This is a genomic window from Kitasatospora sp. NPDC088548 (assembly GCF_044753005.1).
Lineage (GTDB): Bacteria > Actinomycetota > Actinomycetes > Streptomycetales > Streptomycetaceae > Kitasatospora.
The window spans coordinates 95816-151803 of the sequence record NZ_JBIVMI010000007.1 but is presented as its reverse complement, the minus strand read 5'-3'; the positions used below and the strand labels follow the sequence as shown (position 1 = coordinate 151803).

Sequence of the window (55988 nt, the reverse complement as noted above, 5' to 3'; positions counted from 1 at the left end):
TCCCTGCGGATGAATTCATTCAGTTTCTACCTGGCTGAATATATCCAATCACTCAGCCTCTGGCCAGGGTTGAGACCGAGGGCATCGGGAGAATTCAGAGCACTCCAGAGCACTCCGCGCACCACCGTGATAGGGTATGCAGCATCGTCGCGCAGAGAGGGGAGACACGCCATGCCGCAGGTCGAGATCGACATCCAGACCGCCCGAGCCCTGGAGTTCGCCGCCCGGATGGCCGGCGTCACGCCCGGCCAGGTGGTCGCCCGACTGGTGGCCGACGCCAGCCTGGCCGCCCCGGCGGCGCGGCAGAACGCGCCGGTACCGCCCGGCGACAAGCGCGTGGCCGTCCACGCGACGTACGAGGGATTCCTCACCAAGGCCCTGTTCGACCCCGAAACCAGCCGCGTGGACATCACTTCAGGCCCACTGGACGGCACCTCGCACAAGACGCCCAGCTCGGCCGCCCGGGCAATCGTCCAGCACTACAACCCGGACGTCTCGGGTTCGAGGAACGGCTGGTCCTTCTTCACCCTCAGCGACGGCAGCAAGCGTCCACTGCAGAGCATCCGGCGCTGACGCAGCACAACCGCAGGCCACGCGCCGGAGGTGTCCCGCACGAGCACCCGTCGCGATGATGCTTGATCCGCAGGATCGCCCGGCGCGGCCCGGGGCGGAAAACAGCAGTGCCCCGGGCGGCATGCACGCAGAGGCGACCCGGGGCTTACCCGCTCGACGGCAGCACCGTCCTCCGGGACCTGAAGGGTCCCGCCGTCCATCGGGGGGCCTTGTGAACACCGGCGAACGGCCGACCTGGATGCTTCGAAGCCTTTCGGAGCCACGGCTGGAGCCCCATGCGCCGGCCACCGGTGCAGGGGAGGAGGCCGCCCGGCTGCACCGGTGGAACATCGAGGTCTCCGCAGCCTTCTACGGCGCTGCACTGCCTGGAGGTCACGCTCCGCAACGCCCTGCACGGCGCAAGTGCGAGCGCCGGATCCGCCACAGGCAGGTGACGGCCGACGACGTTGTCGCGGAGCTCTCGTTCGGGTTCTGGGTGAAGCTGCTCTCCGGACGGCATGCCCGGACGTTCTGGGTTCCCGCGCTCCACCGGGCCTTCCCGAGCGACATCGGGCGCCGTGACGACCTGCACCGGAGGTTCGTCACCATGATGCGGTTGCGCAACCGGATCAGCCACCACGAACCGATCCACCACCGCCACCTCGAAGCCGGCCACGCGACGCTCCACCATCCGCTCGCGTGCCTCGATGCCGAGCCGGCTGCCCAGGCCTTGCGGCTGGACAGGGTCCCGGCCGTCTTGAAGCAGCGCCAGGACACGTGCCCGGGCCTGCGTCCACCGCGGTTCTGACCGAAACGCGATCGCCCGCACGCCCGCCTCCGGGCAGGTCTCAGGCCGCCTCGTCGCCGTCCCAGTCGATGCCGATCTCGGCGAGCCAGCGGCGGTCGGCGGCGTCGGGGGTGGTGGCGGTGGCCGGCGGGCGGGGCGGCCGGGGGATCTCCTGGACGGGACCGAGGCCGTACCTCTCGGCGGCCTCGGCGGCGCGGGCGTCGGGTTCGATGACGCCGACGTGGACGGCGCTCTCGTCCCCCGGGTCGAGGACGGTCAGTTCGGGGTCGGGCAGCCGGCGCAGGGTGACGCGCCGTCCGCAGGTCGGGCAGGACCACTCGTCGGCGCCCGAGGCGAGCCGGCCGACGAACTTCATCTCGTGGATCACGCGCATCACAGGTTCCCCCTGCCGATCGGCCCTGGGTACGGGCCTGTTGACAGGATTCCCGCCGCGCCCCGGGGGCTACTCCAGAAAGAGCCCACGAGCCGTCGCCGACTGCTCGATGGCCTCCAACCGGGCCTCGGCACCGGGGAGTTCGTCGCACATGCGCTGGAGCAGCACCCGGCCGAGCATCATCGGCGCGCAGGCGGTGTCGAAGACCAGGCCGGTGCCGACGGCGGCCGGCAGCATCAGGTCGGAGAGCTTGGCGACCGGCGCGAAGGCGCTGTCGGCGACGGTCAGGACGGTCAGCCCGCACTCCCGGGCCACCGCCAGAGCGTCCATCAGCTCGCGCGGGTAGCGCGGCAGGGCGAAGCAGAGCAGCGCGCTCGCCCCGCCGGCGGCGGCCTGTTCGATGCGGTCGGCGAGCATGCTGCCGCCCTCGTCGAGCAGCCGGACGTCCGGGTGCACCTTGGCCGCGAAGTAGGCGAAGCCGCGCGCCTGGGCGGAGGCGGCCCGCAGGCCGAGCACCGGCAGCGGCCGGGAGGCGGCGAGCAGCCGGGCGGCCCGGGTGACCGGCTCGGGGTCGGCGAGGAGTTCGGCGAGGTGGCGCAGGTGCTCGATCTCGGCCAGGACGGCCTGCTGGTGCTCGTTGCGCACCGCGTCGTCCGGGCTCTCCGGCGCGGCCGGCTCGCCGGCACCGAGTTCACGCAGCTGCTTGCGCAGCGCCGGGTAGCCGTCGTAGCCGAGCGCCACCGCGAAGCGGGTGACGGACGGCTGGCTGACGCCGGCCAGTTCGGCGACCTCGACGCTGGAGAGGAACGGCGCCTCGGTGGCGTGCCGGACCAGCGAGTGGGCGATCCGCCGCTGGGTGGGGGTCAGCCGGTGACCCTCGAACAGCTGGAGCAGCCGCGCGGAGGGGCCGACCGTGCCGGTGTCGTCGGTGGCGGTCATCAGCGGTACCTCCGGATGCGAGCTGTTCGGACGACGACTGTGCAGCAGTGCGCCGCCACTGGCAAAGACGTCTCGTACGCCGGGACGGCCGGTGAGACGCCCCGGCGGGCGGACGAACCCTCGGGGTAACCCTGATTTCTCCCTGAACCCGCCCGGATTACCTGGCGAACCGGTGGACCGGCCCGGCCGCCCGGGCGCACGCTGGTGGCCATGGACACTCGCCAGGACGAACTGAGGCGCGACCTCGACGCCACCCTGCAGGCGCGCAAGGAACTCGGCAAGGAGTACGAAGCGGAGCTGGTCGACTCGTTCCTGTCCCGGCTGGAGTCCCGGCTGGACGCCCGCCTCGACACCCGGCTGGAGCGCCGGCTGGCCGAGCGGCTCGACGAGTCCGGGATCGCGGAGCGCCCGCGCCGCCGCCCGTCCGGCCGCTCGAACTCGAAGCTGCCGCTGGCCTCCCTGGTGCTGGGCATCCCGCTCACCGCCATCGCGACCGGCGGCCCGGGGAACGGCGTCATGGGCCTGATCGTCTGCTGGGCGGGCATCGTCGGCGTCAACGTGGCCGCCGCCATGGGCGACCGCCGCGAGGAGGCCAGGGCCAAGCGGTGGCGGGGGGGGGGGGGGGGGGGGGGGGGCGCCCCCCCCGGCCCCCCCCCCCGCGCCCCCCCCCGCCACGGCTCAGGCCAGCGGCCCGGTGACCTGCTCGACCGCCCGCACCAGCCCGCCGGAGGCGACCAGCGCGGCGGCGGCCTCCAGGTCCGGCGAGAGGAAGCGGTCGCGGCCCGCGCCGCCGACCCCGGCCGCCCGGGCGGCGGCCAGCGCGGCGGCGGTGGCTGGGGCCACCGTGCCACTGGCGTCGGCCTGCTGACGGATCTCCAGCGCGCGGGCGGCGGCGGTGAGTTCGACGGCGAGGATCCGGCCGAGGTTCTCCACCGACTGGCGCAGCTTGCGGGCGGCGGACCAGCCCATCGAGACGTGGTCCTCCTGCATCGCGGAGGACGGGATCGAGTCGACCGAGGCCGGCACCGCGAGCCGCTTGTTCTCGCTGACCAGCGCCGCCTGGGTGTACTGGGCGATCATCAGGCCGGAGTCCACGCCCGGGTCGTCGGCCAGGAAGGCCGGCAGCCCGTGCGAGCGGGCCTTGTCCAGCAGCCGGTCGGTGCGGCGCTCGGAGATCGAGCCCAGGTCGGCGGCGGCGATGGCGAGGAAGTCCAGCACGTACGCCACCGGGGCGCCGTGGAAGTTGCCGTTGGACTCCACCCGGCCGTCCGGCAGCACCACCGGGTTGTCCACCGAGGCGGCCAGCTCGCGGGAGGCGACCAGCCGGGCGTGGGTGAGCGTGTCGCGGCCCGCGCCGGCCACCTGCGGGGCGCAGCGGATCGAGTAGGCGTCCTGGACGCGCGGCGCGTCGTCCTGGTGGTGGCCGGTGAGGCCGGAGTCCTTGAGGACGGCCAGCATGTTGGCGGCGCTCAGCGCCTGGCCGGGGTGCGGGCGGATCGGGGCGTGCAGCTCGGGGGCGAGCACCTTCTCGGTGCCGAGCAGCGCCTCCAGGGTCATCGCGGCGGTGATGTCGGCGGTGGTGAACAGGCGCGACAGGTCGGCGATGGCCATCACCAGCATGCCGAGCATGCCGTCGGTGCCGTTGATGAGGGCCAGGCCCTCCTTCTCCAGCAGCTCGACCGGCTCGATGCCGGCCGCGGCGAGCAGTTCGGCGGCGGGGCGCTCCACGCCGTCCGGGCCGGTGGCCACGCCCTCGCCCATCAGGACGAGCGCGCAGTGCGACAGCGGCGCGAGGTCGCCGGAGCAGCCGAGCGAGCCGAACTCGCGGACCACCGGCGTGATGCCGGCGTTGAGGATCGCGGCCATGGTCCGCGCGACCAGCGGGCGGACCCCGGTCCGGCCCGAGGCCAGCGTCTTCATCCGCAGGAAGACCAGTGCCCGGACCACCTCGCGCTCCACCGCGGGCCCCATCCCGGCGGCGTGCGAGCGCACCAGCGACCGCTGCAACTGGGCCCGCAGCTCGGGGCTGATGTGCCGCACGGCGAGCGCACCGAACCCGGTGGAGACGCCGTAGACGGGGCGCGGCTCGGCCGCGAGGGCGTCGATCCGGGCGCGGGCGGCCGCCATCTCGGCGATCGCGTCGGGACCGATCTCGACCCGGGCGTTCCCCCGGGCGACCGCCAGCACGTCCTCGGCGCTGACGTCGGCCTTGCCGACCTGGACGAGCGGCGCGTCGGGGGCCACAGCACTGTGCATATCCATATACACCATCACATCAGGTGAATGAAGATATGACAACCGTCCTGGCTCATCATGGAACCCCCGGCCGGCGGCCGGTCAGGAACCCCAGGCAGGATTCTCGGACACCGGGGCCGTTGACGCACGCTGGTGGCCACGGGACCGTACGGAGGTGGAGGTGCCATGACGCGAGCGACGGCGCGGCGGCGGGTGGTGCGGCTGCGCGGGGACGGGCGCAGTACGCGGCCGGACGCCCTGGCGGCGGAGGAGCCGCTGGAGATCCGGCTCGGCGGCGAGCCGCTGACGGTGACCATGCGGACCCCGGGGCAGGACTTCGACCTGGTGGCCGGGTTCCTGGTGGGCGAGGGCCTGGTCCACACCGCCGACGAGCTGGCGGCGCTGCGCTACTGCGCCGGGACGGACGAGGCGGGCGCCAACACCTACAACGTGGTGGACGCGACCCTGCGCACCCCCGGGGCGCTCCCGCTCTCCGCGCACCGCAACCTGCTCACCACCAGCGCCTGCGGCCTCTGCGGCCGCGACACCGTGGACGCCGTCCGCACCCACGTCCGCCACAAGGTCGCGGACGACCCGCTCACCGTCCCCCCGGCACTGCTGTACGGGCTGCCGGACCGGCTGCGGGAGGCGCAGCGGACCTTCGAGTCGACCGGCGGCCTGCACGCCGCCGGACTGTTCGACCCGGCGACCGGCGAGCTGCTCTGCGCGCGCGAGGACGTCGGCCGGCACAACGCGGTGGACAAGGTCGTCGGCTGGGCGCTGCGCGCGGGCCGGCTGCCGCTGGCCGGGCACGTCCTGCTGGTCAGCGGCCGGGCCTCGTTCGAGCTGACCCAGAAGGCCGCGCTGGCGGGCGTCCCGCTGCTGGCGGCCGTCTCGGCGCCGTCCTCCCTCGCGGTGGACCTGGCCGAGGAGCTGGGTCTGACCCTGGTCGGCTTCCTGCGCGGCGAGGGCGCCAACGTCTACACCCGCCCCGACCGGATCAGCTGACCCCTCCCGCGCCGCCGCCCGGCAGCCGCGCCTCGACCAGGTCGGCCGCGCGGGCCGCGCCGCCCTACCCCGGGGGCGGCGAGGCCGGGCCGGAGAGGGCCACCGCGACGAGCGCCCGCATCGCGGCGGTGACCTGCCCCAGCGGCAGCGTGGCGTCGTCCGCGAACAGCTCGACCAGCCAGCCGCCGGCCGCGTTCTGCCCGCCCGCCGCGACCATCCCCCGGTAGCCGGAGACCACCAGCATGGCCTCCTCGGCCGGGTCGTTCCCCGCCGCCCCGGAGCGCAGCGCGAACGCGCCACCGCGCACCGCCCGCCGGGTCATCGGGTAGTGCCGCAGGTCGAAGACGGCGTCCGGGGCCTCGATCTGGGCCCGCTGGGTCTCCGCCCGGCTGCTGCTCGGCCCGCTGGTCATCCGGTAGACGGCGTGCCGCACGGTCCGCATCAGCTGCGAGCCCGGCGGCACGTACGAGACCCACCAGCCGACCGTGTCCAGCAGCCGGGCCGAGGTCTCGGCGACGACGACCAGCTTGCCGATGGTGTCCGCGGGGTGGATCGCGCGGACCGAGCCGTGCTGGTCCAGCGCGGACAGCACGGCGGTGAGCAGCTGGCCCGGGTCCGCACTGTGCGCGGCGCCCCGGAACCGCCGCCGGTCGCCCGCCCCCGCCCGGCCGGCGTGCCGGCCCCGCCCGTCGGCCCGGTGGTGCGGGTCGGCGGCGTCGGCGAGCAGCACGGTCGGGTCGGGCGAGAAGCCGGGGCCGTGGCTGCGCCCGGCCACCACCGGGTGGGCGGCGCGGGCGGCCTTGGCTCGGTACTGGGCGGCGTCGGCGAGCCGGAACAGCCGGTCGGGGGTGGTGACCGGGCCGATCGAGTCCCCGGTGGAGGCGACCCCGCAGGCGACGCCCTCGCCCTCGGCCAGCGCCAGCGCCCGCGCGCACAGCTCCTCGGCGACGGCGACCACCTCGTCGGCCTTCTGGCCCTCGACGAGCAGGCAGAACTCGTCGCCGCCGAGCCGGGCGGCCAGGCTGCCGGGGAGCTTGGCGGCGGCCAGCGACAGCTGGTGGGCGAACCGTTCCAGCAGCCGGTCGCCCATCTCGTGGCCGAGCTGGTCGTTGACCCGCTTCAGGCCGTTGACGTCGCAGACCACCAGCGAGACCACCGTGTTGTCCCGGTTGTGCGCCTCCAGCGCGCTCTCCAGCCGGGCGTCCACGGCCCGGCGGTTGGCCAGGCCGGTCAGCGGGTCGGAGAAGGCCAGCTTGCGCAGGTCGGCCAGGCGCTCGGTCTGCGCGAGACCGGCCGAGACCTGGGCGGCCAGCAGGGTGGCGTAGTCGGCGTCCGCCTCGGTGAACTCCGGCTGCCCGAGCGTCCGCGCCAGGTACAGCTCGCCCCAGGCCTGCCCGTGCAGCACGATCGGGGCGACCACGCAGCAGGCCCGCCCGCGCCGGCGCAGCGCGGCCGCGCGCTCCTGGCAGTACGCGCCCGCGGTCGGGTGCGAGTGCCCGGGGTGCGGGATCGAGTTCTCGGCGGTCTGCACCCAGGCGCGGGGCAGCCGGCCGGTGGTCCAGCGCTCCTCCAGATAGGTGACGATCTCGGGAAAGTCGGCCACCGGGTAGGACTCGTCCTCCGGCAGCTCCTCCTCCCCCGGCGCCAGCTCGCCGTGGTTGACCAGCACCCGCAGCCGGCCGGACTCGCGGTCCCAGACCGAGACCGCCGCCATGGTGGCGCCGAGGGCCTCGGTGGCGCGGACGGCCGCCGCTCTGACGGCCTCCAGCGGGGTGAGCGCCCCCGCCATGTCCTGGGCGAGTTCGACCACGGACGTCAGCCGCAGATCGGGAACGACGGGCGGCTGCGGCGCCCGGTCGACGTCGCGGTCCGTCACGATCGCCTCACTGCTCACCGGCTCGCCTCGCTCCCTGTGCTCGGTCCTGCTCGGCCCCCGGGGCGCCCCCTGCCGAGCCCCGCACCCATCCGGCCGCTTGCACCAAGACTATGGCGGTTTCGCTCGGTTATGCCCCGTTTGCCCGGATCGGTCCGCCAGGCCGTACGGGTTTCAGCCGTACGGATACCCACCGGCCGACCGCCGTCCGGCCATCACCGGGCCGGCGTCCGACCGTCACCCGGGCGCCGTCCGAGCAACATCCGCCCCCTTCCTACCCCGGTCCGGCCGCGAGCCCACCTGCGTCCGCGCGGCAACCGTCACCCGTCGGCCACCGGCCGTCCCCGGGGCGGGCCGCTACGGCTGGGTGCGCGGGCGCCGCGACAGCAGCCAGGGCTCGACCAGCCCGAGCCCGCGCACCGGCCGGCGCCACATCGGCTGGAGGTTGAAGCGGTGCCCGGCGTCCGGCCCGGGCACCGGCAGACCAGGGGCGGGCATCCCGGCGGCGGCCGACAGGGCCTCGGCGAGCCCGGGCCCGTCCGCGTCGGCCGGGGCGACGCTGCCGTGCTGCTCCAGCGCGGTGGCGAACTCGCCGTCGATCAGCACCGCGTCCTTGGGCGCGATCGAGGTCAGCCGGCTGGCCAGGTTGACGGTGGTGCCGAAGACGTCGCCCATCCGCGAGGTGACGGTGCCGAAGGCCATGCCGACCCGCAGCGCGGGGATGGTGTCGTTCTCCGCCAGCGCCTCGATCAGGCTGAGCGCGATCTCGGCGGCGGTCACCGGATCCTCGGAGACGTAGAGGATCTCGTCGCCGAGCGTCTTGATCACCCGGCCGCCCTGGCCGGCGATCAGGTCGGAGCAGGTGTTCTCGAAGGTCTCGACCAGCTCGCCGAGCTCCTCCTCCTCCAGCCGGCGCGACAGCCGGGTGAAGCCGACCAGGTCCGCGAAGCCCACCGCCAGCCGGCCGCTGGTGATCTCGGTGTCCTCGGCGGCCTGCACCACCCGGCCGGTGACGGCGGCCAGCTGCCGGCGCCAGACGTACACCAGGAACTGCTCCAGCTCCGGCAGCAGCAGCTCGACCAGCGGGTACGCCACCTCGGCCCGGGTCAGGCCGGGCTCGACGGACTGGGTGAGGTTGTCCAGAAAGGTGTCCATCTGCCAGCCGGCCAGCCGGGCGGTGGTCTGTCCGGTGGAGCGTGCCACCTGGATCGCCATCGTCTCGCTGAGCAGGCCCGACTCCACCAGACCGGCGAGCCGGCGCAGCGCGATCACGTCACCGTCGGTCAGCGCCCGGGACTGCCCGATGTCCGGGAAGCCCATCGCGCGCCAGAACCGGGTGGCCAGCTCCATCGGGACGTCGGCGGCCCGCGCGGCCTGGTACGGGGTGTAGCGGCGTGGCGCGTCCAGGATCAGGCGTTCCAGGTCGAGCGCGACCGTCTGGTCGTGGGTGCCCGCCGTACCGCCGTCGCCGCCGTCCTCTGCCACCGGTCCGTCCCCGTGCGGTTGCCGCACTTGCCTCGTGTCCTGCCTGTCCGGGGGCGCGCCCGCCACCCGGCGGGCAGTGGCGCGCCTCACACTGCTGCCAGGTGGAATGTTCGCACGGAATCGCTCGATCCGGGGCATCAGCCCGGGTCAAGGAGAGGTGAAGACTGCCGCTCAGCGCGGCTCGGGGCGCACATGGACGACGTCCCCCGCGCCCACTGCGCGGCGCGCGCCGTCGGGCGTCCGGACCACCAGCCGGCCGTCGCCGTCGATCGCCACCGCCTCGCCGAGCAGCTCCCGGTCGCCCGGCAGCAGGACCTTCACCGGCCGGCCGAGCGTGGTGCAGCGGTCCGTGTACGCGGGCAGCAGGCCGCTGGCGTGCGGGTCCCCGGCGGCGGCCGTCCACTCCGCGTACAGGTCGGCGAACTCGCGCAGCAGCGCGCGCAGCAACGTGGCCCGGTCGGTCACCGCGGCCCCGGCCAGCGCCAGCGAGGCGGCGGTGGGGACGGGCAGCTCGGCCTCGCGCAGCGAGACGTTCAGGCCCAGGCCGGCCACCACCGCGCCGCCGCTCAGCTCGGTCAGGATGCCGCCGAGCTTGCGCTCCGTGCCGTCCACGACCACCTGGAGGTCGTTGGGCCACTTGAGGCCGACCTCGACCTCGGCGACCCGGCTCAGCGTGCTGGCCGCCGCCACCCCGACCAGGATCGGCAACCAGCCGTACCGTTCGACCGGTACCCCGTCCGGGCGAAGCAGGACGGAGAGGAACAGCCCCGACCGGGTCGGCGCCGTCCACTGCCGCTCCAGCCGCCCGCGCCCGGCGTTCTGTACCTCGGCGACCAGCACCGCGCCCTGCGGCGCGCCCGCCCGGGCCAGGGCGGCCAGGTCGTTGTTGGTGGAGCCGGTCTCGGCGACGACGTCCAGCGAGGTCCAGAACCCACCCTCCCTGACCAGGTCACGGCGGAGCGCCCCGGCGTCCAGCGGCGGCCGGTCCAGATCGGTCCAGGGCGAAGGACCGCCGTGTCCGAGGCCGCGCAGACCACTGCGGCGGCGGACGACGGGCTCACGCGGTGCATCGTTGGCGTCGGTCATGCGGGAAACCCTAGGTCCCCTAAAGGCCGTAGGCCGCCTTATCGTCCCGCAGAACGCGCGTTAACACACTGTGTCGATGGCCATAACGGGAAACGCCACGCGCTGGCTACGCTACCCAACGGTAGTTCGTTGTGCCGCCCTGCCCTCAAGCGCGAGTCCCGTGCGGACCTGCCCGCCACTGAACAGGACGCGGCCCATGGATCAGGGAGAGCCACCCGATGACCGAGGCGCCGTACGACCCCCACACCACCGCCGGCAAACTCGCCGACCTGCGGCGCAGGATCGACGAGGCGGTGCACTCCGGCTCCGCGAAGGCCGTGGAGAAGCAGCACGCCAAGGGCAAGCTGACGGCCCGTGAGCGGGTCGCCGAGCTGCTGGACGAGGGCTCCTTCGTGGAGTTCGACGAGTTCGCCCGGCACCGCTCGGTCAACTTCGGCCAGGAGAAGAACCGGCCGTACGGCGACGGCGTGGTCACCGGCTACGGCACCGTGGACGGCCGCCAGGTCGCCGTCTTCGCCCAGGACTTCACCGTCTTCGGCGGCTCGCTCGGCGAGGTCTTCGGCGAGAAGATCGTCAAGGTGATGGACTTCGCGCTGAAGACCGGCTGCCCGGTCGTCGGCATCAACGACTCCGGCGGCGCCCGGATCCAGGAGGGCGTGGTCTCGCTCGGCCTGTACGGCGAGATCTTCCGCCGCAACGTCCACGCCTCCGGGGTGATCCCGCAGATCTCGCTGATCATGGGCCCCTGCGCGGGCGGCGCGGTCTACTCCCCCGCGATCACCGACTTCGTGGTGATGGCCGACCAGACCTCGCACATGTTCATCACCGGGCCCGACGTGATCAAGACCGTCACCGGCGAGGACGTCGGCATGGAGGAGCTGGGCGGCGCACGCACCCACAACACCAAGTCCGGCAACGCGCACTACCTCGCCTCGGACGAGAAGGAGGCGGTCGAGTACGTCAAGAGCCTGCTCTCGTACCTGCCCCCCAACAACCTCTCCGACCCGCCGTCGTTCCCCGAGGAGGCGGACCTCACCGTCACCGACGAGGACCTCGAACTCGACACCCTGGTGCCGGACTCGGCGAACCAGCCGTACGACATGCACACGGTGATCGAGCACATCCTCGACGACGGCGAGTTCCTGGAGACCCAGCCGCTGTACGCGGGCAACATCATCACCGGCTTCGGCCGGGTCGAGGGCCACCCGGTCGGCATCGTCGGCAACCAGCCGATGAACCTGGCCGGCTGCCTGGACATCGCCGCCAGCGAGAAGGCCGCCCGCTTCGTGCGGACCTGCGACAGCTTCAACATCCCGGTGCTGACCTTCGTCGACGTGCCCGGCTTCCTGCCCGGCACCGGCCAGGAGTGGGACGGCATCATCCGCCGCGGCGCCAAGCTGATCTACGCCTACGCCGAGGCCACCGTCCCGCTGATCACCGTGATCACCCGGAAGGCCTTCGGCGGCGCGTACGACGTCATGGGGTCCAAGCACCTGGGCGCCGACCTCAACCTGGCCTGGCCGACCGCGCAGATCGCCGTCATGGGCGCGCAGGGCGCGGTCAACATCGTGCACCGGCGCGAGATCGCCGAGGCCGAGGCCGCCGGGACCGTCGAGACCAGGCGGGCCGAGCTGCTCGCCTCGTACGAGGACACCCTGCTCAACCCGTACCTGGCCGCCGAACGCGGCTATGTGGACGCCGTCATCGCGCCGAGCGACACCCGTCGGCACATCGTGCGCGGCCTGCGGGCGCTGCGCGGCAAGCGCGAGGTGCTGCCGCCCAAGAAGCACGGAAACATTCCGCTGTAGCCCGAGTCGCGAGAGGATTGAGCCATGGCCCCGATCCACGTGCTGCACGGGCAGCCGACCCCCGAGGAGCTCGCCACCGTCCTGGCGGTGGTCCAGGCCCGGGCCGCCGCCGCGCAGGCCGCCGCCGAGGCGGCCCGCCGCGCCGGTGTCGGCCCGGAAGCCCCCTGGAACGACCACGCCCGCTGGATGCGCCCCGTCCTGCGCCCCGGCGCCAACGCCTGGCGCACCTCCGGCTGGGCCGCTTAGGGCGCCCCGCCCGGCGGAGCGGGAGGCCGGCCGGCCTACCGCTCCGCCGCTTCGGCTTCCGCCATGTCCGTTCCGGCGCCGGTTGGCCCGGATTGCCCGAAAGCTGAGTACGGATACTCAGGCGTCCGGCCCGGGCGCGGCGCACCCTGGACTGGTGCTCTGGTCAGACCCCCGCGACGAGCCCTCCCCCGAGGCCCGGCGGATGCAGCAGCGGCTGCACCGCGCCGGCCGGGTGCTCGCCGCCTGCGCCCTGGTGATCGCCGTCCTGCTGCTGCTCTGACCCCCCGGGCCGGGCCGCCGTACCCCAACGGCCCACACCGTCACCCCCTACCCTGGTGGCCATGACCGACCAGCGCACCCTCGTCCTCGCCTCCGCCTCCCCCGCCCGCCTCGGGCTGCTGCGCCAGGCGGGCCTCGACCCGCTCGTGGTGGTCAGCGGCGTGGACGAGGACGCGATCAGCGCCGCCACCCCCGCCGAGCTCGCCCTCGTCCTGGCCGAGGCCAAGGCCAAGGCGGTCGCCGCCGAGCTGACCGGCGGCGAGCTGGTGATCGGCTGCGACTCCGTGCTGGAGCTGGACGGGCAGGCGCTCGGCAAGCCCGCCGACGCGGCCGAGGCGCTGGCCCGCTGGCGGTCGATGCGCGGCCGGGCCGGCGTGCTGCGCACCGGGCACTGCGTGATCGACACCGTCACCGGCGAGCAGTCCTCGGCCACCGCCTCCACCACCGTCCGGTTCGGCACCCCGGACGACGAGGAGATCGCCGCCTACATCGCCTCCGGCGAACCGCTGCACGTGGCCGGCGCGTTCACCCTGGACGGCCGCTCGGCGCCGTTCGTCGAGGGCATCGACGGCGACCCGGGCAACGTCATCGGCCTCTCCCTGCCGCTGCTGCGCACCCTGCTCGCGGAGCTGGGCGTCCGCATCACCGACCTCTGGGCGAAGTAGCACCCGCCGGGGCGCTCCGGCGGCATCGATGGTCGCGGCGGGCGACCGCCGCTAGGCTGACCGCCGCTGTTCGGACGGGGGAGGGGCGGGCGGATGGCCGACAGTCTGCTCAACGTACTGCTGGGCCTGGTGGCCAGCGCGATCAGCGCCGTGCTCGGCTGGCTGGGACAGAACCTGCGGCGGAGGCGGCGCCAGGAGCGGGTGCGCTCGTTCTTCGGGCTGCCGGCCGGCAGCGAGTGCCTGATCGTGGTCAACCGCAGTGTCGGCGCCGGCGCGCACGCCAGGACGGTGACCCGCCGCGACGCCTACGCGCTGATGGAGCTGGCGGCCCTGGTCAAGGAGTGCGGGGCGCAGGCCGAACTGGTCGCGCACGACAGCGTCCACCGCGGCCTGGGCGCCAAGACCGAGCTCTGCTTCGGCGGTCCGAGCAGCAACGAACGGATGGCCGCCCATCTGGCCTGGGGGCTGCCCGGGGTGCGGGTCACCAGCGGGCCGGAAGGACCGAACAACGTCATCGTCGTGGGCGACCGCGAGTTCGTGGTGGACTGGGACCGGCACGTCCACACCCTGCTGGCCCGCCTCGCCACCCCCGGGGGCGGGCGCCCGGTGTTCCTGGTCTCCGGGCAGACCGGGATCGCCAACCACGCCGGCGTCCGCTACCTGATGGCCAACCACCGCGGGCTCGCCCGGCGTTACGGTGAGGACGGCACCTTCGCCCTCGTCCTGCGGGTGGTCAACCCGGAGGCGTACGGACCGGACGTGGTGGAGCTCGCGGCGGACGTCACCGCGCAGGCACTGGAGCGCCCGGCCGACCCGGTCCCGGCGCCGGACACGGACGCGGTCACGGACACGGCGCCGGACACGGACACGGACACGGCCTCGGGAGCGGCCACGGCCTGAGTGCGGCCAGGGTCACCACACCGCCACGCCGCCCTGTCGCCGTCTGCGAGGATCGGCCCCCGTCGGCACCACCGGCCACGACCTGGGAAGACCCCCCGACGGCCGGCCGACCGGCTCCCTGGGCGCATCACCCTGTGTGTGGGATAGTTCACAACCTGGGGCTACTCGCCGGTACCGTCAAGAACTCCATAAACTCGACCAGGTTCAAGAAGGGAGCCACAGTGCGCAAGGTGCTCATCGCCAACCGCGGGGAGATCGCTGTCCGCGTCGCCCGTGCCTGCTCGGACGCCGGTATCGCCAGCGTCGCCGTCTACGCCGAGCCGGACCGGGATGCGCTGCACGTCCGCGCGGCCGACGAGGCTTACGCGCTGGGCGGCGACACCCCCGGTACCAGTTACCTGGACATCGCCAAGGTGCTCAAGGCCGCCGCCGACTCGGGAGCGGACGCCGTCCACCCCGGCTACGGCTTCCTGTCGGAGAACGCCGACTTCGCCCAGGCCGTCCTCGACGCGGGTCTGACCTGGATCGGCCCGCCCCCGCAGGCCATCCGCGACCTCGGCGACAAGGTCACCGCCCGGCACGTGGCGCAGCGCGCCGGTGCCCCGCTGGTGGCCGGTACGCCGGACCCGGTCACCGGTGCCGACGAGGTCGTCGTGTTCGCCCGGGAGCACGGCCTTCCGGTCGCCATCAAGGCGGCCTTCGGCGGTGGCGGCCGCGGCCTGAAGGTCGCCCGCACGCTGGAGGAGATCCCGGAGCTGTACGAGTCCGCGGTGCGCGAGGCGGTCGCCGCCTTCGGCCGCGGCGAGTGCTTCGTCGAGCGTTACCTGGACAACCCGCGGCACGTCGAGACCCAGTGCCTGGCGGACCAGCACGGCAACGTGGTGGTCGTCTCCACCCGTGACTGCTCGCTGCAGCGCCGGCACCAGAAGCTGGTCGAGGAGGCGCCCGCGCCGTTCCTGACCCCCGAGCAGAACGCCGAGCTGTACCGGGCGTCCAAGGCCATCCTCAAGGAGGCCGGCTACGTCGGCGCCGGCACCTGCGAGTTCCTGGTGGCGATGGACGGCACGATCTCCTTCCTGGAGGTCAACACCCGTCTCCAGGTGGAGCACCCGGTCACCGAGCAGGTCACCGGGATCGACCTGGTCCGCGAGATGTTCCGGATCGCCGACGGCGAGGAACTGGGCTACGGCGACCCGGAGGTGCGCGGCCACTCCTTCGAGTTCCGCATCAACGGCGAGGACCCGGGCCGCGGCTTCCTGCCGGCCCCCGGCACCGTCACGCTGTTCGCGCCGCCGTCCGGCCCGGGCGTCCGGCTGGACTCGGGCGTCGAGACCGGCTCGGTGATCGGCCCGGCCTGGGACTCCCTGCTGGCCAAGCTGATCGTCTCGGGCACCACCCGCAAGCAGGCCCTGGAGCGGGCCCGCCGGGCGCTGGCCGAGTTCAAGGTGGAGGGCATGGCCACGGCCATCCCGTTCCACCAGGCGGTCGTCACCGACCCGGCGTTCGCGCCGGAGGTGCACGGCGGCGAGGGCCCGTTCACGGTCTACACCCGGTGGATCGAGACCGAGTTCGACAACACCATCCCGGCGTTCGCGGGCGCGGCCGGCGAGGGCGAGGAGGCCGAGGGCCGGGAGACCGTCGTGGTCGAGGTCGGCGGCAAGCGGATCGAGGTCTCGCTGCCGTCCTCGCTGGGCGTCTCGGCCGCCCCCGTGGCGGGCGGGGCCGGTGCGGCCAAGGCCAAGCGCCGGGTCGGCGCCAAGAAGGCCGGCTCGGCGGTCGGCGGTGACACCCTGGCCTCGCCGATGCAGGGCACCATCGTCAAGGTCGCCGTCCAGGAGGGCCAGGTCGTCGCGGAGGGCGAGCTGATCATCGTCCTGGAGGCGATGAAGATGGAGCAGCCGCTGAACGCGCACAAGGCGGGCACCGTCGTCGGCCTCAAGGCCGAGGTCGGCGCGAGCGTCAGCAGCGGCGCCGCGCTCTGCGAGATCAAGGACTGACAGGAGCACGAACCGGCGGACCCCGTCGGTACAGCCGGTCCGTACACCCCCCAGGGTGTGCGGACCGGTCGCGTTCGTACCGGCCGTCCCGCGCGGCTCAGCGGCCGCGCGGGACGCCCAGCTCGGCGAGCCGGCCCGGCAGCGGTCCGCCCGGCCCGCCGGGGCCGCCGTGCACCGGGGGGCGGCGCTGGCCGGGCAGCGGGGCGCCGCCGGGCGGAGGACCGGCCCGGCGGGGCAGCGGGCCGGGCTGGGTCTGGTGTACGGGCCCGCTGCCGGTGCCGTGCACCGGGCCGTCCCCGGCCGGGGCGGCGCCGAGCGGCGCCAGGTCGATCTGCACCCCGCAGTCGGCGAGCGAGTCCAGCTCACGCGCCGTGGCGTCGTCGGCACCGGCGCGCTCGTCGGTGACCAGCCGGGTGATGGTGTCGGTCGGGACGGTCGGGAACATGGTGTCCGCGCCGAGCTTGGTGTGGTCGGCGAGGACGATGACCTCGGCGGCCGACTGCACCAGAGCCCGGTCCACGCTCGCGGAGAGCATGTTCGTGGTCGACAGACCGCGATCGGCCGTCAGCCCGCTGCCGGAGATGAAGGCCTTGGAGACCCGCAGCCCGTGCAACGACTGCTCGGCGCCGCTGCCGACCAGGGCGTAGTTGGAGCCCCGCAGGGTCCCGCCGGTCATCACCACCTCCACCCGGTTGGCGTGTGCCAGCGCCTGGGCGACCAGCAGGGAGTTGGTGACCACCGTCAGCCCGGGCACCCGGGCCAGTCGGCGGGCCAGTTCCTGGGTGGTGGTACCGGCGCCGACCACCACGGCGTCACCTTCCTCCACCAGACCGGCGGCGAGATCGGCGATGGCGCTCTTCTCGGCGGCGGACAGGTGGGTCTTCTGCGGGTAGCCGGGTTCGCGGCTGAAGCCGCCGGGGAGCACCGCGCCGCCATGACGGCGGTCGAGGAGCCCTTCTGCCTCCAGCGCCCGTACGTCACGACGCACGGTCACTTCGGAGGTCTGGACGACGCGGGCCAGTTCGCGGAGCGACACGGCTCCGTTGGCGCGCACCATTTCGAGGATCAACTGGCGACGTTCTGCTGCAAACACAGAACCGACGGTAACGTGCGTGACCGTCTGCTTTCAGGCGTTTGCAGCTAGTAGCGGGAATTGCTCACGCCGGAACGGCGCGTGACCGTACAATGCGCGCCGCCGACGATCCGGGACTGCGCCCGCCGTCCGGGTGACGCTCCGGCGCACGCGAAGGGCGGCCACCGAACGGCGGCCGCCCTCAACTGCGCTTCGGATGCTCAGGATTCGCCCTCGGCCCGCTTCCGTATGTGCAGCTGGCGGGCGGCCTCTGCGGTCGAACCGGAGACGGACGGGTAGACGGTGAACGCGCTGGCCACCTGTTCGACCGTCAGATTGGCGTCCACCGCGAGCGCGATGGGGTGGATCAGCTCGCTGGCGCGCGGCGCGACCACCACGCCGCCGACCACGATGCCGGTGCCCGGGCGGCAGAACAGCTTCACGAAGCCGTCCCTGATGCCCTGCATCTTGGCCCGCGGGTTGCCCCGCAGCGGCAGCTTGACCTCGACGGCGTCCATCTTGCCGCACTTCACATCGGCGGCGGTGTAGCCGACGGTGGCGATCTCCGGGTCGGTGAAGACGTTGGAGGCGACGGTCTTCAGGTTCAGCGGCTGCACCGCGTCGCCGAGCGCGTGGTACATCGCGATCCGGCCCTGCATCGCGGCCACCGAGGCGAGCATGAAGACACCGGTGCAGTCACCGGCCGCGTAGACGCCCGGGGCGCTGGTGCGGGAGACCCGGTCCACCCGGATCTGGCCCCAGTCGTTGAGCTTGACCCCGGCCTCCTCCAGGCCCATCCCGGCGGTGTTCGGGATCGAGCCGACCGCCATCAGGCAGTGCGTGCCGGTGATCACCTTGCCGTCGGAGAGCGTCACCTCGACGTGGTCGCCGAAGCGCTTGACCCCCTCGGCCCGGCTGCGGCTCATCACGTTCATGCCGCGGCGGCGGAAGACCTCCTCCAGCACCTCGGCGGCGTCCGGGTCCTCGCCCGGCAGCACCCGGTCGCGGCTGGACACCAGGGTGACCTTCGAACCGAGCGCCTGGTACGCGCCGGCGAACTCCGCGCCGGTGACGCCGGAGCCGACCACGATCAGCTCGCGCGGCAGCTCCTCCAGGTCGTAGACCTGGGTCCAGGTCAGGATCCGCTCGCCGTCCGGCTGGGCGTCCGGCAGCTCGCGCGGGTGGGCGCCGGTGGCGATCAGCACGGCGTCGGCGCGCAGCGACTGGACGGTGCCGTCGGGCGCGTCCACCAGCACCTCACGGGAGCCGTCCGCGCCCTGGCCGCCGGTGCCGAGCCGGCCCCGGCCGCGCAGCACGGTGACGCCGGCCCGGGTCACCGACTGGGTGATGTCGTGGGACTGCGCGATGGCGAGGCGCTTCACTCGCCGGTTGACCTTGCCGAGGTCCACGCCGACCACCCGGGCCGACTGCTCCTGCGGAGGTGTGTCGTCCGCGACGATGATGCCCAGCTCCTCGTACGAGCTGTCGAAGGTCGTCATCACCTCCGCGGTCGCGATCAGCGTCTTCGACGGCACGCAGTCCGTGAGCACCGCCGATCCGCCCAAGCCGTCGCGGTCGACGACGGTCACCTCCGCGCCGAGCTGGGCGGCGACGAGCGCCGCCTCATAGCCGCCGGGTCCGCCACCGATGATCACGATCCGAGTCACGTCCCCCATTGTCCCGCACGCCGGGACGACTGCCACGCCGGGGTCGGGGGTTCCGTCCGGCCGCCGGTCCGCCCCGGACCGCCCGGGCCCCGCCCGCCGCCCGCCGGACCGTCTAGGCTGCACCCCATGCCCCTTTACGCCGCGTATGCCACCAACCTCGATGCCCGGCAGATGACCCGCCGCGCGCCGCACTCCCCCCTGCGCGGCACCGGCTGGCTGGACGGCTGGCGGCTCACCTTCGGCGGCGAGCAGCTCGGCTGGGAGGGCTCACTGGCCACCGTGGTCGAGGACGAGAAGGAGCAGGTCTTCGTCTCGCTCTACGACGTCGCGCCGATGGACGAGGAGGGCCTGGACCGCTGGGAGGGCGTCCAGCTCGGCATCTACCGCAAGATCAAGCTGCGCGCGCACACCCTGGACGGCGACATCCAGGTCTGGACGTACGTGCTCAACGACTACGAGGGCGGCCTGCCCGCCGCCCGCTACCTCGGCCTGATCGCCGACGCCGCGGAGAGCGCCGGCGCCCCCCACGACTACGTGCTGGACCTGCGCCGCCGCCCCTGCTGAACCGTTCCTACGGCGTCGGGCCCGCGCTCCAGGAGTTCGCGGTGGCGGCCAGTGCCGCCGCCACCGACGCCCGCCGGGCCGGCTCGGTGCGCAGCCCGTTGGCCAGTTCGACGTGGAGCCACGGCACTCCGAGGCCGGCCGCGAACCGGCCCTCGACGTTGGTGGCGCCCTGCAGCTGCCCGCACTTCTCCCGCCAGGCCCGGCAGACCGCGAACCCGGCCCGGCCCAGCCCGCCCGCGGTGAGCTCGGCCGCCGCCCCCGCCTGGCCGGCGCCGCTGGAGACCACCGCGTCCGCGCCCGGCAGGCTGTCCTCGTCGAAGCCGTGCACCTGGATGCCGGGCAGGCCCCGCGCGGTGAGCGCCTCGACCACCGCGGCGAAGACGGTGTCGGCGCGGTGCGCCACGTCCGACGAGCCGTCCGCACCCGCCTTGCGGTGCGCCCCCGCCAGCACCAGCACCCCGCCCGGCACGGACCGGAAGAGGTCCACGCCGAGCAGTTCGGTCCGGCTGTCGGAGACCGGGTGCGGCACCTGCACCGTCCAGGAGGCCTTCGCCGCGAGGTCCAGGTAGACCCGGCCCCAGCCGCGCCCGTCCACCGACTGCCCCGAGCCGTCGGCGATCTCGGCCACCCGGCGGCCGCTGCCCGCCTCGGTGAACTCGGTCAGCCGGTAGCCGACCCGCGCCAGCGCCTGCCCGGCCTGCTCCGGCCGACCCTCCAGCGTCCGCAGCACGCCGTCCGCGACCGCCTGGCGCTGCGCGGCGTCGGGCACCGCGTACGGGGCCGCCGGGCCGAAGCCCGCGGTGTACGCGTCCACCCGCGCGGCCAGGTCCACCGGCGCCGGCCCGGTCGGGCCGCCCGTGACACCGGCCGTGGTGCCCGCCGCCGCCCCGGGCTCCCCCGCCGAGCCGCGCGCCGCCACCGTCAGCGCGACGGCCAGCACCACCAGCACCAGAAGCGCCGCCACCGGCAGCACCAGCGCGCGCCGCGAACCCCGTGTCTCCATGGGCCGAGAACCTACCCTGCGGCCCGTCCGGTTCATGATCCGAAGGATCGATCCCGAAGCGTCCCCTGTTCGAAGCCGAAACGTGACTGGATTCCGTGAACCGATTCGTACGCTGGTCCGGTTTGACCAAGGTTTGACCAACCGGCGTCGGTGGACCTCCCGGGGGGTGGGTGCACCGGTCGGCCCGACCGCAGAACGAGGCCCCCGTGAGCACGGCACCCACCCCGCCGCGACAGCACCGCTATCGCCGCCGGGCCGACATGCCGCTGCTCGGGGGCATCCGCCCGCCGATCGCCCTGCTGCTGATCCTGCTGCTGGCCGTCGCCGCGATCACCGCGCTGGCCGTCGGCGGGCTCCGGGTGGACGAGACCCCGCAGGCCGTCCGCGAGTCGCACCAGTACGCCGCCGAGGACACCGCGGCCTCGCTGCGCGCCGGACTGCACGAGAGCGCCACCGACCTGCGCCGGGCCGCCGCCCACTACGACAGCGCCCCCGCCGAGCCCGCCGCCGTGCTGACCGCGCTCGGCCAGGCGTACCGGAAGTGGCGCGGCACGGTGATCGTCCGGCCCGACACCGGCCGGCTGCTCGCCGCCCGCGGCGAGACCGTGCCGCTGGCCGGGCTCGACCTCGGCCAGGTCACCGACACCGCGCCCGCACCGCTGCTGGTGCCCTCCGCCACCGGCACCCGGCTGCTCACCTTCGCCCTGGTCAGCACCAAGGCCGACGGCCGGGCCCTGCTGGTCGCCTCCGACAACCTGCGGCTGCCCGGCACCGCCACCCGCAAGGAACAGACCATCCAGGTGCTCGACGCCGACGGCGCCGTCCTGGACAGCACCGGCGCCAAGCTGACCGCCGACTCCGACCGGCGGCTGGTCGGCCTCGCCCGGGAACGGGCCGCCCGCGAGCGCCCGGCCCCCGGCGGAACCGTCTCCGGCACCCTGGCCGGCGGCCCGGACGAGAAGGGCGCGCGCCGGGTGGCCGGCTACGCGGTCGTCGCCTCCCCCGGCGGCCGCGACCTCGCCACCCCGCTCGGCCTGACCGTGGTCTCCACCAGCACCGTCGACGGCAGGCCCGGCTCCCTGCGCCACCCCGCGCTCGGTCTGGCCGCCGCCGGAGCACTGCTGCTGGTCGCCCTGCTGCTCGCCTGGTACCTGATCCGGACGCTCCAGCGCCCGCTGCTGCGACTGTTCCTGGAGTCCCGCCGGCTCACCCGCGGCGAGCAGCTGGACCAGCCGGTCACCGGGCCGAAGCGGGGCGACGCCGGGCGGATCACCCGCGCCCTGGAGGAGCTGCGGCTCCAGCTGCTCGACCCGGCCCGCCCGCCCGCCGCGCCCGCCACCGGCCGGCGCCGCCGCCGCCCGGGCACCGCGCTGCCGCTGGCGCTCTGCGCCGTCGTGGTCCTCGGCTGGTCCGGCCCGCTGCTGCTGCTCGGCGGCGCCGACACCGCCGTCCGCGTCCCGGCCCAGGTGGTCGCCGGCCAGCGCGACCGGACCGACAACGCCGCCGACCGGATACGCCAGGCGCTCAACGAGGGCTACGCCGACCTGCGCTCGCTCGCGCCCGCGCTCGCCGAGGCCTCGGTCGGCAAGGCCGACACCCTGCTCCACGACACCCTCGCCGAGCACGACCGCTACCGCTCGCTCTACGTCCTCGGCGCGAACGGCGAGGTGCTCGCCCAGGCCGGCGGGGCCCCGCACCGCACCGGCCCGGACGCGCTCGGCCCGAGCGGTGTCCTGCTGCTCAACAGCTCCGGCAAGGAACCCCGGATCGCCGCCCGGGCCGCGCTCGGCGGCAGCCCCGCCGAACCGGCCGAGGGCGACGCGCCCGAGGCCAAGGGGCCGGTGCTGGTCGGCGAGTTCAGGACGGACTTCCTCGGCGGGCTGCTCACCCGGCCCGGCCTCGGCCGGGTCTGGCTGGTCGACGACCGGCAGCGGGTGCTCGCCGCCAACGAGGGCTACAGCTCCTTCGGTGAACTCCCCGACGGCCGCGCCCGGACCGTCCTGGCCGACGCCAGGAAGGCGGCCACCGCCGACGTCGTCCGCACCGGCGGCGACCCGGCCCTGCTGGCCGCCGCGCCGCTCGGCGGCAACGGCACCGTCGGCAAACTCGGCTGGTCCGTGGTGACCGCCCACCCGGTGGCCTGGCTGCACCTCGACCAGAACCGGGCCGACCGGCGCGCCGTGCTGGCCGGCATGCTCGGCCTCGCCGCCGCCGCGCTCTGCCTCGGCTGGCTCCAGATCGCCGTCGGCCTGCCCCTGCGCCGCCTCGCCGCGAACGCCGAGGCACTGGCCGCCGGGGACCGCCGTACGGTGCTCTACCCCGTCCACCACGACGAGGTCGGAGCCGTCGCCCGCAGCCTGGAACTGATCCGCCAGGACCTGGAGCGCGCCGCCCGCCGCACCCCCGTGCCCACGCCCGACCGCTGAGCGCCCAGCCCCCTGGCCCCTGGCCCCTGAGTCGAAGGACCACCGCCCGTGCTCTTCCTCTATGTCGTGCTGCTGGTGTGCTGCGCCGTCCTGCTGGTCGCGGGCATCGTCGAGCAGCGCCGGCACTTCGCCGCGCTGGAGCAGATCCCGACCCGGGTGCTGGTCAACGGCATCCGCGGCAAGAGCTCGATCACCCGGCTCTGCGCGGGCGCGCTGCGCGGCGGCGGCCTGGTGACCGTCGCCAAGACCACCGGCACCGCGGCCCGGTTCATCCACCCCGACGCGACCGAGGAGCCGGTCTACCGCAAGTTCGGCATCGCCAACGTGGTGGAGCAGATCGGCATCGTCCGCCGGGCCGCCACCTACCGGCCGCACGCCCTGGTGATCGAGTGCATGGCGGTGATGCCGGCCCTCCAGGAGGTCAACCAGACCAAGCTGATCCGCTCGACGATCGGCGTGCTCTGCAACGTCCGCGAGGACCACCTCGCCGAGATGGGCCCGACCCTGGACGACGTCGCGCGCTCGCTCTCCCGCTCGATGCCGGTCGGCGGCGTCTGCGTCACCGCCGAGCAGGACCGCGTGCACATCCTGCGCGAGGAGGCGGCCCGGCGGAACTGCGAACTGATCGTGGTGGACCCGGAGTCCGTGACCGACGAGGAACTGCGCGGCTTCAGCTGGTTCACCTTCAAGGAGAACGTGGCCATCGCGCTCGCCGTCGCCGAACTCCTCGGCGTGGAACGGCAGACGGCACTGCAGGGGATGTGGCAGGCCCCGCCGGACCCGGGCGTGCTCTCCGTCGAGCGCTACCGCACGGACGACGGCAAGCGGCTGCGCTTCGCCAACGTCTTCGCGGCCAACGACCCCGAGTCCACCCTGATGAACGTCCGCCAGCTGGAGGACCTCGGCGCGATCCACCGCCCGCTCCACGTGGTGATCAACTGCCGTCCGGACCGGGTGGAGCGCAACGGCCAGATGGGCCAGATCGTGCCGGACCTCGATCCGGACACGGTCTTCCTGATCGGCCACCCGACCAGGAGCGCCCGGGACGGCATCCCGGCCGGCTGGTCGGGGCGGGTGGTCGACCTCGGCGGCGACAAGCGGGACCCGGCCGCGCTGACCGACGAGTTGCTGACCGCGCTCGGCCCTGACTCCTCGCTGGTGGCGATCGGCAACATCCACGGCCAGGGCGAACTGTTCCTGGAGGAGCTGGCCCGGCTGGCCCCGGACGAGGAGCCGGAGGACCACGGGACCGGGTACGACCAGCACGGGTACGACCAGCACGGGTACGAGCAACACGGGCACGACCAGCACGGGCACGAGCAACACGGCTACGGCCAGTACGGGCACGACCAGTACGGCTACGCCGAGCCGCCGTACCAGGAGCACGCCCACCCGCGGCACGAGTACGCCGAGCCCGGGTACGCGCGGCACGACTACGCCGAGCCCGGCCGCCCCGAACCCGTCTACGTCCCCGAGCCGCTCCCCGACTCCTGGTTCGACCCGGCCCCCTCCCGCCAGCACATCCCCTTCCCCCACGGAGACCAGCAGTGATCCCCACCGAGCTCACCCCCGAGATCGCCGCCATCGGCATCGCGCTCGGCCTGGTCTTCTCCCTGGTCTGCTACCTGACCACCAACCTCTCCCCCGGCGGCATGATCACCCCCGGCTGGCTGGCCCTCACCCTCGTCGAGGACCTCCAGCGGGTGGCCATCGTGATCGGTGTCACCGTGCTGACCTACCTCGCCACCCGGGTCGTCCAGAAGCTGGTGATCCTCTACGGCAAGCGGCTGTTCGCCGCCGTGGTGCTGATCGGCGTGCTGCTCCAGGCCACCGTGATGCTGGTGCTCCAGCGCGAGCTGCCGACCATGTACGCCAACCAGACGCTCGGCTTCATCGTCCCCGGCCTGATCGCCTACCAGCTGGTCCGCCAGCCCCGGGCGGCCACCCTGATGGCCACCAGCACGGTGACGCTCGCCAACTACGTGGTGCTCACCGCCGGTGTCCTGCTCGGTGCCCTCCCCGGCACCTGATCGCGGCGCCCGATCCCGGCCCGACTCCGCCTTCTCTCCCCGCCCCCGCCGGAGGCCCCCATGCCCGTCACCCGGAAGTCCCTGCTCAGCGGCGGCCTGGCCGTCACCCTGCTGGCCACCAGTGGCTACCTCACCGTCCAGCTGCGGGACCGCGACCGACGGCCCGCCGAGGGCGGCACCGCCCCGCTGATCGCCGCCACCGCCGCGCCGGGCACCGCCCAGGCCGGCGCCGGGTACCGGTACGAGCGGCTGACCGGCCCGGACCGCACGGTGGTCCGCGACGCCCGCGGCGGCGTGGTCGCCACCCTGACCGACGGCGCCCGCACCGCCGCCCTGACCGGCCCGAGCCGCACCTTCGCCGAGCCGGGCACCACCACCGCCACCCTGGTCGGCGACACCTGGGTCCGGCTGATGCCGCAGCCGTGGAAGGCCGGCGCCGAGAGCGAGGGCTGGTTCCGCGGCTGGTTCCAGCAGTCGCTGGGCAGCAGCGCGGACGACGTGCTGGCGATCGCCGTGCAGTACCTCGCGGGCGCGCCCGGCGAGAAGGACGCCAAGGGCGTGCGCTACAAGGGGGACGCCTCGTTCGGCCCGCTCAACCCCAACGGCTCGGCCGGCAACGACCTGCGGCTGGAGCAGACCGACTTCCTCGACTACCTCGGCACCCCGTACACCTTCGCCGACAGGGTCACCAAGCAGCCCGACAAGACCCGTTACGGCGCCTTCGACTGCTCCGGCTTCGTCCGCATGGTGTACGGGTACCGCTCCGGCTACCCGCTGCTCAGCAAGGACGTGGCCGGCCCCGGCCTGGCCCGCACCGCCAACGGCCTGGCCCGGTTCTCCCCCGGCGTCCCGGTCCTGCCGCTGACCACCGCGCCCGGCTCGGACGTCACCCTGCGGCCCGCCTCGATCGACCCGCTGCAACCCGGTGACCTGGTCTTCTTCGAGATCGACGCGCGCACCGGCGCCCGGCTCGACCACACCGGCATCTACCTCGGCCTGGACACCGACGGCCACCCGCGCTACATCTCCAGCCGGGAGGAGGCGGACGGCCCGACCTTCGGCGACAAGGGCGGCACCGCCCGGCTGGACGACAACGGCTTCTACGCGAAGGGGCTGCGCAGCGCCAAGCGGCTGTGAAGCGCCGGCCCCGCCTTCGCCCGCGCGCCCGTCCCGGCCCGCGGCGGTCCGGACGGAATGACCGGCGCCGGGCCCGAAAACCGCCACCGAGCTGTGTTTTCGGGTCAACCGGGTAACGATCCGGCATGCCGGGGCAGGATTTTCTACGCGCGTAGTCGATTCCCGTCTATTCTCGGACCTGTGAACGCATCTCCTCAGTCGGTCGTCTCCTCCGACCCCTACGCCGCCGCCCAGGCCGCCGCCGCGCGCCTGCGCGAGCTGACCGGTGCCGAGCGCCACGACGTCGCCCTGGTGATGGGCTCCGGCTGGGTGCCGGCCGCCGACGCCCTCGGCGAGACCGTGGCCGAGTTCCCCGTCACCGAGCTCCCCGGCTTCCCCGCCCCCGCCGTGGCCGGCCACGCCGGCACGATCCGCTCGGTGAAGATCGGCGACAAGCGCGCCCTGATCTTCCTCGGCCGCAACCACTACTACGAGGGCCACGGCGTGGCGACGGTCGTGCACGGCGTCCGCACCGCCGCCGCCGCCGGCTGCGGGATCATCGTGCTGACCAACGGCTGCGGCGGTCTGCGCGAGGGCTGGGTCCCCGGCCAGCCGGTCCTGATCAGCGACCACATCAACCTGACGGCGGACTCCCCGATCGTCGGCGCCAACTTCGTCGACCTGACGGACCTCTACTCCAAGCGGCTGCGCGACCTCTGCCGCGAGGTGGACTCCACCCTGGACGAGGCCGTCTACGTGCAGTTCCGCGGCCCGCACTACGAGACCCCGGCCGAGGTCCACATGGCCCGGGTGATCGGCGGCGAGCTGGTCGGCATGTCCACCACCCTGGAGGCCATCGCCGCCCGCGAGGCCGGCTCCGAGGTGCTCGGCATCTCGCTGGTCACCAACCTGGCCGCCGGCATCACCGGCGAGCCGCTCAACCACGCCGAGGTGCTGGAGGCCGGCAAGGCCTCCGCCGAGCGCATGGGCGCGCTGCTGGCGAAGGTCCTTGAGCGGATCTGACCCGGGTCTGGCGCACAATCATGAGCGACGGGGTCCGCGGGCGGCTGTGATCCGCTGATCACACCCACCCGCGGGCCCCGTCCGCGTGCGCGCCCCCTCCCCCTTGCCTACTTGCGGAACCCTCCGGCCGACAACCGACGCACTTCCCGATGGAGCTGCAGCCATGACGCAGGCAACCACCACCGACCTCCTCGCCCGGGCCCGGGCCTGGCTGGCCGAGGACCCCGACCGGCAGACCCGCGAGGAGCTGTCCGCCCTGCTGGCCCTGGCCGAGGGCCCGGACGCCGAGTCGGACAGCAAGCTCGCCTGGTCCCAGCTGGCCGAGCGGTTCTCCGGCCGGCTCCAGTTCGGCACCGCCGGCCTGCGCGGCGAGCTGGGCGCGGGCCCGATGCGGATGAACCGCGCCGTGGTGATCCGGGCCGCCGCCGGCCTGGTCGCGTACGTGCGGAAGCAGGGCCTGGGCGACCTCGTCGTCATCGGCTACGACGCCCGCCACAAGTCGTACGACTTCGCCCGCGACACCGCCGCCGTGGTGGTCGGCGCCGGTCTGCGCGCCGCGCTGCTGCCCCGCGCGCTGCCGACCCCGGTGCTCGCCTTCGCCGTCCGGCACCTGGGCGCGGCCGCCGGTGTCACCGTCACCGCGAGCCACAACCCGCCGCAGGACAACGGTTACAAGGTCTACCTGGGCGACGGCTCGCAGATCGTCCCGCCGGCCGACGCCGGGATCGCGGCCGAGATCGACGCGATCAGCGCGCTCACCGAGGTCCCGCGCGCCGAGGACGGCTGGGAGGTGCTCGGCGAGGACGTCGTCGAGGCGTACCTGGACCGGGCCGTCTCCATCGTGGACGGGCAGAGCCCGCGCGACCTGGATGTCGTCTACACCCCGATGCACGGCGTCGGCCGCGACACCCTGGTCGCCGCGTTCCGCCGGGCCGGCTTCCCCGCGCCCACCGTGGTCGCCGAACAGGCCGAGCCCGACCCGGACTTCCCCACCGTGGCCTTCCCCAACCCGGAGGAGCCGGGGGCGATGGACCTCGCCTTCCGCACCGCCGCCTCGGTCGGCCCGGACATCGTCATCGCCAACGACCCGGACGCCGACCGCTGCGCGGTGGCCGTCCCGGACAACGGCAACGGCGGCAACGGCCCCGGCTGGCGGATGCTGCGCGGCGACGACGTGGGCGCGCTGCTCGGCGCGGCACTGGTCGCCAAGAAGGCCACCGGCACCTTCGCCACCACCATCGTCTCCTCCACCCTGCTCGGCCGGATCGCCGAGGCGGCCGGCCTCGGCTACGCCGAGACGCTGACCGGCTTCAAGTGGATCGCCCGCGCCGACGGCCTGCGCTACGGCTACGAGGAGGCGCTCGGCTACTGCGTCGACCCGCAGGGCGTACGCGACAAGGACGGCATCACCGCCGCCCTGCTGGTCGCCGAACTGGCCGCCACCCTCAAGAAGTCCGGCCGCACCCTGGCCGACCTGCTGGACGACCTGGCGCTGGAGCACGGCCTGCACGCCACCGACCAGCTCTCCGTCCGGGTGCACGACCTCGCGCTGATCGCCGACGCCATGCAGCGCCTGCGCGACCAGCCGCCGACCGTGCTGGCCGGCCTGCGGGTCACCGGGGCCGACGACCTGACCGCCGGCTCCGCCGACCTGCCGCCCACCGACGGCCTGCGCTACCGCCTGGCCGGCGAGGGCGTCCGCTCGGCCCGGATCGTGGTCCGGCCGTCCGGCACCGAGCCCAAGCTGAAGTGCTATCTGGAGGTCGTCCTCCCGGTCGCCTCCGCCGCCGACCTGGCCGCCGCCCGCGAGCGCGCCGCCGGGCTGCTCGCCGCGATCAAGCGCGACCTGGCGGAGGCCGCGGGCATCGACGCCTGACCTCCCCGCACACGACGAAGGGGCCCGCCGTTCGGCGGGCCCCTTTCCGTTCTCCCGTGCTCTCTCCCGTGTTCGGACCGCGGTGCTCAGACCACGATCGCGACGACCAGCGCGACCAGGCCGGCCAGCGTCGGCGCGATGATCCACCAGCACCACCGCACGACCACCGGCCCGGCCGCGTCCGGCCGCGCCGCGTTCCGCTCGGCCTGCTCCTGCAGTACCCCGACCACCTGGTCCGACCAGGCCCGGCTCGGGTCCGGCGCGCCGGCGACCACCGAGGAGACGGCACCCGGCCGGCCGAAGGCCACTCCCAGCCGGGACGGGTGCCGGTCGACACCGCCGCGCTGCTGGATCCGGTTGGCCCGCTTGCGCTGACGCAGCGACACCGGCACCGCCCACACCTGGTACTTGGCACCGCCCGCGAACAGTTCGACCGAGTACCCCGCCCGCAGCGCCTCCACCGACGCCCAGGGCGCCGTGATCGTCCGCAGCGGATTGCGCACCACCAGCCGCCGGTCGTTGGCCAGCACCGCGGGCCGCAGGGTGTAGGCGATCACCGGGAACGCGAACACCGGCACCGCCGCCAGCGACACGTACGGAGTCTTCCCCGTCCCGCTCAGCGCCGCGTCCCCGATCAGCCACCCGGCCACGGCCAGCAACAGCACACCGGAGATCACGCCGGGAATGGAGCGGTACACGCGGTCCGCGTACACGGGCTCCCCATCGGAGCCGGCCGAGCCCTGGTGAGGCTTGCCGTCGGAATCGGTCATGACCACGATTCTGCCCCATGCCCCCCGCGATCTACAGGGGTGGCGAACACCGTTCCGGACCACGGCCGGGCCACGGCCTCCGTCCGCCCCCGTTCGGATGAGTCCGTCCGCGACCCGCCCCGCGCGGGGCACCGCGCACGGGACGATCCGTCCGCGACGACCGCACCCGACCACCCGCCCCCCCGAAGGACCGACATGGCCACCCCCTCGCGCCGGCACCGCTGGTTGCTGGGCATCCGCGATGAACTGCAAGCCGGTGCCCGCCCGTACGAGATCGAGGTGGAGCCGGAGGTGCGGCTCTGGCTGGAGACCCTGACCTCCGCCGAGTACGCGACGGCCCTGCGCTTCGCCGAGTTGCTCGCCGTGAAGGGCCACGAGCTGACCGAGCCCTACGCCAAGCGGCTTGAGCACGGAGTCTGCGAACTCCGTCCCGGCCCGTACCGCATCACGTTCTGGCTCCCTGGGGACCGAAGGGCAGCGGTGCTGCTGACGGTCTTCCGCAAGCGCCGCGACAACGAGCGCCGGGAGAAGGACCGGGCGTACCAGGCGTACGCGGTCTGTGCGGCGCATCACCGGGCTCCCGGGGAGCATGATGTATTCACCAGGAGCAGGAAGGGCGGCGAGTGATGCGCGGCAGTGACGTCCACGGCCGATGGGATCTGTCCGGCGGCTGGGAGGACTCCCCCGAGTACGCGGCGGCGGGCTGGCGGATGGCGCTGGCGGGAGCGGTCCACGAGCAGCGCACCGCCCGGGGGTGGACGGAGGCCGAGCTGGCCGAGGCGTCCGGGCTGAGCGAGGAACTGGTGGAGCGGATCGAGTGCAGCGGCGTCGACCCGACCATGGACGTCCTCCAGGCGCTCGGCCGTGCCTTCGGCGCCGACGCGGCCCTCACGCTGGCCGAGCCCGACCCCGGTCTGCGGTTCGTCCCCCGCGCGGCCGCCTGAACTCTCGCGAACGCCTCTCCTCCGCTCGCCGAGGTCTCGGTCGCGCATCGAAAGGTGGGAGGCCTAGCGGTCGACTACGCGCGTAGATATGCTGGTCTGGTGACTATGTCCACTGTTGCAGCCAATGCCCTCCCGCAGCCTGGCGGCCGGGAGGTACTCCCAGGCGTTGCGGGCAGCGGCCTTCAGGACGTCGCGGCGTCCGAGGCCTCGCTCCGCCGCTTCCTGCACGGCCTGCCCGGCGTCGACCAGGTCGGCCTGGAGGCGCGTGCCGCCGCGCTCGGCACCCGCTCGATCAAGACCACGGCGAAGGCCTACGCCATCGACCTGGCCATCTCGATGATCGACCTGACCACGCTGGAGGGCGCGGACACGGTCGGCAAGGTGCGCGCCCTGTGCGCCAAGGGCCGGACCCCCGACCCGTCCGACCCGACCACGCCCCGCGTCGCCGCCATCTGTGTCTATCCGGACATGGTCGCCACCGCGAAGGCCGCGCTGCGGGGCACCGACATCCAGGTCGCCTCCGTCGCCACCGCCTTCCCCGCCGGGCGCGCCGCGCTCCCGGTGAAGCTCGCCGACACCGCCGACGCGGTCGCCGCGGGCGCCGACGAGATCGACATGGTGATCGACCGGGGCGCCTTCCTCTCCGGCCGCTACCTGGACGTCTTCCAGGAGATCACCGCCGTCAGGAAGGCGTGCGAGCGCCCCGACGGCACCTCCGCCCACCTCAAGGTGATCTTCGAGACCGGCGAGCTGCAGACGTACGACAACGTGCGCCGCGCCTCCTGGCTGGCCATGCTGGCCGGCGCCGACTTCATCAAGACCTCCACCGGCAAGGTCGCCGTCAACGCGACCCCGCCGGTCACCCTGCTGATGCTGGAGGCCGTCCGCGACTTCAAGGCGCAGACCGGTGTCCAGGTCGGCGTGAAGCCCGCCGGCGGCATCCGCACCACCAAGGACGCCATGAAGTACCTGGTGATGGTCAACGAGACCCTCGGCGACGACTGGCTGACCCCGCACTGGTTCCGCTTCGGCGCCTCCAGCCTGCTCAACGACCTGCTGATGCAGCGTCAGAAGCTGACCACCGGACGGTACTCCGGTCCTGACTACGTGACGGTGGACTGATCACCATGGCCAAGAAGAAGACCATCGAAGAGCCGGCGGCCCAGCAGCGCGGCGGCCTCTTCGCCTACGCCCCGGCGCCCGAGTCCCCCGCCGCCGCGGGCGACATCGCCACCTCCTACGGCCACTTCATCGGCGGCGAGTTCGTCGACTCCTCGGGCGGCGAGGCCCTGAAGACGGTCAACCCGGCCACCGAGCAGGTGCTCGCCGAGTTCGCCCGGGGCACCGACGAGGACGTGGACCGCGCGGTCGCCGCCGCCCGCCGGGCCTTCGCCGACTGGTCGGCGCTGCCGGGCAGCGAGCGCGCCAAGTACCTGTTCCGGATCGCCCGGATCATCCAGGAACGCAGCCGCGAGCTGGCCGTGCTGGAGTCGATCGACAACGGCAAGCCGATCCGCGAGACCCGCGACTTCGACATCCCGACCGTCGCCGCCTGGTTCTTCTACTACGCGGGCTGGGCCGACAAGCTGGACTACGCGGGCTTCGGCCCGAACCCGCGCCCGCTGGGCGTGGCCGGCCAGGTCATCCCGTGGAACTTCCCGCTGATGATGCTGGCGTGGAAGATCGCCCCGGCGCTGGCCACCGGCAACACGGTCGTCCTCAAGCCGGCCGAGACCACCCCGCTGACCGCGCTGCGCTTCGCCGAGATCTGCCGCCAGGCGGGCCTGCCGAAGGGCGTCGTCAACATCGTCACCGGCGACGGCCGCACCGGCGCCGCGCTCACCGCGCACCCGGACGTCAACAAGGTCGCCTTCACCGGTTCCACCCCGGTCGGCCGGGCGATCGCCAAGCAGCTGGCCGGCAGCCGCAAGAAGCTGTCGCTGGAGCTCGGCGGCAAGGCCGCCAACATCGTCTTCGACGACGCGCCGATCGACCAGGCGGTCGAGGGCATCGTCAACGGCATCTTCTTCAACCAGGGCCACGTCTGCTGCGCGGGCTCGCGCCTGCTGGTCCAGGAGTCGATCCAGGACGAGCTGCTGGACGCCCTGAAGCGCCGGATGTCCACCCTTCGGGTCGGCGACCCGCTGGACAAGAACACCGACATCGGCGCCATCAACTCGGCCGCCCAGCTGGCCCGGATCACCGAGCTGACCGACGCCGGCGAGGCCGAGGGCGCCGAGCGCTGGTCGCCCGAGTGCGAACTGCCCGGCACCGGCTTCTGGTTCAAGCCGACCGTCTTCACCGGCGTCAGCCAGGCCCACCGGATCGCCCAGGAGGAGATCTTCGGCCCGGTGCTGTCCGTGCTGACCTTCCGCACCCCCGCCGAGGCGGTCGAGAAGGCCAACAACACCCCGTACGGCCTCTCCGCCGGCATCTGGACGGAGAAGGGCTCGCGGATCCTCTGGACGGCGAGCCGGCTCAGGGCCGGTGTGGTCTGGGCCAACACCTTCAACAAGTTCGACCCGACCTCGCCGTTCGGCGGCTACAAGGAGTCGGGCTACGGCCGCGAGGGTGGCCGCCACGGTCTGGAGGCCTACCTCGATGTCTGACACCATCACGCGTCTTGACGTCCTCAAGACCTACAAGCTGTACGTCGGCGGGAAGTTCCCGCGCTCCGAGAGCGGGCGGGTGTACGAGGTGACGGACTCGAAGGGCGAGTGGCTGGCCAACGTCCCGCTCGGCACCCGCAAGGACGCCCGCGACGCCGTCGTGGCCGCCCGCGCGGCGGTCAAGGGCTGGGCCGGCACCACCGCGTACAACCGCGGTCAGGTGCTGTACCGGGTCGCCGAGATGCTCCAGGGCCGGCGCGAGCAGTTCGCCGCCGAGGTGGCGCTCTCCGAGGGCATCGGCCCGAAGAAGGCCGCCGCACTGGTGGACGCCACGATCGACCGCTGGGTCTGGTACGCGGGCTGGACGGACAAGGTCGCCCAGATCGCGGGCGGCGCCAACCCCGTCGCCGGCCCGTTCTTCAACCTCTCCACCCCGGAGCCGACCGGCGTGGTCGGAATCGTCGCCCCGCAGGCCGGGTACGGGCACTCGCTGCTCGGCCTGGTCTCGGTGATCGCGCCCGCCATCGCCACCGGCAACACCGTGGTCGTCGCGGCCGCCGCCGACGCCCCGCTGCCGGCCCTCTCGCTGGGCGAGGTGCTGGCCACCTCGGACGTCCCCGGCGGTGTGGTCAACATCATCTCCGGCCGCACCACCGACATCGCCCCCACCCTGGCCTCGCACCAGGACGTCAACGCACTGGACCTCACCGGGGCCATTGCCGCCGACGGTCCCGGCGCGGCGGCGGCGCTGGAGGCGGCCGCCGCGGATACCCTGAAGCGGGTAGTCCGTCCGGAGCTGGACCCGTTCGCCCAGGACTGGACCAGTACGCCCGGTACGGACCGGCTACTCTCGTTCCTGGAGACGAAGACGGTCTGGCACCCGATGGGGATCTGACCGCCCCGTCACCGAGTAACAACTCCACAGACTGGCCGTCCCCAGTGCCCTCTCCCCCCCCAGGGCCCGGACGGTCATTGGACGGACCCGCGCCTCTCCCCCCCCTGGCGCGGGTCCGTCGACTTTCACCCCCGTCGGCTCTCACCGCCCGCCCTGGTCGCACCGCCCGCCCTGGTCGCACCCGCACCGCGCCGACGGCGCCGGAAGCCGAAAGCACCGGAAGCAGGTGCCGTCCGCCCGGTTTCGGCATCGGGCCGGGATGCGTCAGACTGGTGTCCCGTGAGTGACTCCCCGCTGAACCCTGTGCCGATAGCCGCCGCCCGGGTGGTCCTGCTCTCCGGGCCCTCCGGATCGGGGAAGTCCTCGCTCGCCGGGCGCAGCGGTCTGCCGGTGCTTCAGCTCGACGACTTCTACAAGGACGGGGACGACCCCACCCTCCCGCTGCTGCCCGACGGCGCGGTCGACTGGGACTCCCCGCTCGCCTGGCACCGTGAGCAGGCCGTCGCCGCCATCCGCAGCCTGCACCGGACCGGCCGGGCCGACGTCCCGGTGTACTCGATCCCGGACAACGGCCGGGTCTCCACCCGGGTCCTGGACCTGGCCGGCGCCCCCGCGTTCATCGCCGAGGGCATCTTCGCCGCCGAGATCACCTCCGACTGCGCCGCCGAGGACCTGCTCGGCGACGCCCTCTGCCTGCGCAACGGCGCGTTCACCACCGCCTGGCGCCGACTGCGCCGGGACGTCCGCGAGGGCCGCAAGTCGCTGCCCGTGCTGCTGCGCCGCGGCTGGCGCCTGCTGCGCGCCGAGCGCTCCATCGTCGGCCGCCAGGTCGGGCTGGGCGCCCACCCCTGCGCCGGCCCGGAGGCCGCCCGCCGGATCCGCACCGCGGCCGGGCCCCGGGAGCTCAGCCCCTCCCGGTAGGGCCCGGCCCGCCCGCGCGACAACGGCCCCGGACACAACGGAACGGCGGGCCCGGTGCGTCTCCCCCGCACCGGGCCCGCCGCCTTCCCTCGGACAACCGCCGGGCTCCCCCCGTGGCGCCGCTCCCCCGAGCCGGCGCCACCGGCCCGTGGCCGTCCTTACCCGTCCCCCGACGGGAGTTCTCTCCTCCGCGGGCGCGGAGGCCCTCGTCCGCGCGGCCGCGGCCGCTACGCGACCAGCTCGCCGAACGCCCGGACGGTGTCGCCCGACTTGTTCAGGTGCTCGTCGTCGCGCAGCCGGCGCAGCGCGCGCCAGATGCTGCTCTTGACCGTGCCGACGCTGATGTTGAGCACATCGGCGATCTCCGGGTCGGTCTTGCCCTCGTAGTACCGCAGCACCAGCATGGTCCGCTGGTTCTCCGGCAGCTTCGCCAGCGCCTGCCAGAGCACGGCCCGCAGTTCGGTGCCGCCCATCGCGTCGGTGTCGCCGACCGTCTCCGGCAGCTCCTCGGTCGGGTACTCGTTGACCTTGCGGCGCCGCCAGGCGGAGATGTGCAGGTTGGTCATGGTGCGGCGGAGGTAGCCCCCGACCGCGGCCTTGTCGGTGATCCGGCCCCAGGCCCGGTAGGTGCTGAAGAGCGCGCTCTGCAGCAGGTCCTCGGCCTCGTAGCGGTCACCGGTGAGGTGGTACGCCGTGGCGTACAGGGAGGCGCGGCGCTCGCGCACGTACGCGGTGAACTCCGTGATGTGGTCCTCCGCGACGGCCGGGTGCTCCCCCTGCGCGCCTCCCTGCCCGGCCTCGGCGGTGCGACCGGCCGCGGGGGACAACCGCAGCAGCGTCGCACCGGCGGCCTCGCGGCCGGCCGACTCCCCCGGGCCGACCTTCCGCAGACCGCTTCCCCCGTCGCCCCTGGGGGCGTCCTTGCCCTCGACGCGGACGGGGAGGATCCCCCGCAGCGTGAGGGTCCCGGCGGAGTCGGCCGCACTCCCCGTCCGGCCGATCCCGTACAGCTCCCCCGGCCTGCCGCCGCCGCTCACCCGGCGGACGACAGCGTTCCCACCGGTGCTGTGCGCGCATCCCCGTACGGTCACGGCACCCGAGGTCTCGTCGGTCCTGGCCTCGTACCGGGTCCGCGGGGTGGTCGCTGACGAACGCGCGGTGCGGACAGCCGGGTTGGTCCGGGTCTGAAGCATGGCGTTCATCGTGCGCCCCCTGGGTCGGTACGAGCGGTTCCTGTTGCCGCCGTTCAACCGGCCGGTTGGCCCGCTGTCCTGCGGCGACATGGAAAATCCTGCCCGCCGGTTGTGATGGCGCTGTCCGCCGACTGTCACAGGGGTGTCACAGGGGTGGGGCGTTCGCCCGCGCACGCCCTCCCGCCGTACCGGACGCCGACGGGGCGCCCGCCGGTTCCGCCGGACCGGTGCCCGACGCCGGGGGGTGATTCGGCGCCCCGGGTGAGCCAGAATGAGGCCGTGCCTTTCCTCCTTCTGATCGAGGACGACGACGCCATCCGCACCGGCCTCGAACTCGCCCTCACCCGCCAGGGCCACCGCGTGGCCACCGCCGCCTCCGGCGAGGACGGTCTGCGGCTCTTCAAGGAGCAGCGGCCGGACCTGATCGTGCTGGACGTGATGCTGCCCGGAATCGACGGTTTCGAGGTCTGCCGCCGCATCCGGCGGACCGACCAGCTGCCGATCATCCTGCTCACCGCCCGCTCCGACGACATCGACGTGGTGGTCGGCCTGGAGTCCGGCGCGGACGACTACGTCGTCAAGCCGGTGCAGCCACGCGTCCTGGACGCCCGGATCCGGGCCGTGCTGCGGCGCGGCGAGCGCGAGAGCTCGGACTCCTCCGCGTACGGCACCGTGGTGATCGACCGCGCGGCGATGACCGTCACCAAGGACGGCGAGGACCTCCAGCTCACCCCGACCGAGCTGCGGCTGCTGCTGGAGCTCAGCCGCCGCCCCGGGCAGGCGCTCTCCCGCCAGCAGTTGCTGCGGCTGGTCTGGGAGCACGACTACCTCGGCGACTCCCGCCTGGTGGACGCGTGCGTGCAGCGGCTGCGGGCCAAGGTCGAGGACGTCCCCTCGGCACCGACGCTGATCCGCACGGTGCGCGGGGTCGGCTACCGCCTGGACCCGCCGGCCTGACCCCCGCGCTCCTGACCCCCGCCGCTCCTGACACCCGTACGACGACAGGCTCACGTGACTGACCATCAGACGACGACCCGACGGTTCTCCTCGGGCCCGTGGCGACGGCTGCGCTCCCTGCGGGTGCGGCTGATCGCGGTGTTCGCCGCGGTCGCGCTGCTCACCGCCGTCTCGGCCTCCGGCATCGCGTACTGGCTGAACCGTGACGCGGTGCTCAAGCGCGCCCAGGACACCGCGCTCAACGACTTCCGGGTCTCGCTCAGCCGCAACGTCTCCGACCTGCCGCTGAACGCCACCTGCGCGGACCTGACCCAGCTCGCCAACACCGTCGCCAGCTCCGGCCTCAGCTACGACGTGGTCGTCGCCGACCCGGCCCGCCCCGGCTGCGTCGCCTCCTCCTCCCCCGGGCGCTACACGCTCGCCGAGGTCCCGGGCAACCTGCAGGACACCGTCGGCCGCCTGCGCCAGGTCACCGACAGCAACCCGTACGCCTACCACCTCTACTGGCAGCGCCAGAACCTGGACGGCCGGCCGTTCCTGATCGGCGGCACCAAGGTGGTGCCGACCGGCCCGACCGCGTACATGTTCAAGTCGCTGGAGAACGAACGGGCCGATCTCAACACCCTCGGCTGGTCGCTCGCCATCGCCACCCTGCTCGCCCTGATCGGCTCGGCCCTGCTCGCCCAGGCGGCGTCCGCGACCGTGCTGCGGCCGGTCAAGCGGCTCGGCGAGGCGGCCCGGCGGCTCGGTGAGGGCCACCTGGACACCCGGCTGGAGGTCGAGGGCTCGGACGAACTGGCCGATCTGGCCCGGACCTTCAACCGCACCGCCGCGTCCCTGCACGAGCAGGTCGAGGAGCTGAGCGCGCGCGAGGCGCAGAGCCGGCGGTTCGTCGCCGACATGTCGCACGAGCTGCGCACCCCGCTGACGGCGATGACGGCCGTGACGGACATCCTGGAGGACGAGGCCGAGTCGCTGGACCCGATGATCGAACCGGCCGTCCGGCTGGTGGTCAGCGAGACCCGCCGGCTCTCCGACCTGGTGGAGAACCTGATGGAGGTGACCCGCTTCGACGCCGGTACGGCGAAGCTGGTCGCCGACGAGGTCGACATCGCCGACCTGATCATGTCCTGCATCGACGGCCGGGCCTGGTACGACGCGGTCGAACTGGACGCCCCGCGCGGCGTCCTGGCCGTGGTGGACCCGCGCCGGCTGGACGTCGTCTTCGCCAACCTGATCGGCAACGCGCTCAAGCACGGCGGCTCGCCGGTGCGGGTCAAGGTGCGGGAGGCGGACGGCGCGGTGGTCGTCGAGGTGTCCGACAGCGGCCCCGGGATCCCGGAGGACGTGCTGCCGCACGTCTTCGACCGCTTCTACAAGGCGGACAAGGGGCGGGCGCGTTCGGAGGGCAGCGGGCTGGGCCTGTCGATCGCGATGGCCAACGCGCAGATCCACGGGGGGACGATCACGGCGGCCAACGGGGAGGCCGGGGCGGTCTTCACCCTGACGCTGCCGCTGACCCAGCCGCCCACGCCACCGGCCGCCGCCGAGGAGAGTGCCACGTGACCGCCCTGACCGCCCTGACCACCCCGGTCTCCCGGCCGGCCCTCCGCCGCGCCGTGGGCGTGCTCTTCCTGGCCGCCCTCGCCGTCGGCTGCGGCATCCGCCCGACCGCCGTCCCGGTGGACGCGGGCGCCCCCGCCAGCCGTACCGCCTGCCCGACCACGCCGCACATACCGACCGCCCTGGCCACGCCCTCGCCGGCCGGCCCGACGGTGGTACCGCCGCGCACCGCGGCGAAGCCGGGCGTGAGCCCGTCGCCGACGTCCGCGACGGCCTCACCGGTGCTGCCGCCGTCCGACAACGTGTTCAGCGCGCTGCCCACCCCGTCGGCGCCCACGTCCGCACCCTGCCGGTGATCCGCCCGGCGCGTCCCCGGCCCCGGCCCGGGGGAGCGCCGAGAGGATCACGGTGGACCCGGGAACCGCCGTGCCACCGGGTCACGTCCTTCCCCGCGTGCAGCGAGATGGCACCAGGACACGCGACGAGCGTTCCGGCGTGCGGACCGAGACCGGGCCGGCGGCGGCCGTCCACCGTCCCCTCCAGCTGGCGGGCCTCCTCGGCCTCACCCTCCACCTGACCCTGGTCGGCTGGCTGTTGCTGAGACCCCTGCCGGTGGCCTGGGTCTACGACGCCAACCTGACGCCGCTGGCCTCGCTCCGCTTCTCCTCCGCCGGGCAGGTGCTCGGCGAACTGCTCCTGCTGGCCCCGCTGGGCGTCCTCCTCCCGCTGGCCGGCGGCCGCGTCCGGGCCCGCTGGGTCCCGTCCTTCCTCCGCACCACCGGCGCCTCCGCGCTGCTGGCCACCGCGCTGGAGTTCCTCTCCTCCTGGACCCCGGGGCACGTCCTCGACGTCGACCACATCCTGTTCGCGATCGTCGGCGTCGCCGCCACCCACCTGGCCCTGGTGCCCGCCGCGCGCTCGCTTCTGCTGCGGGCCCGGCACCGGCCCCGCGCGGCCCGGGCGGTCAACCTGCCGGTCCCGGTTCCCACCCCGGTTCCCACGGCAGTCGTGGCGCCGGCCGTGGCACCGGTGTACGCGGAGTCGGCGCGCCGCCTCGACTGAGGCGGCGCGGCCGAGGCGTCTTCGCCGAGGGCCCTTAAGGCTTGTCTGACAATTCCCGCCGCCGGACCCGGCCGCCGACCTCGACCAGGCCGCCGGGCCGGACCGCCGTGACCAGCTGCGAGCCCCGGCCCTGGGTGATCACCAGGTCCCGGTCGAGACCCGCGGTGAGGAGGAGGGCGGCGGCGCCCGTCGCCTCGTCCTCGTCGATGCCGTCGCCCCGGCCCGGGAAGGCCCGCGCCCGCACCCGGCCCGCCGGTTCGTCCTGCCAGGCCCAGGCGTAGATCCACTCGCCGGGCGGCGGCACCTCCAGGGCGTCCACCTCGGCCGCCGAGGCGTACTGCCGCAGCGTGCGCGGCGGCGCCCACGCGGCGCGGGCCCCGATCCGGGTGAACCCGCCGTCCCGCCGGACGGCCACCACCCCGGCGGGGGTGACCAGCCGGTCCACGCCGAGCAGCCAGGCGGCGCCCACGCAGGGGTGGCCGGCGAACGGGAGGCGGAGCGTGGGCGTGTAGATGTCGATGACGCCACGCTCCGGGTCGTCGACGAACACCGTCTCGCTGAAGCCCAGTTCACGGGCGAACGCCTGCCGGGCGGCCACGTCCGGCACCGCACCGCCGTCCCGGACCACCCCGAGTTGGTTCCCGTGCTCGCCGCCCGGTCCGCAGAACACCCGCAGGACCTCGTACCCGGTCATCCGCTCCACCCCGTCCGGGCCCGCCGCCCGTCGTCGCCTCGGTGCACGGGCGACCGCCGCGACCCCGGCCGGGCCGCCCCGGCACCGCCGACAGTACCTCCGGCCGACGATGCCGGGACCGTCAGCGTCCGGACGGCCGCGCGCCCCGGCGCCGGTGCAGGGTGACGGCAATGGTGCCCAGGCCCAGGACGATCGCGGCGGCGCCACCGATCGCCATCGGCCCGGTGTCGGAACCGCCGCCGGTGGACGCCAGCGTGCTGGTCGGGGCCGGCACCGGAGCCGGCCCCGGGGCCGCCGGCCGGACCGGTTCCTGGCCGGACGCCTGGCCGGACGTCTGACCGGGCGCCTGGCCGGTGGCCTGCGAGACCGGGACGACCCGGGCGGTGGACGGCGACGCCGAGTCCGCCGGACCGCTCGCGGCCGGGCCGGTGGCCCGGGTGGACGGAGCCTCCGGCGACGGCGGGCCCGACGGCGTACCGGCCCCGCCCGGAGCGACGACGGCGAAGCCGGCCGCCGGGCCGGCCGCCCGGATCTCCTTCCCGCCCGGGGTGAGCGGGAGGCTGGAACCCGTGAACAGCACCGATCCGGTACCGACCGGGGCGGCCGCGGTGAAGGACAGCCGGACGTTGACCGTGCGGGCCTCACCGTCGTGCAGGTTGATGATGGTGCTCTCCTTGCTGTCCGCCCGGAGCATCAGCTGCAATTGGCCCGGCTCCTGCTGCGCGTAGCCGGTGGCGGGCAGCCAGACGCCCTCGGGCGTCTGGAAGTCGAGGTGGACCAGCTCGCTGGTGAGCGTGTTCCGCCCCTGGAAGGTGACCTCGGGGTAGAACCGGATGTCCCTGCCGCTGTGGTTGGCGATCGTCAGCCTGAACGGCTTCGCGTCGCCACCGGCGGTGAAGGCGGCGGGCAGCCCGTCGACGCCGAGGTCCGGCAGCGCGGGTGCGGGCGGGGTGGTCGGACCGCCGGCCGGAACGATGGTGAAGTCGCTGCCGAAGGGGCTGGCGGCGTAGAACACCCGCTGCTCCGGGGGCAGGGTGGGATCCAGGACCACGGCCTGGAAGAGGGCCGACGCCCGGCCGCCGTTGGCGTCGGCGGTGACGGCGAGGCGCAGCCGGTAGGTGAGCGAGGCGCCCGCCGGCAGGTGCAGCCGGCCGGCGGACGTGTCGAGCTCCCACGAGGCTCCGGCACCGGCACCGGCGCGGGACGGGGCGCTCTTCCACTGCGTGCTGCCGGGCACCTGGTACTCCAGCCTGAGCTGGGTCTCCTTGATCCCCGAGTTGCCGTCCGCGATGGTGAACCCGGTGTCGGCGGTGACCTCGTGGTCGGCGGAGTTCGTGAGGGTGGCGGTGAACTCGACCGGCGCCGCCCCGGCGGTGACACTGCCGGGGACGCCGGCCAGCCCGATCGTCACCGGCCCGTTCCGGCCCTGGGTGTCCTGGGTGTCCTGAGTGGACTGGCCGGACTGGACGGAGAGCGGGAGTGCGGACGCCCCCGGGGCCGAAGCCAGGACCGTACCGGAGACCAGGGCGGCCGCGGCGGCGAGGACGAGGACTCTGCGGTGCTGAGTGCGCATTGGAACCTCACGGAAGGATGCGGGCCTGGCCCGGCAGAAGGCGGTACACGGGCATGAGGGCCGCTGCGGGCCTTGCCCGTACCGTTCTTTCGCCCCCCAACCCCAGCGATCGCGGCATCATATCCGAACACCTGCACGACCTGCAGAGCATTAGTCCCGCAGCCGATCCACGCCGGCCGCAAAAGTCGCAGCCGCACCAGGCCGGCTGACGCGGCCGCCCGGCCCGTCCGTTCCGCCGGCCGGCGGAACGGACGGGCCACCGGGGCGCGTGGGCCCCGGCACCGTTCAGCGCACGCGGCGGATCCAGAACGCGCAGAAGAGGACCAGCAGGGCGGTGACGGCGAGACAGACACCGCTCTGGGTCCAGTGCATCGCCCATTCGGCGGCCGGCGGGTGGTAGGTGGCGTAGGCCTGGACGATGGTGTCCTGATGCGCCGAGCACTCGTCGGTCGGGCACACCCCGGTGCCGTCCGGCATCCGCGAGAGCCAGTCGCCGGGCAGCGGGATCCGCTGACCGTCCGAGGTGAGCAGGCCGTTCTCCACGATGTCCGATTCGATCGGCGTACTGGTCGGCAGATGACTGCTGGAGAAGACGAGCTGATGATCGGCCGGCAGCGCGGCCATCCGGATGTCGGCCACCGCCTCGCGCGCCGGCGTCAGGAGGTAGCGGGACGCGTCCACCGCCACCCGCACGACGGCGGTGAGGGCGGCCGTGACGACGATCGAGGCGACCACCCGCCGCACGACCAGGCCGACCGCGGCTCCCAGCGCGACTCCGAGCAGGCTGAACCCGACCACGGAGGGGCCCGAGGTCGCCCGGCTCAGCCAGGTGAACCAGTGGTAGTAGCCGGGCACGGCGAAGCGCCCCTGGATCTGGCCGACCCACCAGGTGGAGACCACGGCGAGCAGGCACGATCCCACCAGGGTCGCGACCAGCGGGACACCCAGGCGAGCCGCCAGCCACCGCTGCCGTGACACGGACTGGGTCCAGGCGAGGCCGTACGTCCCGCTCTCGAACTCCCGTGCCAGCAGGGGCGCCGCGACGAAGAGACCGAGCGCGGGCGGCAGGGCCACCAGGAACCAGCCGGTGATCAGCACCCAGGTCAGCCACCGGGTGTCGAGTTCGATGGCCCGGGAGGTGACCTGCTCGCACTCGGCCGGGAAGTGGACGACGTTGCAGTTCTGGATGTGCTGGGTGTCGACGTAGTCGCCGATCCGCGTACCGAGGAAGAGCAGCCAGGCGCAGACCGCCAGCAGCACGACGCCGCACACGAGGAGCGGGGTGCGCTCCTGGCGGACGCTCAGCCAGACGGTGCCGCGCAGGATCCTCCGCCCGGCGGCCGGCGGCGGCGGGGACAGGGACGGCGGCGGGGATGCCAGGTCGGTCGTACTCATCGCGCACTCACCTCGCGTACTGCGGCCGGGCCGGCGACGGGCCCGGGCACGGATGCGGCCGGGGCGCCGGGCGCCGGGGTACGCAGATAGCCGATCAGGATGTCCTCCAGGCCCGGCCGGCTGACGTCCCACCGGGGGTCCACGGGGCCGGCGGGCTTCAGCAGCGCGGTCGCCTGCCGCCCGGTCCGGCGCAGTTCCACGATGTCGTGCCGGGCCAGGTCGGCCGGCAGACCGTCGCCCTCGTCGACGCCGACGGCGAGACGGTGGCTGTCCAGCAGGTCCTCGACGTCGCCGGTGACCCTGATCCGCCCGTCCTGCAGCACGGTGACGTGATCGCACACCCCGTTCAGTTCGGCGAGGACGTGGGAGGAGATCAGGATGGTGGTGCCGTGCTCGGCCGCCTCGGCCATCAGGATGCCGGTGAGCTCCTGGCGGGCCACGGGGTCGACGTCGGCGAGCGGTTCGTCGAGCATCAGCAGGTCCGGCCGCTTGCCCAGGACGAGCGCGAGGGCGACCCTGGTCCGCTGGCCGGCGGTGAGGGTGCCCACCCTGGCGTCCGGTGGGAGGCCCCCGTGGCGCACGATCCGCTCCGCGGTCTCCTGGCTCCAGCCCGGGTTGAGCTCCCGGCCCGCCCGCAGCGTCTCGGCGACGGTCAGCCTCGGGTAGAGGGGCTTGTCCTGCCGGAGGTACGCGGTGCGCCGGATGGTCCCGGGCTCGTGCGGGCCGCCGCCGAAGACCGCGACGGAGCCCTCCGTCGGCGCCAGCAGACCTACGGCGACCGCCATCAGCGTGCTCTTGCCCGCGCCGTTCGGGCCGACCAGGGCGGAGATCCGGCCGACCGGGAGCCGGAACTCGCAGCCGCGCAGGGCCCAGGATCTGCGGTACTTGAGCCCGAGCCCGACGGTCTCCAGCGCGGGCGACTGCCCGGCCGGTCGGTGGTGCGGGACAGGTTCGGGGTGGTTCACCCGGGCTCCTCGGAGGCCTCGACAGTGGTGGGGTAGGCCCGGTCCAGGGCGGTGTCGACCAGCGCGGTGACGTCTTCGCGTTCCAGACCGGCCGCACGGGCACGTGCAATCCATCCGGCCAGCTCGGCGTGGAGGGCGGAGTCCTCGGCGGCCTGCGGTTTCGCAAGCGTCCGCCGGACGAACGTCCCCACGCCCCGACGGCTGTCGACCAGACCCTCGCGTTCGAGCTCCCGGTAGGCCTTGAGCACCGTGTTGGGGTTGATCGCCGTGGCCGCCACCACCTCTCGGGCGGTGGGCAGTTGGTCGCCCGGGCGCAGCACGCCGAGCCTCAGCGCCCGCTTGGTCTGCTCGATGATCTGCAGGTACGGCGAGAGCCCGCTGCGCCGGTCGATGAGGTATTCAACGATGGCATCCACCATTTCACTAGTTGTCCAGCCGAATCCCACCCCCGGCTGTGACTGCCCATCAAGCCGCCTCCTGGCAGGCAGGATTGATGATAACCACCATTCCACTAGTTATCTAGTGGAATGGTGGTCTGATGATCGGCAACCGGCCGGGCGGGCGCCTGGGTCCGACTGCCGCCTGGCGAGGCAGGCCGGCACCGCCCTGCCGCCCGTCGTGCCGGCCCCGACCGCGCAGCACGCGACTCCCTCGGTGTGACCCCCGCCACTTCCGCATGGCCCGTGCAGCGAACCGGCCCCGGCCGCCGTCAGGAAGGCAGACACCCACACCGAGGAGACGGACCAGCACATGAGCAGCAGCAACCCGGCGGGCGGCCGAAGGTGAGGCTCGGCCGGCGCTCCGGCGCTCGCGGCACCCCGCCGATCGACTTCGCCGCGTTCGTGCAGCAGCGCTCCGGCGCCCTGTTCCGGACGGCCTACCTCCTGACCGGCAACCGCGAGCTCGCCGAGGACCTGCTCCAGGAGGCCCTGGAGAAGGCCTGCCGGCACTGGAAGCGCGTCGCGGTCGCCGACTCCCCGGAGGCGTACGTCCGTCGGATCGTCGTCAACCTCGCCAACGACCGCTGGCGCAGGCTGAGCCGGGCGGGCGTCCGCACCGAGGCGGTCCCCGAGGACCTCCCCGCCCCGGGCGACGCCTACCGCACGGTCGAACTGCGCGACGAACTCGTCCGGGCCCTGCACGCCCTCCCGATCGGCATGCGCAGCGTCGTCGTCCTCTCCTATCTGCACGACCTGGACGACCGTCAGATCGCCGACGTCCTGAACATCTCGCCCGGCACCGTCCGCTCCCAACTCGCCCGCGGGCTGGCCAGACTCCGCACCGCCGCCCTCCCCGCCCACGAAGGTGCGTGATGACGACCGACCACGACCCCACCCTCGACCCCCATCTCGGAAGGGCCCTCCGCCAGGCCATGAACAGCTACGCCGACTCCGCGCCCGCCCCCGCCTTCGACGCCCCCGCCATCCTCCGCCGCACCCGCCGCCGACGCGGCCTCCTCGCCACCGCGGCCTCGGCGGCGGCCGTCGCCGTCGTCGCCACCGGCGCGTTCCTTCTCCAGAGCCCGCCGTCCGGGCCCCGGACGCCGCTCACCCCGGCCGCCCCCGTCTCGCCACCGGTCGGTTCGGGCACCCCGTCCCCCTCCCTCGGCTCCGGCACCCCCTCGCCCGTCTCCTCCCCCGGCTACGGAGAGCCCTCGCCCGGACCCACCCCTTCGCCCGACGCGGCCCGGATCACCGTCCCCGACGTCGTGGGTCTCTCCCAGGCCTCCGCCGAGCAGGCCCTCGCCGCGGCCGGACTCCGGGCCGAGACCCACCTCTTCACCGACTGGAAGGTCCCCGCCGGCAGCGTCATCAACACCCAGCCCGCCGCCGGCGCCCTCCTCCCCCCGGACGCCACCGTCACCGTCTTCGTCTCCAAGGGCAGGCCCTGATCCCGGGAGCGGGACGTCGTCCCGGCGGACTTCCCGCTCCCGACCGTTCCCGACCGAGGCCGGCCCGCTCCCGAACCGCCCGGGGCGGGCCGGCCGCGGTCCGGTCACGCCCGCCCTCCGGGGCGACCCCGAGGGGAACCCCGAGACGCCGCTACGCCTCCTCGACGAGACGCCCCGCGCCCGGATCGGCTTGCGGGGTGAGGCTTCGGCGACCGGCGCGACGGAGCATGGAGATACGCCCACCGGAGAGGCCGGCACCGGGCGCGACACCACGGAGCACGCCATGAGCCGCCTCGCCCGCCCCCGCCACAACCGCGTCATCGCCGGCGTCTGCGCCGGGATCGCCGAGCGCTTCGGCCTGACGCCGTGGACCGTCCGACTGATCTTCCTGGCCTCCTGCCTGCTGCCCGGGCCGCAGTTCCTGATCTACCTGGCGCTCTGGGTGCTCCTCCCCCAGGAGCCGTGAGTCACGAGCCCCGCACCGCAGGGGCACGCCGCGAGCAGCCGACGGGCCGCCCGCACCCGGGGTCTCCGGGGCGGACGGCCCGTCGTGGTGCCGGCGCTGGGTCAGCCGGTCAGGCCCGGCAGCGGGAGGGTCTGGGCCAGCCCGCCGAGCGGGGTCTTGTCGAGGCCCGGGATGCTGGGCACGGCGGCGCGGTCGGTGACGCCGGAGAGCGGGGCGGCGGCCGGCAGGGCCTGGCCGGCGGTCGGGGCGAGGGTCCCGAGGGTGCCGGCGACCTTGTCGGCGCCCGGCAGCTTGGCGGCGGTGTCGACGACGGCGCCGGTCACCGCGGGGTTGGTCACCGCCCCGGTGGGGAGCCCGAGGCCACCGGCGGCGACGGAGTCGGCGGACGCGCTGCCGGCGCCGACCGCAGCGATGGCGATACCGAGCACGGCGGTGCCGGCGGCCTTGAGAGCCTGCTTCATGAGTTCGTCCTTGGGTCCTCGTCGGTGGCCGACGTCCGGGCACAGCGGCTCACCGCCGCCACAACCTGTCAGCAGTGACTGGCACACCGTAGTGACTGGACCGGACCAGGACCAAAGGGAGTTAACCCGCCGGAGTGGATAGTCAGATGAACGCCAACACCCTTGCCGCAGTGCGGCGTTCATCCGGCCACCCGTCGGCGGCGCTCAGGCGCCGACGCTGAACAGCCACTCCGCCTTGAGCTCGGCGTAGCCCGGCTTGATCACGTCGCTGATCATCGCCAGCCGCTCGTCGAACGGCAGGAACGCCGACTTCATCGCGTTCACCGTGAACCACTCCAGGTCGCCCAGCGTGTAGCCGAACGCCTCCACCAGGTGCCCGAACTCACGGCTCATGCTGGTGCCGCTCATCAGCCGGTTGTCGGTGTTGACGGTGACCCGGAACTTCAGCCGGCTGAGCAGCCCGATCGGGTGCTCGGCGTACGAAGCCGCCGCCGCCGTCTGGAGGTTGGAGGTCGGGCACATCTCCAGCGGGATCCGCTTGTCGCGCACGTACGCGGCCAGCCGGCCGAGCTCGACGCGGCCGTCCTCGTGCACGGTGATGTCGTCGACGATCCGCACGCCGTGGCCGAGCCGGTCGGCGCCGCAGCACTGCAGGGCCTCCCAGATCGACGGCAGGCCGAAGGCCTCGCCCGCGTGGATGGTGAAGTGGTTGTTCTCGCCCTTGAGGTAGTCGAAGGCGGCCTGGTGGCGGGTCGGCGGGTGGCCGGCCTCGGCACCGGCGATGTCGAAGCCGACCACGCCCTGGTCGCGGTAGCGGTTGGCCAGCTCGGCGATCTCGGTGGAGCGGGCGGCGTGGCGCATCGCGGTCAGCAGGGTGCCGACCCGGATGCGGTGGCCGGCCGCGCGGGCGCTGGCCTCGCCGAGCCGGAAGCCCTCGTTGACGGCCTGGACGACCTCGTCCAGGGTCAGGCCGGCCTCCAGGTGCTGCTCGGGGGCGTAGCGGACCTCAGCGTAGACGACGCCGTCCGCGGCGAGGTCCTCGGCGCAGTCGGCGGCCACCTTGATCAGCGCCTCGCGGGTCTGCATCACGGCGCAGGTGTGCGCGAAGGTCTCCAGGTAGCGGACCAGCGAACCGGAGTCGGCGGCCTCGCGGAACCAGACGCCGAGTTCGGCCGGGTCGGTGGTCGGGAGCCCGTCGTAGCCGCAGGCGGCGGCCAGCTCGACGATGGTCTCCGGGCGCAGCCCGCCGTCGAGGTGGTCGTGCAGGAGCACCTTCGGGGCGCGGGCGATCTGGTCGGGGGTGGGGATCCGGGGGCCAGTGCCCGCGGTGGTGACAGGGATCTGCTTCTCCATTGCGGGAGTGTAGCCCCTACGCGCGTAGACCGACTACCGCCCACACGTCCGAATCGGCCAATGCGCACCGGGAATTCCACCGAAGGGGCGAGCCCCGGCACGTCGTGGACACCCCCGGTTCAGTCGTGCTGCAACAGCCTCCCCCGCCGCGACAGCACGAAGTCCCGGAACGCCGCCACCGGCGGGGTGAGCGGCCGGCCCGCCGCCCAGGCCAGACCGATCGCCCGCCGGGTGCGCGGCGCCGTCACCTCCAGCTCCACCACCCCGGGCCGGGGCACCAGCGCGGGCGGCAGCAGCGCCACCCCGAGCCCGGCCGCGACCAGCCCGCGGAGCGTCTCCGCCTCCTCCCCCTCGAACGCGATCCGCGGCACGAACCCGGCCTCCGCGCAGAACCCGTCCGTGATCGCGCGCAGCCCGTACCCGCGCTCCAGCCCGACGAACGGCTCCTCGGCCACCTCGGCCAGCCGGATCCGGCGCCGCCCGGCCAGCCGGTGGTCGGCCGGGACGACCAGGTGCAGCCGCTGCTCGTCCAGCGGGCGGGTGACCAGCGCCGGGTCGTCCGGCAGCGGCGCGACCAGACAGAGGTCCAGCTCCCCGGCCCGCAGCCGCTCCAGCATCGCGCCGACGTAGTCCTGCACCAGCTGGAACCGCACCTGCGGGTGGGCCGCCCGGAACCCGCGCAGCAGCGCCGGCACCGCGTCCGTCCCCATGGTGTGCAGAAAGCCGAACGCCACCCGCCCGGCCGCCGGGTCCGCCTCGGCGCGGGCCGCCTCGGCGCCGCGCTCGACCTCCGCCAGCGCCCGCTCCACCGAGGCCAGCAGCAACCGCCCGGCCCTGGTCAGCCGGACGGTGCGGCCCTGACGGGCCAGCAGGTCGACGCCCAGCTCCTCCTCCAGCCGGGCCACCGCCCGCGACAGCGTCGGCTGCGGCATCCCCAGCAGCGCGGCCGCCTGCGTGACGTGCTCCAACCGGGCCACCGCCGCGAACTGGGCCAGCCGGGGCGCCAGTTGGACGGCCGGCAGCTCCGGCCCCAGCTCGGCGAGCCGGTGCGGCGGCTCGCCGCCCTCCGTACGGTCCGTGCTGTCCGTCACTCTTCCTCCACTCCGACCGCCGCCACCTCGGCTCATACCTGAACGCATTGATTATCGGCGGTTCATGCATTGGACGCATCAACGGCACAGGCCTAGGTTCGACGGTATGCAGCCCTCCGATACCGGGGCATCCGTGGCCACGCCGGATGCCCTCACCACGCCGTCCCCCGCCACCGCGGCCGACGACCGCCACCGCCCCGGCCAGCGCGCCTTCCGCCGCGCCAACCTCGCCCTGTTCGCCGCCGGGGTCGCGACCTTCGTCCTGCTCTACTCCACCCAGGGCCTGCTGCCGGTCCTCTCGGCCGACCTCGACATCACGCCCGGCCAGGCGAGCTGGACGGCCTCCGCCGCCACCCTCGGCCTCGCCCTCGCCCTGCTGCCGGCCAGCGCGCTGTCCGACCGGTACGGGCGCACCGCCGTGATGACGGCCTCCACCCTCGCCGCCTCCGCACTGGCGCTGGCCCTGCCGTTCGCGCCGGACCTCACCACCCTGGTCGTGCTGCGGGTCCTCCAGGGCGCCGCGCTCGCCGGGCTGCCGGCCACCGCGATGGCGTACCTCGCGGAGGAGGTCCACCCCAGCGCGCTGGCCTCCGCGATGGGTCTGTACGTGGCCGGCAACAGCATCGGCGGCATGGGCGGCCGGCTGCTCTCCGGCTGGACGGCCGCCGGCTTCGGCTGGCGCTGGGGCCTGGCCGCCTCCGCCGCCCTCGCGCTGCTGGCCGCGCTGGCCTTCCGGCTGCTGATCCCCGCCGCCCGGCACTTCACCCCGGCCCCGGTGGACGCCCGCGCGCTGGCCCGCACCGTCGGACGGCACCTGCGCAACCCGCTGCTGGTGCGGCTGTACGCGCTCGGGCTGCTGTTCATGGCCGTCTTCGGCGCGGTCTACAACACCGTCGGCTACCGGCTGATCTCCGCGCCGTTCCAGCTGCCGGAGTCGGTGGCCGCGTCGATCTTCGTGGTCTACCTGGTCGGCACCGGCACCTCGGCCGCCGCCGGCCGGCTCTCCGGCCGGCTCGGCCGGCGCGGTGCGCTGTACGTGTCGATCGGCGTGACCGCCGCCGGGCTGCTGCTCTCGCTGGCCGGCTCGCTTCTCTGCGCCCTGCTCGGCCTGGTCCTGATCACCGCCGGCTTCTTCGCGGGCCATGCGACCGCCTCCTCCGCCGTCGGCCGCACCGCCACCGAGGGCCGCGCCCAGGCCTCCGCGCTCTACCTGATCGCCTACTACCTGGGCAACAGCGTCGGCGGCACGATCGGCGCCGACGCCTACCACTCCACCGGCTGGCCCGGCGCCGCCACCGTCGGTCTCACCGCGATGGCCCTCGCCGCCGCCGTCACCCTCTACGCCACCCGCCAGGCGCACACCGCCCGCCGCGCGCCCGACGGGCTGCCGGGAAGACTTTCCGCCCGGTAGACATTCGGTATGGCCGGTCTCAAGCGCCGCCGTCGCCCCCACCTGGTGTCCACTCCCGTCCGGAAGAGGGGGGTCGTCACCATCCCGCAGGAGACAAGGGAGCAACTCGATCTCCAAAAGAGTGACCAGTTGGTCGTCACGGTGGAGGGCGGCCGGATCGTTCTGACCCCGGCCTCGGTCGTCCCGGACGACCAGGCGTGGTTCTGGAGCCCCGGCCGGCAGGCCGGGGAGCAGGAGGCCGACGGGGCCGTCGCCCGGGGCGAACGCGGCGAGGTCTTCCAGGACGGCGAGGAGTTCCTCCGGTCCCTGGCGGACGAGGCCGGGCTGGACCTGGAGGAGATCGAGCGCCGGGTCGGCACCCACGACATCTTCAACCGGCCGTGACAGTCGCTCGCGGCGGGCACACCCCGGCGGATACCTGACGCAAGGTGTCAGGTATCCGCCGTAGTTTCCTCTCGTCCCGCCCGAACGACCAGAGGAACCCGCCATGGCCACCTTCGTTCTCATCCCCGGCGCGCTGCACGGCGGTTGGTGGTACCGGCCGCTGACCGAGGGGCTGCGGGCGGCCGGGCACGAGGTGTACCCGGTCACGCTGAGCGGGGTCGCCGAGCGCGGCCCGCTGAACGGCGGGGGCGTCAATCTGGACACCCACAGCGGGGAGGTGCTCGGGCTGCTGGAGGCGGAGCGGATCACCGACGCGGTCCTGGTCGCGCACAGCTACGGCGGCATGGTCGCCTCGGCGGTCGCCGACCGGGCGCCGGAACGGATCGCCGCGCTGGTGTACGCGGACGCCTTCGTACCGCGCGACGGCGAGTCGGCGTACGGCATCGTCGACGACGTCTGGAAGGAACGGTACCTGCGCGGCACCGCGGCCGGCGGCGACGGGTACACCATGGTCGGCCTGCACCCCGGACTGGACCCGCGGGCCACCGCGCACCCGCTGGCGACACTGCTCCAGCCGGTGCGGCTGACCGGTGCCGGGGAGGGCGTGGCCCGCCGGACGTACATCCACGCCGAGCGCTTCGAGGACACCCCGTTCCTGCCGACGTACGAACGTCTGCGCAAGGACCCCGCCTGGGCGGTGCACACCCTGCCGGTCGGCCACGACCTCGTCCGCGAGGCCCCCGAGGAGTTCCTGGGGATCGTCCTCGCCGCGGCCGGCTGAGTCCGGGCCGCCCGGAACGCGCGCCGCGCCCGTACCACGGGGGTACGGGCGCGGCGCGGCAGCGGGCCGGGTCAGGCGATGCGGTCCAGCACGATCGGGTTCGGGGTGAAGGCCGTCCCCGCCGGGGCGACCTCGATGCCGCCGGCCAGCGCCTCGATCGCGTAGTCGTAGCGCTCGGGGGTGTCGGTGTGCAGGGTCAGCAGCGGCCGGCCGGCCACCACGGTGTCGCCGGGCTTGGCGTGCAGCTCCACACCGGCGCCCGCCTGGACCGGGTCCTCCTTGCGGGCCCGGCCGGCGCCGAGGCGCCAGGCGCAGACGCCCACCGCGTAGGCGTCCAGCGCGGTGAGCACACCGGAGGCGGGGGCCGGGATGACGTGCTGCTCGCGGGCGACCGGCAGCGGGGCGTCGACGTCGCCGCCCTGGGCGGTGATCATGCGGCGCCAGTGGTCCATCGCGGAGCCGTCGCGCAGCGCGTCGGCCGGGTCCTTGCCGTGCACGCCGGCCGCGGCCAGCATCTCGCGGGCCAGGGCGAGGGTCAGCTCGACGACGTCCGCCGGGCCGCCGCCGGCCAGCACCTCCAGCGACTCGCGGACCTCCAGCGCGTTGCCCGCGGTGAGGCCGAGCGGGGTGGACATGTCGGTGAGCAGGGCGACGGTGTTGACCCCGGCCGCGGTGCCAAGGCCGACCATGGTGCGGGCCAGCTCCCGGGCGTCCGCCAGGTTCTTCATGAAGGCGCCGGAGCCGACCTTGACGTCCAGCACCAGGGCGCCGGTGCCCTCGGCGATCTTCTTCGACATGATCGAGGAGGCGATCAGCGGGATCGCCTCGACCGTGCCGGTCACGTCGCGCAGCGCGTACAGCTTCTTGTCGGCGGGGGCCAGGCCGTCGCCGGCCGCGCAGATCACCGCGCCGGTCGAGCCCAGCACGTCGAGCATCTCCTCGTTGGAGAGCAGGGCGCGCCAGCCGGGGATGGACTCCAGCTTGTCGAGGGTGCCGCCGGTGTGGCCCAGGCCGCGGCCGGAGAGCTGCGGGACGGCGGCGCCGCAGGCGGCGACCAGCGGGGCGAGCGGCAGGGTGATCTTGTCGCCGACGCCACCGGTGGAGTGCTTGTCGCTGGTGGGCAGCGGCAGCGAGGAGAAGTCCATCCGCACCCCGGAGCGGATCATCGCGTCGGTCCAGCGGCTGATCTCGTGCGGGTTCATGCCGTTCAGCAGGATCGCCATGGCCAGGGCGGACATCTGCTCGTCGGCGACCTCGCCGCGGGTGTAGGCGTCGATGACCCAGTCGATCTGAGCGTCGCTCAGCTCTCCGCGATCGCGCTTGGTCCTGATGACGGAGATGGCGTCCATGGCTGCTCCAAGAGGGGTTTCGAAAGCCAAGAGGGGTGTCGGAAAAGCGAAGAGTGTCGCGAGCCGGCCCGGTCACGGCCCACTCGCGACACTCTACGCGCGTAACAAATAGCGGGGCTAGAGCCGCTCCGGCCCGAACGCGTCGGGCAGGACCTCACTCATCGGCTTCACGCCGGACGGCAGGTCGATCAGCAGCTCCGGCCCGCCGTGCTCGTACAGCAGCTGGCGGCAGCGCCCGCACGGCATCAGCAGCCGCCCGGCGCCGTCCACACAGGTGAACGCGGTCAGCCGGCCGCCGCCGGTGGCGTGCAGGGTGGAGACCAGTCCGCACTCGGCGCAGAGCGCGAGCCCGTACGAGGCGTTCTCGACGTTGCAGCCGGTGACCAGCCGCCCGTCGTCCACCAGGGCGGCCGCGCCGACCGGGAAGCGGCTGTACGGGGCGTACGCGTGCGTCATCGCCTCACGCGCGGCCTCGCGCAGCAGCTCCCAGTCGACCGCGGGCGCCGTCACTTGCCCTGGCCCTTGCGGTAGATCTGGCCGTCGGCCTTCGGCGGCCGCAGCCGCTGCGAGGCCAGCGAGAGCACCACCAGGGTGATCACGTACGGCGTGGCCACGATCAGCGGGCGCTGCACCTCGTCGGTGGTGGCGTACCAGGCGGCCAGGCCGCCGGCGACCACGAAGGTGATCAGCGCGGCCGGGAACTTGCGGCGGTACAGGTGCCAGAGGGCCAGCAGGGCCATCGCGATGGAGACCGTCAGGATCAGCACGTGCACCGACTCCGGGTCACGCAGCTGGAGGCTGTCGGTGAAGCCGAACAGGCCGGCGCCGATGGCGAGGCCGCCCGGCATCCAGTTGCCGAAGATCATCGCCGCGAGGCCGATGAAGCCCCGGCCGAGGGTCTGGCCGTCCTTGTAGAAGTGCGCCGCGACCAGCGAGAGGTACGCACCGCCGAGGCCGGCGAAGGCGCCGGAGGCGATGACCGCGAGGTACTTGTACTTGTAGACGTTGACGCCCAGCGACTCGGCCGCGGTCGGGTTCTCGCCGCAGGAGCGCAGGCGCAGGCCGAACACGGTGCGCCAGAGCGCGAAGTAGCTGACCACGATCAGCGCGCCGGCCAGCAGCACGACCACCGAGATGTTGGTGACCAGACCGCCGAGCACGCCCGCGGCGTCCGAGACCAGGAACCAGTGGTTGCTCTCGATGTCCTTCAGCCAGGAGGAGAGGCCGGGGATGGTGATGTACGGCAGCGGATCGGCCGGCGGGGACTGGTTCGCACCGGCGCCGACGGAGATGTAGTCCTTGTAGTAGATCCGGTTGACGTACGCGCAGATGCCGGGGATCAGCAGGTTGATACCGACACCGGAGACGATGTGGTCGACGCCGAAGGTCACCGTGACGACCGCGTGCAGCAGACCGCCGAGCGCGCCGCCGAGCGCGCCGGCCACCAGGCCGAACCACGGGTTGACCAGGTAGCCGCCCCAGGCACCGCAGAAGGTGCCGGCGACCATCATGCCTTCCAGGCCGATGTTGACGACGCCGGCCCGCTCGGACCAGAGACCGCCCAGACCGGCCATGCCGATCGGCACGGCCGCGCTCAGCGCGGCGGTGACCTGCCCGGAGGAGGTCAGCGAGTGGTTGCCGGTGGCCAGGCCCACGGCGGAGAAGAGCACCAGGGCGCCTGCGATCAGCAGCAGCACCACCGGCCAGGACAGCTTGCGCTTCTTTGCGGGAGCGCCCGGCGCCTTCGCACGGGCGGCGGTGGCCGTACTCATGCCGACACCTCCTTCTTCACGTTGGCCGCGGCCAGGGCGGCGAGCTCGGCGCCGACCTTCTGCTGCTGGCGCTTGAGTCCGTAGCGGCGCACCAGCTCGTACGCGACGACGACGCAGATGACGATGGTGCCCTTCATGACATCGACGATCTCGAACGGGAAGCTGCCGTTCTTCGGCAGCGGCAGCTGCGAGCCGGTGGAGTCGAGGAAGGCGAACAGCAGCGCCGCGAAGGCCATGCCGAGCGGGCTGTTCCGGCCGAGCAGGGCGACCGAGATGCCGAGGAAGCCCAGGCCGGGCTGGAAGCTCTGGCCGAAGTAGTACGAGTTCTGCAGCAGCTCGGGCATCCCGATCAGACCGGCGATCGCACCGGAGACCGCCATCGAGGTGACGACCATGCGCTTGACGTTCACCCCGGACGCGGTGGCGGCGGACTCGGAGCGGCCGGTGGCGCGCAGGT

The 55988-nt window shown here is 73.8% G+C and carries 54 protein-coding genes and 1 pseudogene (1 of these 55 cut by a window edge); 32 read left to right on the top strand and 23 right to left on the bottom strand.

Annotation, left to right across the window (positions count from 1 at the left end):
* The first annotated feature begins 171 nt into the window (after positions 1-171).
* Together ACIP82_RS12175 and ACIP82_RS12170 are read left to right on the top strand one after the other, a co-directional pair.
* Positions 172-573, top strand: a complete 402-nt coding sequence (locus tag ACIP82_RS12175; protein WP_400653206.1) for a hypothetical protein — start codon at positions 172-174, stop codon at positions 571-573.
* Positions 574-784: 211 nt separating this feature from the next.
* Entirely contained in the window at positions 785-1360 is a 576-nt protein-coding gene (locus tag ACIP82_RS12170) for a hypothetical protein (protein ID WP_400653204.1), read from the top strand.
* A 40-nt stretch (positions 1361-1400) separates the two neighbouring features.
* Here ACIP82_RS12170 and ACIP82_RS12165 read toward each other — a convergent pair whose 3' ends face one another.
* From ACIP82_RS12165 to hutH, 3 genes are all read right to left on the bottom strand, one after another.
* Complete coding sequence (locus ACIP82_RS12165) at positions 1401-1733, bottom strand: hypothetical protein (RefSeq protein WP_400653202.1); 333 nt, start codon at positions 1731-1733, stop codon at positions 1401-1403.
* A 69-nt stretch (positions 1734-1802) separates the two neighbouring features.
* Positions 1803-2672, bottom strand: a complete 870-nt coding sequence (locus ACIP82_RS12160) for a MurR/RpiR family transcriptional regulator (RefSeq protein WP_363605694.1) — start codon at positions 2670-2672, stop codon at positions 1803-1805.
* Between the two features lie 678 nt (positions 2673-3350).
* Positions 3351-4934 carry a histidine ammonia-lyase gene (hutH, locus tag ACIP82_RS12155; protein ID WP_363605802.1) on the bottom strand — a complete coding sequence of 528 codons (1584 nt, stop codon included), beginning with the start codon at positions 4932-4934 and terminating at the stop codon, positions 3351-3353.
* 159 nt (positions 4935-5093) lie between these two features.
* Here hutH and fdhD point away from each other — a divergent pair, with 159 nt between their 5' ends.
* Positions 5094-5915, top strand: a complete 822-nt coding sequence (fdhD, locus tag ACIP82_RS12150; RefSeq protein ID WP_363605690.1) for a formate dehydrogenase accessory sulfurtransferase FdhD — start codon at positions 5094-5096, stop codon at positions 5913-5915.
* 652 nt (positions 5916-6567) lie between these two features.
* Here fdhD and ACIP82_RS12145 read toward each other — a convergent pair.
* From ACIP82_RS12145 to ACIP82_RS12135, 3 genes and pseudogenes are all read right to left on the bottom strand, one after another.
* Positions 6568-7704 (bottom strand): annotated as a pseudogene (locus tag ACIP82_RS12145) (diguanylate cyclase domain-containing protein); the annotation flags it as partial.
* 441 nt (positions 7705-8145) lie between these two features.
* The gene (locus ACIP82_RS12140; RefSeq protein WP_400653199.1) at positions 8146-9411 is read right to left on the bottom strand and encodes an adenylate/guanylate cyclase domain-containing protein; all 1266 of its coding nucleotides are present in this window, start codon (positions 9409-9411) and stop codon (positions 8146-8148) included.
* Between the two features lie 33 nt (positions 9412-9444).
* On the bottom strand, positions 9445-10359 hold the full coding sequence (locus ACIP82_RS12135; protein ID WP_363605686.1) for a biotin--[acetyl-CoA-carboxylase] ligase: 915 nt from the start codon (positions 10357-10359) through the stop codon (positions 9445-9447).
* 218 nt (positions 10360-10577) lie between these two features.
* Here ACIP82_RS12135 and ACIP82_RS12130 point away from each other — a divergent pair, with 218 nt between their 5' ends.
* The 6 genes from ACIP82_RS12130 (at position 10578) to ACIP82_RS12105 (ending at position 16254) form a co-directional block, all read left to right on the top strand.
* Positions 10578-12167 carry an acyl-CoA carboxylase subunit beta gene (locus tag ACIP82_RS12130; RefSeq protein ID WP_400653197.1) on the top strand — a complete coding sequence of 530 codons (1590 nt, stop codon included), beginning with the start codon at positions 10578-10580 and terminating at the stop codon, positions 12165-12167.
* Between the two features lie 24 nt (positions 12168-12191).
* Positions 12192-12413 (top strand): acyl-CoA carboxylase epsilon subunit, encoded by a 222-nt coding sequence (locus ACIP82_RS12125; RefSeq protein ID WP_363605682.1) that lies wholly within the window; start codon positions 12192-12194, stop codon positions 12411-12413.
* A gap of 154 nt (positions 12414-12567) precedes the next feature.
* A complete protein-coding gene (gene mmpB, locus ACIP82_RS12120; protein ID WP_363605680.1) occupies positions 12568-12693 on the top strand; it encodes a morphogenic membrane protein MmpB in 126 nt (41 codons plus the stop codon).
* Positions 12694-12754: 61 nt separating this feature from the next.
* Positions 12755-13357: a nucleoside triphosphate pyrophosphatase gene (locus ACIP82_RS12115; RefSeq protein WP_363605678.1), complete on the top strand. Its 603-nt coding sequence runs from the start codon at positions 12755-12757 to the stop codon at positions 13355-13357.
* Between the two features lie 93 nt (positions 13358-13450).
* A complete protein-coding gene (locus ACIP82_RS12110) occupies positions 13451-14257 on the top strand; it encodes a hypothetical protein (RefSeq protein WP_400653195.1) in 807 nt (268 codons plus the stop codon).
* Between the two features lie 221 nt (positions 14258-14478).
* Positions 14479-16254, top strand: coding sequence for a biotin carboxylase N-terminal domain-containing protein (locus ACIP82_RS12105; RefSeq protein WP_363605674.1), 1776 nt, complete (start codon positions 14479-14481; stop codon positions 16252-16254).
* A gap of 97 nt (positions 16255-16351) precedes the next feature.
* On the opposite strand, the gene ACIP82_RS12100 is transcribed toward ACIP82_RS12105, so the two are convergent.
* Together ACIP82_RS12100 and ACIP82_RS12095 are read right to left on the bottom strand one after the other, a co-directional pair.
* Complete coding sequence (locus ACIP82_RS12100; protein ID WP_400653315.1) at positions 16352-17311, bottom strand: DeoR/GlpR family DNA-binding transcription regulator; 960 nt, start codon at positions 17309-17311, stop codon at positions 16352-16354.
* Positions 17312-17547: 236 nt separating this feature from the next.
* Complete coding sequence (locus ACIP82_RS12095; RefSeq protein ID WP_363605670.1) at positions 17548-19002, bottom strand: NAD(P)H-quinone dehydrogenase; 1455 nt, start codon at positions 19000-19002, stop codon at positions 17548-17550.
* Between the two features lie 117 nt (positions 19003-19119).
* Here ACIP82_RS12095 and ACIP82_RS12090 point away from each other — a divergent pair, with 117 nt between their 5' ends.
* Positions 19120-19557: a gamma-glutamylcyclotransferase gene (locus ACIP82_RS12090; protein ID WP_363605668.1), complete on the top strand. Its 438-nt coding sequence runs from the start codon at positions 19120-19122 to the stop codon at positions 19555-19557.
* 7 nt (positions 19558-19564) lie between these two features.
* On the opposite strand, the gene ACIP82_RS12085 is transcribed toward ACIP82_RS12090, so the two are convergent.
* On the bottom strand, positions 19565-20560 hold the full coding sequence (locus ACIP82_RS12085; protein ID WP_400653192.1) for a hypothetical protein: 996 nt from the start codon (positions 20558-20560) through the stop codon (positions 19565-19567).
* A 206-nt stretch (positions 20561-20766) separates the two neighbouring features.
* Here ACIP82_RS12085 and ACIP82_RS12080 point away from each other — a divergent pair, with 206 nt between their 5' ends.
* From ACIP82_RS12080 to ACIP82_RS12055, 6 genes are all read left to right on the top strand, one after another.
* Positions 20767-22986, top strand: a complete 2220-nt coding sequence (locus ACIP82_RS12080) for a HAMP domain-containing protein (protein ID WP_400653190.1) — start codon at positions 20767-20769, stop codon at positions 22984-22986.
* A gap of 48 nt (positions 22987-23034) precedes the next feature.
* Complete coding sequence (gene pgsB / locus ACIP82_RS12075; RefSeq protein ID WP_400653188.1) at positions 23035-24537, top strand: poly-gamma-glutamate synthase PgsB; 1503 nt, start codon at positions 23035-23037, stop codon at positions 24535-24537.
* On the top strand, positions 24534-25016 hold the full coding sequence (locus ACIP82_RS12070; RefSeq protein WP_363605660.1) for a poly-gamma-glutamate biosynthesis protein PgsC/CapC: 483 nt from the start codon (positions 24534-24536) through the stop codon (positions 25014-25016). Before pgsB ends, ACIP82_RS12070 begins: the two co-directional genes overlap by 4 nt.
* A gap of 60 nt (positions 25017-25076) precedes the next feature.
* On the top strand, positions 25077-26153 hold the full coding sequence (locus tag ACIP82_RS12065) for an NlpC/P60 family protein (protein WP_363605658.1): 1077 nt from the start codon (positions 25077-25079) through the stop codon (positions 26151-26153).
* A gap of 180 nt (positions 26154-26333) precedes the next feature.
* On the top strand, positions 26334-27155 hold the full coding sequence (locus ACIP82_RS12060; RefSeq protein WP_363605656.1) for a purine-nucleoside phosphorylase: 822 nt from the start codon (positions 26334-26336) through the stop codon (positions 27153-27155).
* 163 nt (positions 27156-27318) lie between these two features.
* Entirely contained in the window at positions 27319-29031 is a 1713-nt protein-coding gene (locus tag ACIP82_RS12055) for a phospho-sugar mutase (RefSeq protein ID WP_363605654.1), read from the top strand.
* Between the two features lie 86 nt (positions 29032-29117).
* Here the strand turns inward: ACIP82_RS12055 and ACIP82_RS12050 are convergent, their stop codons facing one another.
* Positions 29118-29801 (bottom strand): PH domain-containing protein, encoded by a 684-nt coding sequence (locus tag ACIP82_RS12050; protein WP_400653185.1) that lies wholly within the window; start codon positions 29799-29801, stop codon positions 29118-29120.
* A gap of 195 nt (positions 29802-29996) precedes the next feature.
* Between ACIP82_RS12050 and ACIP82_RS12045 the strand changes: the two genes are divergently transcribed.
* From ACIP82_RS12045 to ACIP82_RS12020, 6 genes are all read left to right on the top strand, one after another.
* Positions 29997-30428 carry a type II toxin-antitoxin system RelE/ParE family toxin gene (locus ACIP82_RS12045; RefSeq protein WP_400653183.1) on the top strand — a complete coding sequence of 144 codons (432 nt, stop codon included), beginning with the start codon at positions 29997-29999 and terminating at the stop codon, positions 30426-30428.
* The gene (locus tag ACIP82_RS12040; RefSeq protein WP_400653181.1) at positions 30428-30745 is read left to right on the top strand and encodes a helix-turn-helix domain-containing protein; all 318 of its coding nucleotides are present in this window, start codon (positions 30428-30430) and stop codon (positions 30743-30745) included. The genes ACIP82_RS12045 and ACIP82_RS12040 overlap by 1 nt, the downstream gene beginning before the upstream one ends.
* 105 nt (positions 30746-30850) lie before the next feature.
* Positions 30851-31867: a deoxyribose-phosphate aldolase gene (gene deoC, locus ACIP82_RS12035; RefSeq protein WP_363605647.1), complete on the top strand. Its 1017-nt coding sequence runs from the start codon at positions 30851-30853 to the stop codon at positions 31865-31867.
* 5 nt (positions 31868-31872) lie between these two features.
* Positions 31873-33354: an aldehyde dehydrogenase family protein gene (locus ACIP82_RS12030; RefSeq protein ID WP_363605646.1), complete on the top strand. Its 1482-nt coding sequence runs from the start codon at positions 31873-31875 to the stop codon at positions 33352-33354.
* On the top strand, positions 33347-34249 hold the full coding sequence (locus ACIP82_RS12025) for an aldehyde dehydrogenase family protein (RefSeq protein WP_363605645.1): 903 nt from the start codon (positions 33347-33349) through the stop codon (positions 34247-34249). The genes ACIP82_RS12030 and ACIP82_RS12025 overlap by 8 nt, the downstream gene beginning before the upstream one ends.
* A gap of 279 nt (positions 34250-34528) precedes the next feature.
* Complete coding sequence (locus tag ACIP82_RS12020; protein ID WP_363605644.1) at positions 34529-35170, top strand: ATP-binding protein; 642 nt, start codon at positions 34529-34531, stop codon at positions 35168-35170.
* A gap of 227 nt (positions 35171-35397) precedes the next feature.
* Here ACIP82_RS12020 and ACIP82_RS12015 read toward each other — a convergent pair whose 3' ends face one another.
* Positions 35398-36372: a SigE family RNA polymerase sigma factor gene (locus tag ACIP82_RS12015; protein WP_400653177.1), complete on the bottom strand. Its 975-nt coding sequence runs from the start codon at positions 36370-36372 to the stop codon at positions 35398-35400.
* A gap of 270 nt (positions 36373-36642) precedes the next feature.
* On the opposite strand from ACIP82_RS12015, the gene ACIP82_RS12010 reads away from it, so the two are divergent.
* From ACIP82_RS12010 to ACIP82_RS11995, 4 genes are all read left to right on the top strand, one after another.
* On the top strand, positions 36643-37320 hold the full coding sequence (locus tag ACIP82_RS12010) for a response regulator transcription factor (protein WP_363605641.1): 678 nt from the start codon (positions 36643-36645) through the stop codon (positions 37318-37320).
* A 54-nt stretch (positions 37321-37374) separates the two neighbouring features.
* Entirely contained in the window at positions 37375-38886 is a 1512-nt protein-coding gene (locus ACIP82_RS12005; RefSeq protein ID WP_400653175.1) for an ATP-binding protein, read from the top strand.
* Entirely contained in the window at positions 38883-39239 is a 357-nt protein-coding gene (locus ACIP82_RS12000) for a hypothetical protein (protein ID WP_400653173.1), read from the top strand. The genes ACIP82_RS12005 and ACIP82_RS12000 overlap by 4 nt, the downstream gene beginning before the upstream one ends.
* 139 nt (positions 39240-39378) lie before the next feature.
* Positions 39379-39945, top strand: coding sequence for a VanZ family protein (locus tag ACIP82_RS11995; protein WP_400653171.1), 567 nt, complete (start codon positions 39379-39381; stop codon positions 39943-39945).
* A 34-nt stretch (positions 39946-39979) separates the two neighbouring features.
* Here the strand turns inward: ACIP82_RS11995 and ACIP82_RS11990 are convergent, their stop codons facing one another.
* The 5 genes from ACIP82_RS11990 to ACIP82_RS11970 all read right to left on the bottom strand — a co-directional run bounded on the left by ACIP82_RS11990 (position 39980) and on the right by ACIP82_RS11970 (position 44991).
* Positions 39980-40639 (bottom strand): PhzF family phenazine biosynthesis protein, encoded by a 660-nt coding sequence (locus tag ACIP82_RS11990; protein WP_400653170.1) that lies wholly within the window; start codon positions 40637-40639, stop codon positions 39980-39982.
* Positions 40640-40760: 121 nt separating this feature from the next.
* Positions 40761-42212 carry a hypothetical protein gene (locus tag ACIP82_RS11985; RefSeq protein ID WP_400653169.1) on the bottom strand — a complete coding sequence of 484 codons (1452 nt, stop codon included), beginning with the start codon at positions 42210-42212 and terminating at the stop codon, positions 40761-40763.
* Positions 42213-42497: 285 nt separating this feature from the next.
* Complete coding sequence (locus tag ACIP82_RS11980; protein ID WP_400653167.1) at positions 42498-43607, bottom strand: hypothetical protein; 1110 nt, start codon at positions 43605-43607, stop codon at positions 42498-42500.
* Positions 43604-44572, bottom strand: a complete 969-nt coding sequence (locus tag ACIP82_RS11975; protein WP_400653166.1) for an ABC transporter ATP-binding protein — start codon at positions 44570-44572, stop codon at positions 43604-43606. The genes ACIP82_RS11980 and ACIP82_RS11975 overlap by 4 nt, the downstream gene beginning before the upstream one ends.
* Positions 44569-44991: a GntR family transcriptional regulator gene (locus tag ACIP82_RS11970; RefSeq protein ID WP_363605631.1), complete on the bottom strand. Its 423-nt coding sequence runs from the start codon at positions 44989-44991 to the stop codon at positions 44569-44571. Before ACIP82_RS11970 ends, ACIP82_RS11975 begins: the two co-directional genes overlap by 4 nt.
* A gap of 405 nt (positions 44992-45396) precedes the next feature.
* On the opposite strand from ACIP82_RS11970, the gene ACIP82_RS11965 reads away from it, so the two are divergent.
* The 3 genes from ACIP82_RS11965 (at position 45397) to ACIP82_RS11955 (ending at position 46929) form a co-directional block, all read left to right on the top strand.
* Positions 45397-45885: a SigE family RNA polymerase sigma factor gene (locus ACIP82_RS11965; protein ID WP_400653314.1), complete on the top strand. Its 489-nt coding sequence runs from the start codon at positions 45397-45399 to the stop codon at positions 45883-45885.
* Complete coding sequence (locus ACIP82_RS11960; protein WP_400653164.1) at positions 45885-46463, top strand: PASTA domain-containing protein; 579 nt, start codon at positions 45885-45887, stop codon at positions 46461-46463. The genes ACIP82_RS11965 and ACIP82_RS11960 overlap by 1 nt, the downstream gene beginning before the upstream one ends.
* 283 nt (positions 46464-46746) lie before the next feature.
* Entirely contained in the window at positions 46747-46929 is a 183-nt protein-coding gene (locus tag ACIP82_RS11955) for a PspC domain-containing protein (protein WP_363605627.1), read from the top strand.
* A 101-nt stretch (positions 46930-47030) separates the two neighbouring features.
* Here ACIP82_RS11955 and ACIP82_RS11950 read toward each other — a convergent pair whose 3' ends face one another.
* From ACIP82_RS11950 to ACIP82_RS11940, 3 genes are all read right to left on the bottom strand, one after another.
* The gene (locus tag ACIP82_RS11950; RefSeq protein WP_363605625.1) at positions 47031-47390 is read right to left on the bottom strand and encodes an ATP-binding protein; all 360 of its coding nucleotides are present in this window, start codon (positions 47388-47390) and stop codon (positions 47031-47033) included.
* A 204-nt stretch (positions 47391-47594) separates the two neighbouring features.
* Positions 47595-48743, bottom strand: a complete 1149-nt coding sequence (locus ACIP82_RS11945; protein WP_363605624.1) for an adenosine deaminase — start codon at positions 48741-48743, stop codon at positions 47595-47597.
* Between the two features lie 119 nt (positions 48744-48862).
* Positions 48863-49882 carry a LysR family transcriptional regulator gene (locus ACIP82_RS11940; RefSeq protein WP_400653161.1) on the bottom strand — a complete coding sequence of 340 codons (1020 nt, stop codon included), beginning with the start codon at positions 49880-49882 and terminating at the stop codon, positions 48863-48865.
* A 58-nt stretch (positions 49883-49940) separates the two neighbouring features.
* Between ACIP82_RS11940 and ACIP82_RS11935 the strand changes: the two genes are divergently transcribed.
* The 3 genes from ACIP82_RS11935 to ACIP82_RS11925 all read left to right on the top strand — a co-directional run bounded on the left by ACIP82_RS11935 (position 49941) and on the right by ACIP82_RS11925 (position 52410).
* Entirely contained in the window at positions 49941-51245 is a 1305-nt protein-coding gene (locus tag ACIP82_RS11935; protein ID WP_400653159.1) for an MFS transporter, read from the top strand.
* Positions 51246-51254: 9 nt separating this feature from the next.
* Entirely contained in the window at positions 51255-51629 is a 375-nt protein-coding gene (locus ACIP82_RS11930) for an AbrB/MazE/SpoVT family DNA-binding domain-containing protein (RefSeq protein ID WP_363605622.1), read from the top strand.
* Between the two features lie 103 nt (positions 51630-51732).
* Positions 51733-52410 carry an alpha/beta fold hydrolase gene (locus ACIP82_RS11925; protein ID WP_400653157.1) on the top strand — a complete coding sequence of 226 codons (678 nt, stop codon included), beginning with the start codon at positions 51733-51735 and terminating at the stop codon, positions 52408-52410.
* A gap of 71 nt (positions 52411-52481) precedes the next feature.
* On the opposite strand, the gene ACIP82_RS11920 is transcribed toward ACIP82_RS11925, so the two are convergent.
* The 4 genes from ACIP82_RS11920 to ACIP82_RS11905 form a co-directional block, all read right to left on the bottom strand.
* Positions 52482-53759: a thymidine phosphorylase gene (locus tag ACIP82_RS11920; protein WP_363605620.1), complete on the bottom strand. Its 1278-nt coding sequence runs from the start codon at positions 53757-53759 to the stop codon at positions 52482-52484.
* Positions 53760-53876: 117 nt separating this feature from the next.
* Complete coding sequence (locus ACIP82_RS11915) at positions 53877-54269, bottom strand: cytidine deaminase (RefSeq protein WP_363605619.1); 393 nt, start codon at positions 54267-54269, stop codon at positions 53877-53879.
* A complete protein-coding gene (locus ACIP82_RS11910; RefSeq protein ID WP_363605618.1) occupies positions 54266-55531 on the bottom strand; it encodes an ABC transporter permease in 1266 nt (421 codons plus the stop codon). The genes ACIP82_RS11915 and ACIP82_RS11910 overlap by 4 nt, the downstream gene beginning before the upstream one ends.
* Positions 55528-55988: the final stretch of an ABC transporter permease gene (locus ACIP82_RS11905; protein WP_400653154.1), read on the bottom strand. It continues 700 nt past the right edge of the window; only the last 461 of its 1161 coding nucleotides appear in the window; the start codon falls outside the window, past its right edge; the stop codon is at positions 55528-55530. Before ACIP82_RS11905 ends, ACIP82_RS11910 begins: the two co-directional genes overlap by 4 nt.

Excerpts from the sequence above, each read along its gene's own strand:
- ACIP82_RS12175 (WP_400653206.1), top strand. The coding sequence starts at position 172 with ATGCCGCAGGTCGAGATCGACATCCAGACCGCCCGAGCCCTGGAGTTC.
- ACIP82_RS12165 (WP_400653202.1), bottom strand. The coding sequence starts at position 1,733 with ATGCGCGTGATCCACGAGATGAAGTTCGTCGGCCGGCTCGCCTCGGGC.
- ACIP82_RS12160 (WP_363605694.1), bottom strand. The coding sequence starts at position 2,672 with ATGACCGCCACCGACGACACCGGCACGGTCGGCCCCTCCGCGCGGCTG.
- hutH (WP_363605802.1), bottom strand. The coding sequence starts at position 4,934 with ATGGATATGCACAGTGCTGTGGCCCCCGACGCGCCGCTCGTCCAGGTC.
- fdhD (WP_363605690.1), top strand. The coding sequence starts at position 5,094 with ATGACGCGAGCGACGGCGCGGCGGCGGGTGGTGCGGCTGCGCGGGGAC.
- ACIP82_RS12140 (WP_400653199.1), bottom strand. The coding sequence starts at position 9,411 with ATGCCCCGGATCGAGCGATTCCGTGCGAACATTCCACCTGGCAGCAGT.
- ACIP82_RS12135 (WP_363605686.1), bottom strand. The coding sequence starts at position 10,359 with ATGACCGACGCCAACGATGCACCGCGTGAGCCCGTCGTCCGCCGCCGC.
- ACIP82_RS12130 (WP_400653197.1), top strand. The coding sequence starts at position 10,578 with ATGACCGAGGCGCCGTACGACCCCCACACCACCGCCGGCAAACTCGCC.
- ACIP82_RS12125 (WP_363605682.1), top strand. The coding sequence starts at position 12,192 with ATGGCCCCGATCCACGTGCTGCACGGGCAGCCGACCCCCGAGGAGCTC.
- ACIP82_RS12115 (WP_363605678.1), top strand. The coding sequence starts at position 12,755 with ATGACCGACCAGCGCACCCTCGTCCTCGCCTCCGCCTCCCCCGCCCGC.
- ACIP82_RS12110 (WP_400653195.1), top strand. The coding sequence starts at position 13,451 with ATGGCCGACAGTCTGCTCAACGTACTGCTGGGCCTGGTGGCCAGCGCG.
- ACIP82_RS12100 (WP_400653315.1), bottom strand. The coding sequence starts at position 17,311 with ATGGTGCGCGCCAACGGAGCCGTGTCGCTCCGCGAACTGGCCCGCGTC.
- ACIP82_RS12095 (WP_363605670.1), bottom strand. The coding sequence starts at position 19,002 with ATGGGGGACGTGACTCGGATCGTGATCATCGGTGGCGGACCCGGCGGC.
- ACIP82_RS12090 (WP_363605668.1), top strand. The coding sequence starts at position 19,120 with ATGCCCCTTTACGCCGCGTATGCCACCAACCTCGATGCCCGGCAGATG.
- ACIP82_RS12085 (WP_400653192.1), bottom strand. The coding sequence starts at position 20,560 with ATGGAGACACGGGGTTCGCGGCGCGCGCTGGTGCTGCCGGTGGCGGCG.
- ACIP82_RS12065 (WP_363605658.1), top strand. The coding sequence starts at position 25,077 with ATGCCCGTCACCCGGAAGTCCCTGCTCAGCGGCGGCCTGGCCGTCACC.
- ACIP82_RS12055 (WP_363605654.1), top strand. The coding sequence starts at position 27,319 with ATGACGCAGGCAACCACCACCGACCTCCTCGCCCGGGCCCGGGCCTGG.
- ACIP82_RS12050 (WP_400653185.1), bottom strand. The coding sequence starts at position 29,801 with ATGACCGATTCCGACGGCAAGCCTCACCAGGGCTCGGCCGGCTCCGAT.
- ACIP82_RS12045 (WP_400653183.1), top strand. The coding sequence starts at position 29,997 with ATGGCCACCCCCTCGCGCCGGCACCGCTGGTTGCTGGGCATCCGCGAT.
- ACIP82_RS12040 (WP_400653181.1), top strand. The coding sequence starts at position 30,428 with ATGCGCGGCAGTGACGTCCACGGCCGATGGGATCTGTCCGGCGGCTGG.
- deoC (WP_363605647.1), top strand. The coding sequence starts at position 30,851 with ATGTCCACTGTTGCAGCCAATGCCCTCCCGCAGCCTGGCGGCCGGGAG.
- ACIP82_RS12030 (WP_363605646.1), top strand. The coding sequence starts at position 31,873 with ATGGCCAAGAAGAAGACCATCGAAGAGCCGGCGGCCCAGCAGCGCGGC.
- ACIP82_RS12025 (WP_363605645.1), top strand. The coding sequence starts at position 33,347 with ATGTCTGACACCATCACGCGTCTTGACGTCCTCAAGACCTACAAGCTG.
- ACIP82_RS12015 (WP_400653177.1), bottom strand. The coding sequence starts at position 36,372 with ATGAACGCCATGCTTCAGACCCGGACCAACCCGGCTGTCCGCACCGCG.
- ACIP82_RS11990 (WP_400653170.1), bottom strand. The coding sequence starts at position 40,639 with ATGACCGGGTACGAGGTCCTGCGGGTGTTCTGCGGACCGGGCGGCGAG.
- ACIP82_RS11985 (WP_400653169.1), bottom strand. The coding sequence starts at position 42,212 with ATGCGCACTCAGCACCGCAGAGTCCTCGTCCTCGCCGCCGCGGCCGCC.
- ACIP82_RS11980 (WP_400653167.1), bottom strand. The coding sequence starts at position 43,607 with ATGAGTACGACCGACCTGGCATCCCCGCCGCCGTCCCTGTCCCCGCCG.
- ACIP82_RS11970 (WP_363605631.1), bottom strand. The coding sequence starts at position 44,991 with ATGGTGGATGCCATCGTTGAATACCTCATCGACCGGCGCAGCGGGCTC.
- ACIP82_RS11960 (WP_400653164.1), top strand. The coding sequence starts at position 45,885 with ATGACGACCGACCACGACCCCACCCTCGACCCCCATCTCGGAAGGGCC.
- ACIP82_RS11955 (WP_363605627.1), top strand. The coding sequence starts at position 46,747 with ATGAGCCGCCTCGCCCGCCCCCGCCACAACCGCGTCATCGCCGGCGTC.
- ACIP82_RS11950 (WP_363605625.1), bottom strand. The coding sequence starts at position 47,390 with ATGAAGCAGGCTCTCAAGGCCGCCGGCACCGCCGTGCTCGGTATCGCC.
- ACIP82_RS11945 (WP_363605624.1), bottom strand. The coding sequence starts at position 48,743 with ATGGAGAAGCAGATCCCTGTCACCACCGCGGGCACTGGCCCCCGGATC.
- ACIP82_RS11940 (WP_400653161.1), bottom strand. The coding sequence starts at position 49,882 with ATGCGTTCAGGTATGAGCCGAGGTGGCGGCGGTCGGAGTGGAGGAAGA.
- ACIP82_RS11935 (WP_400653159.1), top strand. The coding sequence starts at position 49,941 with ATGCAGCCCTCCGATACCGGGGCATCCGTGGCCACGCCGGATGCCCTC.
- ACIP82_RS11930 (WP_363605622.1), top strand. The coding sequence starts at position 51,255 with ATGGCCGGTCTCAAGCGCCGCCGTCGCCCCCACCTGGTGTCCACTCCC.
- ACIP82_RS11925 (WP_400653157.1), top strand. The coding sequence starts at position 51,733 with ATGGCCACCTTCGTTCTCATCCCCGGCGCGCTGCACGGCGGTTGGTGG.
- ACIP82_RS11920 (WP_363605620.1), bottom strand. The coding sequence starts at position 53,759 with ATGGACGCCATCTCCGTCATCAGGACCAAGCGCGATCGCGGAGAGCTG.
- ACIP82_RS11910 (WP_363605618.1), bottom strand. The coding sequence starts at position 55,531 with ATGAGTACGGCCACCGCCGCCCGTGCGAAGGCGCCGGGCGCTCCCGCA.